Source organism: Salimicrobium halophilum, from assembly GCF_900100295.1.
Lineage (GTDB): Bacteria > Bacillota > Bacilli > Bacillales > Halobacillaceae > Salimicrobium > Salimicrobium halophilum.
This window is the reverse complement of record NZ_FNEV01000004.1, coordinates 173014-229971: the sequence shown is the minus strand read 5'-3', so window position 1 is coordinate 229971 and position 56958 is coordinate 173014. Positions and strand designations below refer to the sequence as shown.

General features: G+C 46.9%; 59 protein-coding genes and 1 riboswitch (2 of these 60 cut by a window edge). Of the genes, 41 read left to right on the top strand and 18 right to left on the bottom strand.

Going from position 1 to position 56958, the window contains the following annotated elements:
• Positions 1–151 carry the end of a ribokinase gene (rbsK, locus tag BLQ44_RS08315; RefSeq protein ID WP_093193429.1) on the top strand. It extends 719 nt beyond the left edge of the window, so 151 of the gene's 870 nt are visible here — the last part of the coding sequence; its start codon lies off the left edge, out of view; its stop codon occupies positions 149–151.
• A 37-nt stretch (positions 152–188) separates the two neighbouring features.
• On the opposite strand, the gene BLQ44_RS08310 is transcribed toward rbsK, so the two are convergent.
• The 3 genes from BLQ44_RS08310 to bioD form a co-directional block, all read right to left on the bottom strand.
• Positions 189–413, bottom strand: a complete 225-nt coding sequence (locus tag BLQ44_RS08310) for a hypothetical protein (RefSeq protein WP_093193428.1) — start codon at positions 411–413, stop codon at positions 189–191.
• 31 nt (positions 414–444) lie between these two features.
• Positions 445–1701, bottom strand: a complete 1257-nt coding sequence (pepT, locus tag BLQ44_RS08305; RefSeq protein ID WP_093193427.1) for a peptidase T — start codon at positions 1699–1701, stop codon at positions 445–447.
• Positions 1702–1933: 232 nt separating this feature from the next.
• A complete protein-coding gene (gene bioD, locus BLQ44_RS08300; protein ID WP_176757475.1) occupies positions 1934–2608 on the bottom strand; it encodes a dethiobiotin synthase in 675 nt (224 codons plus the stop codon).
• A 150-nt stretch (positions 2609–2758) separates the two neighbouring features.
• Here bioD and BLQ44_RS16545 point away from each other — a divergent pair, with 150 nt between their 5' ends.
• Positions 2759–2908, top strand: a complete 150-nt coding sequence (locus tag BLQ44_RS16545) for a hypothetical protein (RefSeq protein ID WP_176757474.1) — start codon at positions 2759–2761, stop codon at positions 2906–2908.
• Between the two features lie 45 nt (positions 2909–2953).
• Here the strand turns inward: BLQ44_RS16545 and BLQ44_RS08295 are convergent, their stop codons facing one another.
• Complete coding sequence (locus tag BLQ44_RS08295; RefSeq protein ID WP_093193425.1) at positions 2954–4054, bottom strand: oxidoreductase; 1101 nt, start codon at positions 4052–4054, stop codon at positions 2954–2956.
• 192 nt (positions 4055–4246) lie between these two features.
• Between BLQ44_RS08295 and BLQ44_RS08290 the strand changes: the two genes are divergently transcribed.
• The 7 genes from BLQ44_RS08290 (at position 4247) to BLQ44_RS08260 (ending at position 9136) form a co-directional block, all read left to right on the top strand.
• Positions 4247–5089, top strand: a complete 843-nt coding sequence (locus BLQ44_RS08290; RefSeq protein WP_093193424.1) for an ABC transporter permease subunit — start codon at positions 4247–4249, stop codon at positions 5087–5089.
• Entirely contained in the window at positions 5086–6075 is a 990-nt protein-coding gene (locus BLQ44_RS08285) for an ABC transporter permease subunit (RefSeq protein WP_093193423.1), read from the top strand. The genes BLQ44_RS08290 and BLQ44_RS08285 overlap by 4 nt, the downstream gene beginning before the upstream one ends.
• A gap of 13 nt (positions 6076–6088) precedes the next feature.
• Positions 6089–6457, top strand: a complete 369-nt coding sequence (locus BLQ44_RS08280) for a VOC family protein (protein WP_093193422.1) — start codon at positions 6089–6091, stop codon at positions 6455–6457.
• An 88-nt stretch (positions 6458–6545) separates the two neighbouring features.
• Positions 6546–6866, top strand: coding sequence for a YnfA family protein (locus BLQ44_RS08275; RefSeq protein ID WP_093193421.1), 321 nt, complete (start codon positions 6546–6548; stop codon positions 6864–6866).
• A 13-nt stretch (positions 6867–6879) separates the two neighbouring features.
• The gene (locus tag BLQ44_RS08270) at positions 6880–7602 is read left to right on the top strand and encodes a potassium channel family protein (protein ID WP_093193420.1); all 723 of its coding nucleotides are present in this window, start codon (positions 6880–6882) and stop codon (positions 7600–7602) included.
• A 19-nt stretch (positions 7603–7621) separates the two neighbouring features.
• Entirely contained in the window at positions 7622–8602 is a 981-nt protein-coding gene (locus BLQ44_RS08265) for an HNH endonuclease (protein ID WP_245688134.1), read from the top strand.
• A gap of 123 nt (positions 8603–8725) precedes the next feature.
• On the top strand, positions 8726–9136 hold the full coding sequence (locus BLQ44_RS08260) for a LysM peptidoglycan-binding domain-containing protein (RefSeq protein WP_093193419.1): 411 nt from the start codon (positions 8726–8728) through the stop codon (positions 9134–9136).
• Between the two features lie 42 nt (positions 9137–9178).
• On the opposite strand, the gene BLQ44_RS08255 is transcribed toward BLQ44_RS08260, so the two are convergent.
• A complete protein-coding gene (locus tag BLQ44_RS08255) occupies positions 9179–10735 on the bottom strand; it encodes a BCCT family transporter (RefSeq protein ID WP_407690370.1) in 1557 nt (518 codons plus the stop codon).
• 207 nt (positions 10736–10942) lie between these two features.
• On the opposite strand from BLQ44_RS08255, the gene BLQ44_RS08250 reads away from it, so the two are divergent.
• Together BLQ44_RS08250 and BLQ44_RS08245 are read left to right on the top strand one after the other, a co-directional pair.
• A complete protein-coding gene (locus tag BLQ44_RS08250; protein WP_093193417.1) occupies positions 10943–11575 on the top strand; it encodes an NAD(P)-dependent oxidoreductase in 633 nt (210 codons plus the stop codon).
• A gap of 13 nt (positions 11576–11588) precedes the next feature.
• A complete protein-coding gene (locus BLQ44_RS08245) occupies positions 11589–12236 on the top strand; it encodes an SDR family oxidoreductase (protein WP_093193416.1) in 648 nt (215 codons plus the stop codon).
• 49 nt (positions 12237–12285) lie between these two features.
• On the opposite strand, the gene BLQ44_RS16790 is transcribed toward BLQ44_RS08245, so the two are convergent.
• Positions 12286–13053, bottom strand: coding sequence for a general stress protein (locus tag BLQ44_RS16790; RefSeq protein ID WP_176757473.1), 768 nt, complete (start codon positions 13051–13053; stop codon positions 12286–12288).
• A 221-nt stretch (positions 13054–13274) separates the two neighbouring features.
• On the opposite strand from BLQ44_RS16790, the gene BLQ44_RS08235 reads away from it, so the two are divergent.
• From BLQ44_RS08235 to BLQ44_RS08185, 11 genes are all read left to right on the top strand, one after another.
• Positions 13275–14492 (top strand): ROK family protein, encoded by a 1218-nt coding sequence (locus BLQ44_RS08235; protein ID WP_093193415.1) that lies wholly within the window; start codon positions 13275–13277, stop codon positions 14490–14492.
• A 19-nt stretch (positions 14493–14511) separates the two neighbouring features.
• Entirely contained in the window at positions 14512–15381 is an 870-nt protein-coding gene (locus tag BLQ44_RS08230) for a carbohydrate ABC transporter permease (RefSeq protein ID WP_093193414.1), read from the top strand.
• A 14-nt stretch (positions 15382–15395) separates the two neighbouring features.
• On the top strand, positions 15396–16277 hold the full coding sequence (locus BLQ44_RS08225; RefSeq protein WP_093193522.1) for a carbohydrate ABC transporter permease: 882 nt from the start codon (positions 15396–15398) through the stop codon (positions 16275–16277).
• A gap of 31 nt (positions 16278–16308) precedes the next feature.
• Entirely contained in the window at positions 16309–17583 is a 1275-nt protein-coding gene (locus BLQ44_RS08220; RefSeq protein WP_093193413.1) for an ABC transporter substrate-binding protein, read from the top strand.
• Between the two features lie 70 nt (positions 17584–17653).
• Complete coding sequence (locus tag BLQ44_RS08215) at positions 17654–20989, top strand: glycoside hydrolase family 31 protein (RefSeq protein ID WP_093193521.1); 3336 nt, start codon at positions 17654–17656, stop codon at positions 20987–20989.
• A gap of 4 nt (positions 20990–20993) precedes the next feature.
• The gene (locus BLQ44_RS08210; protein ID WP_176757472.1) at positions 20994–23252 is read left to right on the top strand and encodes a glycoside hydrolase family 31 protein; all 2259 of its coding nucleotides are present in this window, start codon (positions 20994–20996) and stop codon (positions 23250–23252) included.
• A gap of 13 nt (positions 23253–23265) precedes the next feature.
• Positions 23266–24936, top strand: a complete 1671-nt coding sequence (locus BLQ44_RS08205) for a glycoside hydrolase family 13 protein (RefSeq protein WP_093193411.1) — start codon at positions 23266–23268, stop codon at positions 24934–24936.
• A gap of 65 nt (positions 24937–25001) precedes the next feature.
• Positions 25002–25103: riboswitch (TPP riboswitch) on the top strand.
• A gap of 85 nt (positions 25104–25188) precedes the next feature.
• Positions 25189–25785, top strand: a complete 597-nt coding sequence (locus BLQ44_RS08200; protein ID WP_093193410.1) for a YkoF family thiamine/hydroxymethylpyrimidine-binding protein — start codon at positions 25189–25191, stop codon at positions 25783–25785.
• Positions 25782–26360, top strand: coding sequence for an ECF transporter S component (locus BLQ44_RS08195; protein WP_093193409.1), 579 nt, complete (start codon positions 25782–25784; stop codon positions 26358–26360). Before BLQ44_RS08200 ends, BLQ44_RS08195 begins: the two co-directional genes overlap by 4 nt.
• On the top strand, positions 26357–27910 hold the full coding sequence (locus tag BLQ44_RS08190) for an ABC transporter ATP-binding protein (RefSeq protein WP_093193408.1): 1554 nt from the start codon (positions 26357–26359) through the stop codon (positions 27908–27910). Before BLQ44_RS08195 ends, BLQ44_RS08190 begins: the two co-directional genes overlap by 4 nt.
• Entirely contained in the window at positions 27897–28664 is a 768-nt protein-coding gene (locus BLQ44_RS08185; RefSeq protein WP_093193407.1) for an energy-coupling factor transporter transmembrane component T family protein, read from the top strand. The genes BLQ44_RS08190 and BLQ44_RS08185 overlap by 14 nt, the downstream gene beginning before the upstream one ends.
• 54 nt (positions 28665–28718) lie before the next feature.
• Here BLQ44_RS08185 and BLQ44_RS08180 read toward each other — a convergent pair whose 3' ends face one another.
• Positions 28719–29351, bottom strand: coding sequence for a LysE family translocator (locus BLQ44_RS08180; RefSeq protein WP_093193406.1), 633 nt, complete (start codon positions 29349–29351; stop codon positions 28719–28721).
• A gap of 115 nt (positions 29352–29466) precedes the next feature.
• Between BLQ44_RS08180 and BLQ44_RS08175 the strand changes: the two genes are divergently transcribed.
• The 5 genes from BLQ44_RS08175 to BLQ44_RS08155 are packed head-to-tail and all read left to right on the top strand — an operon-like array spanning position 29467 to position 31603.
• Positions 29467–29688 (top strand): hypothetical protein, encoded by a 222-nt coding sequence (locus tag BLQ44_RS08175; protein WP_093193405.1) that lies wholly within the window; start codon positions 29467–29469, stop codon positions 29686–29688.
• A gap of 13 nt (positions 29689–29701) precedes the next feature.
• A complete protein-coding gene (locus tag BLQ44_RS08170; protein ID WP_093193520.1) occupies positions 29702–30151 on the top strand; it encodes an ASCH domain-containing protein in 450 nt (149 codons plus the stop codon).
• Positions 30151–30663, top strand: coding sequence for a GNAT family N-acetyltransferase (locus BLQ44_RS08165; RefSeq protein WP_245688133.1), 513 nt, complete (start codon positions 30151–30153; stop codon positions 30661–30663). The genes BLQ44_RS08170 and BLQ44_RS08165 overlap by 1 nt, the downstream gene beginning before the upstream one ends.
• Positions 30656–31171: a dihydrofolate reductase family protein gene (locus BLQ44_RS08160; protein WP_093193404.1), complete on the top strand. Its 516-nt coding sequence runs from the start codon at positions 30656–30658 to the stop codon at positions 31169–31171. Before BLQ44_RS08165 ends, BLQ44_RS08160 begins: the two co-directional genes overlap by 8 nt.
• Before the next feature lie 15 nt (positions 31172–31186).
• On the top strand, positions 31187–31603 hold the full coding sequence (locus BLQ44_RS08155; RefSeq protein ID WP_093193403.1) for an RDD family protein: 417 nt from the start codon (positions 31187–31189) through the stop codon (positions 31601–31603).
• A 3-nt stretch (positions 31604–31606) separates the two neighbouring features.
• Here BLQ44_RS08155 and BLQ44_RS08150 read toward each other — a convergent pair whose 3' ends face one another.
• The 3 genes from BLQ44_RS08150 to BLQ44_RS08140 all read right to left on the bottom strand — a co-directional run bounded on the left by BLQ44_RS08150 (position 31607) and on the right by BLQ44_RS08140 (position 34097).
• Positions 31607–31924, bottom strand: a complete 318-nt coding sequence (locus BLQ44_RS08150; RefSeq protein ID WP_093193402.1) for a DMT family transporter — start codon at positions 31922–31924, stop codon at positions 31607–31609.
• Complete coding sequence (locus tag BLQ44_RS08145; protein WP_093193401.1) at positions 31924–32256, bottom strand: DMT family transporter; 333 nt, start codon at positions 32254–32256, stop codon at positions 31924–31926. The genes BLQ44_RS08150 and BLQ44_RS08145 overlap by 1 nt, the downstream gene beginning before the upstream one ends.
• A gap of 467 nt (positions 32257–32723) precedes the next feature.
• Positions 32724–34097 (bottom strand): FAD-binding oxidoreductase, encoded by a 1374-nt coding sequence (locus BLQ44_RS08140; protein WP_093193400.1) that lies wholly within the window; start codon positions 34095–34097, stop codon positions 32724–32726.
• A gap of 148 nt (positions 34098–34245) precedes the next feature.
• On the opposite strand from BLQ44_RS08140, the gene BLQ44_RS08135 reads away from it, so the two are divergent.
• From BLQ44_RS08135 to BLQ44_RS08110, 6 genes are all read left to right on the top strand, one after another.
• The gene (locus BLQ44_RS08135) at positions 34246–35184 is read left to right on the top strand and encodes an N-acetylglucosamine kinase (protein WP_093193399.1); all 939 of its coding nucleotides are present in this window, start codon (positions 34246–34248) and stop codon (positions 35182–35184) included.
• Positions 35184–36095 carry an N-acetylmuramic acid 6-phosphate etherase gene (murQ, locus tag BLQ44_RS08130; protein ID WP_093193398.1) on the top strand — a complete coding sequence of 304 codons (912 nt, stop codon included), beginning with the start codon at positions 35184–35186 and terminating at the stop codon, positions 36093–36095. The genes BLQ44_RS08135 and murQ overlap by 1 nt, the downstream gene beginning before the upstream one ends.
• 101 nt (positions 36096–36196) lie before the next feature.
• Positions 36197–37510 (top strand): extracellular solute-binding protein, encoded by a 1314-nt coding sequence (locus BLQ44_RS08125; RefSeq protein ID WP_093193518.1) that lies wholly within the window; start codon positions 36197–36199, stop codon positions 37508–37510.
• Positions 37511–37666: 156 nt separating this feature from the next.
• Positions 37667–38560, top strand: coding sequence for a carbohydrate ABC transporter permease (locus tag BLQ44_RS08120; protein WP_093193397.1), 894 nt, complete (start codon positions 37667–37669; stop codon positions 38558–38560).
• A gap of 16 nt (positions 38561–38576) precedes the next feature.
• Entirely contained in the window at positions 38577–39416 is an 840-nt protein-coding gene (locus BLQ44_RS08115) for a carbohydrate ABC transporter permease (RefSeq protein ID WP_093193396.1), read from the top strand.
• Positions 39417–39425: 9 nt separating this feature from the next.
• Positions 39426–40286, top strand: coding sequence for a MurR/RpiR family transcriptional regulator (locus tag BLQ44_RS08110; protein WP_093193395.1), 861 nt, complete (start codon positions 39426–39428; stop codon positions 40284–40286).
• Between the two features lie 57 nt (positions 40287–40343).
• On the opposite strand, the gene ald is transcribed toward BLQ44_RS08110, so the two are convergent.
• From ald to BLQ44_RS08095, 3 genes are all read right to left on the bottom strand, one after another.
• Positions 40344–41462, bottom strand: coding sequence for an alanine dehydrogenase (gene ald / locus BLQ44_RS08105; protein ID WP_093193394.1), 1119 nt, complete (start codon positions 41460–41462; stop codon positions 40344–40346).
• A 119-nt stretch (positions 41463–41581) separates the two neighbouring features.
• Positions 41582–42793, bottom strand: coding sequence for a PucR family transcriptional regulator (locus BLQ44_RS08100; RefSeq protein ID WP_093193393.1), 1212 nt, complete (start codon positions 42791–42793; stop codon positions 41582–41584).
• 70 nt (positions 42794–42863) lie between these two features.
• Positions 42864–43463 (bottom strand): class I SAM-dependent methyltransferase, encoded by a 600-nt coding sequence (locus BLQ44_RS08095; RefSeq protein ID WP_093193392.1) that lies wholly within the window; start codon positions 43461–43463, stop codon positions 42864–42866.
• A 98-nt stretch (positions 43464–43561) separates the two neighbouring features.
• Here BLQ44_RS08095 and serC point away from each other — a divergent pair, with 98 nt between their 5' ends.
• The 5 genes from serC (at position 43562) to BLQ44_RS08070 (ending at position 49051) form a co-directional block, all read left to right on the top strand.
• The gene (serC, locus tag BLQ44_RS08090; protein ID WP_093193391.1) at positions 43562–44644 is read left to right on the top strand and encodes a 3-phosphoserine/phosphohydroxythreonine transaminase; all 1083 of its coding nucleotides are present in this window, start codon (positions 43562–43564) and stop codon (positions 44642–44644) included.
• A gap of 233 nt (positions 44645–44877) precedes the next feature.
• Positions 44878–45333: a MarR family winged helix-turn-helix transcriptional regulator gene (locus BLQ44_RS08085; protein ID WP_093193390.1), complete on the top strand. Its 456-nt coding sequence runs from the start codon at positions 44878–44880 to the stop codon at positions 45331–45333.
• Positions 45330–46736 carry a YhgE/Pip domain-containing protein gene (locus BLQ44_RS08080; RefSeq protein ID WP_093193389.1) on the top strand — a complete coding sequence of 469 codons (1407 nt, stop codon included), beginning with the start codon at positions 45330–45332 and terminating at the stop codon, positions 46734–46736. The genes BLQ44_RS08085 and BLQ44_RS08080 overlap by 4 nt, the downstream gene beginning before the upstream one ends.
• A 62-nt stretch (positions 46737–46798) precedes the next feature.
• Positions 46799–47401 carry a class I SAM-dependent methyltransferase gene (locus BLQ44_RS08075; protein ID WP_093193388.1) on the top strand — a complete coding sequence of 201 codons (603 nt, stop codon included), beginning with the start codon at positions 46799–46801 and terminating at the stop codon, positions 47399–47401.
• Positions 47402–47503: 102 nt separating this feature from the next.
• On the top strand, positions 47504–49051 hold the full coding sequence (locus BLQ44_RS08070) for a methyl-accepting chemotaxis protein (protein WP_093193387.1): 1548 nt from the start codon (positions 47504–47506) through the stop codon (positions 49049–49051).
• Positions 49052–49078: 27 nt separating this feature from the next.
• On the opposite strand, the gene BLQ44_RS08065 is transcribed toward BLQ44_RS08070, so the two are convergent.
• Both BLQ44_RS08065 and BLQ44_RS16540 read right to left on the bottom strand, forming a co-directional pair.
• Positions 49079–50725, bottom strand: a complete 1647-nt coding sequence (locus tag BLQ44_RS08065; RefSeq protein WP_093193386.1) for a CoA-disulfide reductase — start codon at positions 50723–50725, stop codon at positions 49079–49081.
• 217 nt (positions 50726–50942) lie between these two features.
• On the bottom strand, positions 50943–51080 hold the full coding sequence (locus BLQ44_RS16540; protein ID WP_176757471.1) for a hypothetical protein: 138 nt from the start codon (positions 51078–51080) through the stop codon (positions 50943–50945).
• A gap of 171 nt (positions 51081–51251) precedes the next feature.
• Here BLQ44_RS16540 and BLQ44_RS08060 point away from each other — a divergent pair, with 171 nt between their 5' ends.
• The gene (locus BLQ44_RS08060) at positions 51252–52136 is read left to right on the top strand and encodes a helix-turn-helix domain-containing protein (RefSeq protein ID WP_093193385.1); all 885 of its coding nucleotides are present in this window, start codon (positions 51252–51254) and stop codon (positions 52134–52136) included.
• Positions 52137–52419: 283 nt separating this feature from the next.
• A complete protein-coding gene (locus BLQ44_RS08055; RefSeq protein WP_093193384.1) occupies positions 52420–52935 on the top strand; it encodes a YwhD family protein in 516 nt (171 codons plus the stop codon).
• Positions 52936–52982: 47 nt separating this feature from the next.
• Here BLQ44_RS08055 and BLQ44_RS08050 read toward each other — a convergent pair whose 3' ends face one another.
• Positions 52983–53219 carry an indolepyruvate ferredoxin oxidoreductase subunit alpha gene (locus tag BLQ44_RS08050; protein WP_093193383.1) on the bottom strand — a complete coding sequence of 79 codons (237 nt, stop codon included), beginning with the start codon at positions 53217–53219 and terminating at the stop codon, positions 52983–52985.
• 194 nt (positions 53220–53413) lie between these two features.
• Entirely contained in the window at positions 53414–54631 is a 1218-nt protein-coding gene (locus BLQ44_RS08045; protein WP_093193382.1) for a dicarboxylate/amino acid:cation symporter, read from the bottom strand.
• Positions 54632–54781: 150 nt separating this feature from the next.
• Here BLQ44_RS08045 and BLQ44_RS08040 point away from each other — a divergent pair, with 150 nt between their 5' ends.
• The gene (locus BLQ44_RS08040; RefSeq protein ID WP_093193381.1) at positions 54782–55963 is read left to right on the top strand and encodes a cation:proton antiporter; all 1182 of its coding nucleotides are present in this window, start codon (positions 54782–54784) and stop codon (positions 55961–55963) included.
• 66 nt (positions 55964–56029) lie between these two features.
• Here the strand turns inward: BLQ44_RS08040 and BLQ44_RS08035 are convergent, their stop codons facing one another.
• Positions 56030–56958, bottom strand: the 3' portion of a protein-coding gene (locus BLQ44_RS08035; protein WP_093193380.1) for an MDR family MFS transporter. Its footprint extends 496 nt past the window's final position; the window shows 929 of its 1425 coding nt (coding positions 497–1425); the start codon falls outside the window, past its right edge; its stop codon occupies positions 56030–56032.

Genomic DNA, 56958 nt, shown 5'->3' with positions numbered 1-56958 from the left:
TATCGCCGAAGGAGAAAAAGTGAAAGAGGCTATTGTAGTAGCGAATGCAGCTTCCGCTCTTTCAGTTACAATGAAAGGAGCGCAAAGCGGGATGCCATTCAGGGAAGAAGTCGAGGCATTTCTTGAAGATAATAAAGACCCGGGTTCCTGAGGAGGGACCCGGGTCTTAAGGTGAACGAAAAAGGAATTCAATCCTGTTTGTCGCGGTCTTTCCGATATTTCTTCTCGCTTTGGGATTCGTCCCGGAAGTGCTGCTTATCTTTATTGCTCTTCTCATCGATTTCAAGTTCTTCCATCGGAATGTCATCCGTCAGTTCTTCTTCTTTGAACTTCTCCGCAAGCTCCGTGCGTTCTTCCTCATTCACACGCTTCTCGTTATTATCTACGCTATGATCTTTGCCTTTATCGCTCATCGTTACATCGCCTCCTGTAAAAGTCTGTCTGTTACTTTTCCTTTTTTTGTGCGATGTTAAACGTGTCTTCGGTGGCGAAAAGGCGGGAGATTTCTACGATGGTTTCACTGGCTTTCTCCATGTTGTCGAGGGAAATGTATTCGTACTTTCCGTGATAGTTCTCCCCACCAGTGAAAATATTCGGTGTCGGAAGTCCCATATAGGAGAGCTGTGACCCGTCTGTACCTCCACGGATCGGGCGGATGAGCGGTTTTATACCTTTATTCTTCATCGCCTGCTCTGCTGCATCGACAATCTCCATTACAGGTTCGATTTTCTCTCCCATGTTGTAATACTGGTCTTCCATCTTCACCAGGATGGCGGACTCGCCGTAGGTAGCGCGAAACTCTTCTGCGATTTTGTTGATATATTCCTTACGTGCGGCGAATTTCTCTTTGTCATGGTCGCGGATGATATAGCCAAGTCTTGCTGTTTCCACGTCCCCCTCCATTTGAATCAGATGATAGAAGCCTTCTTTGTCTTCTGTGAATTCAGGTGCTTCGTAGGTCGGAAGGGAATCATGGAAAGCCATCGCCATTTTGGAAGCATGAACCATGCTGTTTTTGGCGGATCCGGGGTGTACGTTTCTTCCCTGGAACATAATCATCGCACCGGCAGCATTGAAGCTCTCATATTCCAGTTCTCCGAGCTCCCCGCCATCAATGGTATAGGCGAGATCGGCGCCGAATTTCTCCACGTCGAAGTGGTGCGGTCCTTTCCCGATTTCTTCGTCCGGCGTGAAAGCGACCCTGATGTCTCCGTGTGGAATGGACGGGTTCTGGATCAGGTGATGCATCGCTGTCATGATTTCAGCGATTCCAGCTTTGTTGTCGGCTCCGAGTAGTGTGGTTCCATCTGTCGTAACCAATGTATGCCCGGTGTATTTAAGAAGCGATGGGAAGTCGTTCGGGGACAGAGTCACAGCCTCATTAAGCTTAAGGTCTTTGCCATCATAATCCTCCCACACTTGCGGGTTGACTCCTGTGCCGGTGAAATCCGTGGCTGTATCGATATGAGCCAGGAAGCCGATCGTCGGAATTTCTTTGGCCGTGTTGGAAGGGAGTGTGGCCATGACGTAGGCGTTTTTGTCGACGGATACATCGTCCATGCCGATAGCTTCGAGTTCCTCTACGAGTTTATTCGCAAGATCCCACTGCTTTTCCGTGGAAGGGGTCGTTCCTGTATCTTCGCTTGATTGGGTATCGATTTTCACGTAGCTCGTGAAGCGTTCCAGTAGTTCCTGTTTCATAGATGTAGTCTCCTTTTTGTGTTAGGTTCAGGCATGGTCGGGTAGTTATCCGATAGATTTTCATTAGTCAGGGAAGGAAAGTGTCTCATATCATTTATTATCAGACGATTCCTGTGGACCGCTTTTGAAAAAATGAAGGAAACCACCAGTTATGCGACGCTTTTGCCTCCTGCTCGTCTGTTTTTTGTATCATAGTCATCTCAGGTCCGCTTCTCCAGCGAAAAACAGTGCTTCATTTCAACGTTTCAAGAAACTCCGAATAAACCGAGCGATAGAGCGAAAGATCCGGGTCTTCCGTCTCCGGAACCTTCCCGACAATCGGGAGTCCAGTCGTACGTTCGAGCATTTCCGGGTTGTGCCTCACTCCGACAGAAGGGAAGTCCGGGTAGCGGTTCAGAACGATGCCGCGCAGATCGACATTCTTCTGTTTCGCATAGGCAACGGTCATCGTCGTCTGGTTCAGCGTTCCTACACCGGCATCCGCGACGAGAAGTCCCGGCAAGCCGAGATCGTTCATCAGTTCAGGGATGCCGTAGTGTTCATCGATCAGAGGTACAGCAAGACCTCCGGAACCTTCAACGATGACGAGGTCATGCATCTTTTCAAGAAATTCATAATCACGCAGGATCCGCTCCGGCTCAATCAACCTGTCTTCCATGCTGGCGGCCAAGTGCGGAGATACCTTAGGTTTGAATAGATATGTACATAGCACATCGCCGAGCTCTGGATCATAAACTTCCCGGTAGCGATCGGCATCCGGAGAGGTCTCAGCCTCGGTCGCTCCGCACTGTACGGGTTTATAAGCGACGGCATCAATGCCTTTTTCCCGTAAAGCTTGGATCAGGGACGTGACGAAGGAGGTCTTTCCTACGTTCGAGTGGGTTCCTGTAACAAATATTCCTGGCATATATCTCTTCCTTTCTCCTTCTATCTTATCAGAAAAAGAGGGTGGGACGATAAGGTTTGTCTGACAGCCTTTAAAAGGCTTCATGGAATGGATAATTGTGGTAGTATAGAACTTAGGTATAGTCGATAGGACACAGGGAGGAGAGGTTACGTGGAGACGTTCGGACTCATGGGCTTCATTTTTGGAATGCTAGGATTCACTTTCGGTCTTTCAGCTTTTACGACGGCTATGGCAAGCAGCAAAAAAGTGAAGGAACTCGAAGGTAGAATCGCTGATTCAGAGAAAGATCATAAAGAATAAGAAAAGGGCTCAGAACATGCTTGTTCTGAGCCTTTTGCTGAACTACTAACCATTAAAAATCGTCTGATTCAATTCATGGTCTTTGACGTAAGCTTCAGGAAGCAGGATTTTCTCGAAGTCGAATTCCCGTAAATCTTCCCCTTTATCGACGAGATTCGGCAAGTCCGGGTTGGCGAGTGCGCCGGTGCCGATGGCCACTAGATCTGTCTGACCTTCCTTGATCAGCTGTGCCGCTTTCACCGGGTCCTGCAACTTACCGTTGGCGATAACCGGAAGCTGGCTGAAGAGTTTCGCAGCTTCAGCGAGCGTTTTCGTATCCTCTCCGAAAGACGAAGCGGCTGCATCGGCATCCGTCGTATGAACGTAGTCGAGTGGGGCGTTTCCGAGCGCTTCGAAAATGGTCCGTGCTTCTTCTTCCCCGCCGGCCCACTTATGCTCACCGTCAGAAACTTTCGCCTGGGAAATGCGGATTCCTACCGGGTATTCTTCTCCGACAGCCGCGCGTACTTCTTCAATCACCTCAAGGACGAACTTCAGACGATTCTCTGGAGACCCACCATACTCGTCCTCGCGCTGATTGAAGTAGTCCGTCAGAAACTGATCGAGCAGATACCCGTTCGCTCCATGAAGTTCGATTCCATCGAACCCTGCGTCTTTAGCGCGCAGAGCACTGCGGACGAATCCTTCTTTCACTTCCACGAAGTCATGATCATCCATCGCCCGTGGTACAGGGAAAGGTCCGGAACCTCCGTAAAAGCCGAGCTGTTCCCCTTTCGGCTGTATGGCTGAAGGGGCGATCGTTTCGTCTGTATACGCGTTACCCTGGCTTTGAGCTCCGGCGTGCATGAGCTGAGCAATGATGGCAGAGCCTTCTTCATGGACAGCTTCTACGACCGGCTTCCAGGAGTCCGCCTGTACGTCACTCGCGAGCCCCGGCTGGTTATTGTAACCCTGACTGTAGCTTTGGTCAGGATAGATTCCTTCTGTAATGATGGTACCGAATCCGCCTTTGGCGAAGCGGCGATAGTATTCTTTCATCGTATCATTCGCCCGTCCATCCTGTTCCGCACTGATCCGTGTCATCGGCGAAACGACGAAGCGGTTATTTACTGTTTGATTTAAAAAGTCGTACTCTCTGAATAACATGAAAGTCACTCCCTGGTGTGTATTATCTCACCTTTAGTTCATAACCTTTTCTCTTGATTTCAAAACATAACAAAGAAAGTCGTGCTTGTCTGGTCCTTGAGTTTTGTGATGGTTCTTGCGATAATGAACCAAGAATTTCCTTTGTTTTGAATACAAGGAGGGGGTACTATCGGAGGGAAAGTTTTTCAGGAAATGATGAAACCGCTTTTTTTGATTTTTGGCATATTTTTTATAAGCATTTCTTCCTTATTCGTTGCGCCGCAGGGATTCTTGTGGCCGGGAATCGCGGCGATCATAGAAGTAGGAAAACGAACGGTCAACCCGGAAGAGCTGATCTACATAAACCCGACCTCCGGGGTCGAGCGGGACCTGTTCCCCATTATCTTCGAAGCCTTTGCCAATACGATGGGTGTCCTTACGCTTGCTTTGGCTGTTTCTGTGGCCATAGCCAGTGCAGGGACGTTTCTATTGTGGCTTGCTCCGGAAAAATGGACGACCGGCGTGCGTTCTGTGACGTCGCTACTTTCCACGATTCCGGATGTCATGTACGTATTGAGTGCGCAGCTTGTGATGGTGTGGATCTATACGACATTCGATTGGCGGGCTATTGAATTCACCGGTGCCGGCACAGAAGATGCGATTCTATTGCCGGCTTTGGTGCTGGCGATTCTTCCTACCATCTATTTTCTCCATTCGATGCTCGATTTCGTCTATGAAGAAAAGGGGCAAGACTATCATGAACTTGCTGTGAGCAAGGGTATGCCGAAAGCACACATCCTGATTCTTCATATAAGCAGGAATGTACTGGTGAAGTTCGTCTATCAGGGGAAATTCATCATCGGTCTGACGGTCAGCAATCTATTCATCGTAGAATATTTGTTCAATAACTTCGGAATGACGGCTTTTCTTGTCGAATATGCACAGCCTCCGGTCTTCTTCGTGACGGCGATGCTGTTCTTTATTCCTATTTATCTGACGTTAAAACTGTTGGAAGTCTTCGTATTCATCACAACGAAGCAGGAGGTGGATCTATGAACAAAAAGTTCTGGCTTCAGCCACGCTTTCTCATCAGCTCCTTATTTCTTGTCGTCATGGTGACCGCCAGCTTCATCCACGCCTGGTTTTTTGATAGTCACATTCCGCAGACTCCATTTATAAATCTGGGAGAGAATGTCGTAGGGCCTCCGTTCCCACCTTTCGAGTATTCGATTCTTGGGACGGATTCAAACGGCGTTCATCTGTTTTATCAGATTCTTCAAGGTGCCAAATATACGATTCTGGGGGCTCTTGCGATTGCAGGAATCAGTTTCAGCCTAGCTCTTCTCATAGGTATACCGCTCGGGTTCAATAGAAGAGGGACATCGAAGTGGGTGGAGCACACGATTTCCGTGCTTTACTTCGTCCCTGCATCGATCATCGCCTATCAGCTTCTGAATCCTCTGATGAGAGAGCAGCTATCAGGATTTGCGACGAGCCTGACTTATCGTCTGGTGGCAGAAGTTCTCGTCATCGCGATCCTTTTGACCCCGCCGGCGACGGTGCTGATTGCTAACCTGACCGGGGAGTTTCTGAAGAAGGATTACGTCATTTCCAGTCGCCTGATCGGATCAGGAGCGTGGCGGATCACCCGTCAGCAGCTGTTCCCTTACCTGAAAAATCATATCCTCGATTTATTTAGCAGACAGACGATCCAGGCCGTGCTTGTCATGACTCATTTGGCTGTCTTCGTCGTTTATTTCGGAGGCACAGGGATTGGGTTCGGGATGGGTGGAGGTCCTCCATTTCCGGTGACGAATGAATGGGCATCTCTCATCGGTATGAAGTATTACACAATCCAGACATCTGCCCCGTGGCTCGTTCTCGTACCTCTTATCTTTCTGCTTCTGTTCCTGCTGTCTGTCATGGGGATTACCGGAAGTATAAAGAGGCATGGAAACGTGGATTCATCTGTGAAAGAGGAAGAACAGGAACCTCCGCAAGAGCTTGATCGTCCATTCGAACGGGTCAGCGGAGACCAATGAAGGAGAGATTACTATGTTTAAAATGAAACGGATCGATCATATTCAACTCGCCGCACCGGCTGGTGGGGAAGAACAGGCGAAAAAATTCTTCGAAGGGATTCTCGGCATGGAAGAAATCGAGAAGCCGGAGACGTTGAAGAAAAATGGAGGTGTCTGGTTCCGCTTCGGAGACCAGCAGGTCCATGTCGGGATTGAGGACCCTTTTTCCCCGGCGAAAAAAGCTCATCCCGCCTTCGAAGTGGAAGGGCTAACAGATATGATGGATCATTTGGAAAGCAAAGGGGTGGAAGTGAAGCGGGATGATAAGCTGCCGGGAGCGGACCGTTGCTACATCTGGGACCCGTTCGGCAATCGTATCGAACTGCTCGAGTGGAACGCGTAAGCTCAGGATGGCTATTCCCACCGGAGAGCATCTGCTATAGTGAATACAAGAATATTTTTAATCTCCGGAAAGGGAGCGCGTGTCCATCATGGCATTTCTATTATTCATCATCGCAGGACTTGCAGAAATTGGAGGAGGCTACCTGATATGGCTCTGGTTGAGGGAAGGGAAGCCGGGTTATTTCGGTCTGCTCGGGGGAATTTCTCTTGCAACGTACGGCGTAATTGCCACGTTTCAATCTTTCCCGTCGTTCGGAAGAGTATATGCAGCGTATGGCGGCATCTTCATCATACTTTCTGTGCTGTGGGGATGGGGAATCGATCGCAAAACGCCTGATTTATATGATTGGGTCGGCGCCGGCATCTGTCTCATCGGAGTGAGCGTTATGCTTTTTGCTCCAAGAAATTAGAGGTGAATCCAACATGAATGAAAAAACAAAGCAGAAGTGGGCACTCGCTTACGAGATTACGTTAGTGTCCCTGGCTTTTATATCTGTTCTGTTCATCTGGACGGATAACGTTGTACTGATGGTAATCGATCGGTTCATATGGCTCGCCTTTTTCATCGATGTTCTCATCCGTTTCACCCGAGCCCGGAAGAAGATGGAGTATGTGAAGAGAAACCCATTCGATATCATTGCAGCCATTCCCCTTGATGCCATTTTCCAGACGGCCAGAATCGTCCGCCTGTTCCGGGTGCTCCGTTTCTTTGCGATTACAAGAAAATATCTGGGTACGGTCCGTTCCATTATCAAGACGAATGGACTGGATCTGGTGTTGACTGCCACGTTCGTCCTCATTTTCGGAGCGGCTATCATCGTGAAAGAAGTAGAACCGAACATGACTACGTATTTGGACGGCGTGTGGTGGGCCCTGGTCACGACGACTACGGTAGGCTATGGAGACATTTCACCGGAAACAGGCACGGGTCGGATTGTAGCGGTTATACTGATGTTTGTGGGAATAGGGTTGATCGGGATGATTACAAGTTCGATTACAACGTTTTTCCTGAAAGGCAAAGAGGAGAAAGACGAGACGGTCGTATTCATCCAGAAGCAGCTGGACCGGTTTGAAGAGTTGAGTGATAAAGAAGTGAATCGGTTGATCGTTTTGTTGGAAGAGATGAAGAAAGAGAAAGAATTATAGGAGCAGGGGGAGGTAGACGTTGAGCTGGGAAATCAGTCATGGGAATATGAGTGACCGTTCGTTAAGAGAAGAGGAGATCTGGTATCAGTTTACGTGGTTCTTTTATAAAAGTAAGAAGACCCAAACATATAAGTTCGGTTTGATAAAGGCCCTGATAGAGAATTTATACAACACTGATCAAAACCTTCAACTTACGTATGATCAGATTTCTTATGCTTTCACAAAAGTATATTGGAACCTGGTGATTCGACATGGACTCAAGCAGGGAAAACAGAACTCCAGTGTTGCAGGAGCTATTATCGAAGCACAGGTGACAAGGAATCTTCCGGTTAATTTGAGCTTTGATCAACTGAAACCACAGGATCAGTTAAGTATTATGGAGAAGACTTCCCCTGCAATGAAACGCTATGTGTTCGGGGCCCTTTATAGCGATTTCTCAGGTATACTTTATGGTTTCGATCGTCGTTCACGTATGGAATACTTTGAGTTTCATCCGGATGCTCATGTGTTTTTGTTGAAGTACCAACGATTGATCACGGATCTCGTAAATTATCACCTTGCTAAAATGATTGAACAATATAATCCGGTTACAAAAGATTTTCTTCTCGAAAAAGTGGAAAGTGTGGCTCAACGGGAGTCCCTCCAACCATATCGCGATATATTGATTTCCCGCTTTGAGAATAACTGTTTCTATTGCAGCAAGTCCCTTGGTCGACTGGGAAGACAAGTGCATGTGGATCACTTTATTCCCTGGTCCCTCGTACAGTCAGATAACATTTGGAATCTCGTGCTCTCTTGCAGGGAGTGTAACTTAAATAAAAAGGATAAAGTACCTGATGATTCTTATCTCACTCGAATTCTTGAAAGAAACGAATCTTTGAAATCAGAAAAAATACTTATACAGGAAGATCAAAGTCTTTACAATTACAGACCAGAAAAGTTGGAACTGTTGTACAAGTATTCAGATCAGAACGGCTTTGAAGAGAGATGGGCTCCTTGAGATCAAAGGGAAAAGGGGTCTAAGTTTATGGAGTATGTACTGCTTTATCAAAAAACGTAAAACGTTTAAAGAAGAGGGTCACCGGAAAAAAGTTTTATAGAACATATTCTAAGGAGGCTAACTGTGAAAAAACATGTCATCTCACTGGCGGTTGCAGGTCTGGCTCTTGGAATTGGTGGCGGAAGTGTTGCTGCGGATGATTACAAAGATGGAGGAGAAGAAACCTTCCATACTGTCTCTCCGGGAACGACCCTGTATAGTATGGCGAATCTTCATGCCGGGGTAACGCTCGAGGACATCTATGAATGGAACCCGGGGATTGAACCGAGGAATCTCCAGATCGGGCAGGAAGTAAGAGTTGCTCCTGCGGAAGGTGAATGGTCTGAGAAGTATCATACCGTTCAGCCAGGAGAAAGCTTTTTCAGCATTGCTAATCTGCATAAGGACACAACTCTAGGAGATATTTACCGTTTGAATCCTGATGTAGATCCTCTTAACCTTCAAGTTGGACAAAAAATCAGGGTTTATCAATAATATAGAAGAAAGCTGCCGAAACCATTCGGCAGCTTTTTCTTATCAGTAAGTTCCGTTTTCTTCATCTTCGATATGTTCCGCAATTCTTTTGTGTTTCTCGATGTCTTTACGTTGGCGCGTGTCCCTGTAGTCTCTGCGTATTGTCATGAGTAGTGAGACTGCGACGACAAAGAGTACTATCGAGAACGGTAAAGCTCCGATCAGTGAGGCGGTCTGCAGCCCGTTCAGTCCGGCACTGATGATCAGTACGATGGCAAGAGCCGCAATCAGTGTACCCCAGATCCCTTTGATGACGACGGATGGGTTTCTATCCCCTTGCGTGGTCATCATGCCCAGTACGAATGTTGCCGAGTCGGCAGAGGTGACAAGGAACGTGAACAACAGACAGATGGACAGGAAGGATAGGATGGTTCCCATCGGCAACTGCTCAAATAGGGCGAACAAGGCGGTGGCTTCGTTCTCAGCCACTCTCGCTGCAATATCTGTTCCGTTGAAGAGATCCGAATGAATAGCGGTACCTCCGAAAATACCGATCCAGATGATTCCGAGGAATGGTGGTGTAACCATAACCCCGAGTACGAATTCACGTACCGTACGTCCGCGGGAAATACGCGCTACGAACATCCCGACGAATGGAGCCCAGGCAATCGTCCATGCCCAGTAATAGACCGGCCAATCCTGTACCCAGGTACTTTCACTGTAATGACCAAGGCGCAGGCTCGCCTGGAAGAAGTTCTGCAGGTAGTCGCCGATACCGGTCGTGATCGTTTTGAAAATGAAGCCGGTCGGACCGATGAACAGAACGACGATCATCAATAACAAGGCAAGGGCCAGGTTGACGTTACTTAAGTATTTGATCCCCCGGTCCAGTCCGGAGAACGTAGATACCATGAAAAAGACGAACATGGCGAGCACAATCAGAATTTGGGTCGTCTGCCCTGAAGGAATCCCGAATGTCGCATCAAGTCCACTATTGATTTGAAGAACACTAAGTCCTAGTGTAGTCGCAACCCCCATGACAGTCGCGATGACAGCAATACTGTCTATGGAACGGCGTAACGGTTTTTTACCGGTATCTCCTATCACCGGATTCAATGTGTCACTCATCAGACTGCGTTCTTCCTGACGATAAATGAAGTAGGAAATAGCAAGACCGACGAATGTGAAGGAGGCCCACTGGTGGATCCCGTTGTTGAAGAAAGCATTCCACATGGCCGTGCGGGCAGCTTCAGCCGTGCCCGCCTCCACTCCTGGATCGAAGGGGGGAGGAGTACCGAAGTGCGTCATCGGTTCAGCGACACCCCAGAATACGATACTTACACCGAAACCGGCACTGAAAAGCATGGCAACCCAGGTGAAAAACGGGTATTTGGGTCTGGCATCATCTCCTCCGAGACGTATGACTCCATATTTACTGAATGCTAAGTAGAAGTTGAAAATGACAAGACAGAATACGAAAATAAGATAAAACCATCCGAATGTGTTCGCGATGAATCCGTAGATGGCATCAGCCTGGGAAGCTAGGGCTTCAGGCGCCAGTCCTCCCCATAAAGCGAAGGCTAAAATGATGATGAAAGATGACCAGAATGTCGTGTTCATGAACTTGAATTTCTTCTGTTTCTTGTCCACGGTGCTGCCTCCTTGTAGGTATGTATAATGATGCGATGAATAAATGTTCACCACATGGTACTAGGCACATACCCGAATTGTAAAGGAGGTATGCCAGTAATTGGTTAATTTGTTTCAGAAATGGAGATACGGGAAATTAGTAGGGTGGAGTATGTATGAAGAAAGGAGTGTTTTTCGTTGAAATTCGTAGTTTTTGGAGGTACAGGATCTACCGGGCTCCGTCTCGTGGATGAATTACTGGAGAGAGGTCATGAAGTGTATGCTTATGCGAGAAGTCCGGAAAAACTGTATCCGATGGAACACGAACGTCTTGCCATCATTGAGGGTAGCCTTGATGAGAGGGAGAAAATAAAAGAAACCGTTCGCGATGTAGACGCAGTGATCAGTCTGCTCGGACCTAATGGACGTGCGAAGAAACAGACCCTCAGTGAAGGCGTGATCAATATCGTCGAAACGATGGGAGAGGTTGGAACGAAGCGTTTTGTCGGTCTTGCCACAAGCAGCGTGAAAGACCCGAATGACGAGAAAGATTTCCGCCGGAATGCTATTGCTTCTGCTCTTCAACTCGGATTTGCAAACAATCAGCGGGAAGTACAACGCCTCGCTGCAGCTGTCCGAAGCACGGACCTCGACTGGACGCTGGTACGTGTCGGTTATTTGACAGACAGAGGAAAGAAGCCGGTCAAAGTCGGGTACTATGGCAAGGATGAAGTCGGTATGAGAGTATCACGAGCCAGTGTTGCCAAGTTTATGGCCGATCTTGCCGAGTCGAATGATCATATCAAAGAGTCACCGGTCATCAGTAACTGAAAGGAATGATTCGATGAAAAAAGTATTAGTCGTAGGTGCAAACGGTCAAATCGGGAAGCATGTCGTGCGTCTGCTTCAGGAAAGTGAGCACTTTGAAGCGAAGGCGATGATCAGAGACAAGACTCAAGCCTCTTATTTTGAAGAAATGGGGGCTGGTACCGCCGTCGTCGATCTCGAGGACGAAATCGATGTTATTGCCGGAGTCATGGACGATGTGGATGCGGTCGTATTCACTGCAGGTTCCGGACCGAATACAGGCAAAGACAAAACGATCATGATCGACTTGGATGGAGCGGTGAAGACGATGGAAGCAGCCAAACAGAAAGGTGTGAGCCGCTTCGCCCTCATCAGCTCTTTCGATACAAGGAGAGGGCATTGGGGAAGTGAAGCTTTCCGCCCTTACGCAGCATGTAAGTTTTATGCGGACGAGTGGTTACGGAGTTCTGGGCTTGAATATACCATCATCCACCCGGGTCGTCTCACGAACGAAGATGGTACCGGAAAAGTGAACGCCGCAGCCGAAGTTGAGAGGGATGAGATTCCTCGCGAAGATGTGGCGAAAGTGATTGTAGAGACGCTTAATAACGACAGCCTGATCAATAAAGAATTTCAGGTGACGAAAGGTGACACCTCTGTGGTAGATGCATTGAAATCGATATGATAGACGAAACCCTGGACGATGAGAATCGTCCAGGGTTTTTTCGTTCGTATTATTTTTTGTGACGATCCGAGCGTGTTTCATCCGTATTGTGACTGTGTTCCGTCTGATTGTCATGTATTTCAGGGTTGAAAGGTTCTTCGAATTGGTGATCATGATGACTCCCGTGGTGTTCATGATCTTCATGATGGCGGTCATGATTATGATCATTGTGGTGTTCGTGGTCCTCATGATGACCGTTGTGACTATGATGGTTGTGATGGTCATGTTCATTGCGTACGTGTTCCGGATACATGGAACTGTTTTCGGTACGGTTGGACATGAAGGTGCGATACACTTTCTCCGCATGATTTTCTGCAGCTTCCACTAGTACGATGATTTTCCCATCTTTCAAATGACCTTCATACTGCTTGGCCTGTTCTTTTGGCATGCCCATGCCTACAAGAGCTCCGACGATTCCGCCACCGCCGGCTCCGACGCCAGCTCCTGTGAGAGCGGATGCGAGAGGACCTGCGGCAGCGATTTGGCCGACCCCCGGTATGGCAAGAAGTCCAAGGCCGACAACGAGACCGCTTAGTCCTCCGAGCACTCCTCCTGAAGCAGCACCGATGCCGGCACCTTTTCCGGCATTTTCCCCGCGCCCGCCTTTGTTGGAGGTGACGCTTGTTTTCGTTTCATCTTCGAGTACATTCACTTTGTGTTTGTCCTGGGCAAAAACGGAAATGTCATTTGCTTTATACCCGTGGTTCGTCAATCCTTGAATTGCTCTTTCAGCATCTCCGACGTGAGAGAACACGCCGCCGATCAAGTGGCTTGTCATACTAAATCCTCCTTGGAATTCAACTTGGTGAACGATACCCGCGAAAAAGTGGAATATGCGAAATATCATTAAAATAAGAAAAATGACCCATATATTTACATGCTCTAAATTTTCAGAAAAATGAAAAAGGTGTTGATTTAATACATGGGGTCGTGTATATTATAGTTAAACTTAATTCATTCAATGAAAGAAGTAAGTTGTTTCTTTAATGAGGTGAATATATGAAGGCTTTAAGAACTGGCAGCAAAGAACTTATCAAAGAGATCAATCGATTCAAAGTATTGAATATTATCCGTCATCAGCAACCAATCAGTAGGGCTGAAATCTCTAGGCAATGCGAACTTGGAGTCTCTACACTTTCTTATATCATGGATGAGTTAAAAGCTCAGAATCTTATATATGAAGTGGGGGAAGCTTCTTCTACTGGTGGAAGGAAAGCGAAGCTTCTGAAGTTTAATGAAAACCATGGATATGTTGTCAGTATCAAAATTGAAGAAGAACAAATTTTGACAGCGCTTACAGACATGGAGGGTGGGATCCTTCTCAAAACATATGTTGCATTTGAAAAGAAGGAATCCGCCGAAAGAATTGTGTCGTTGATAGAGAAAGAAGTGAAAATGATTTTCTCTGAGCAGGACAAAGACATATCTCACCTTTTAGGCATCGGTGTTTTATCTTCTGGTCTTGTAAATCGTCACGAAGGTGAAATTATTCGATCTTCAATGTTGGAGTGGGAAAACGTTCCTGTTACCTCGATGATTAAAGAGAAATTTCCAAGAGTTCCGGTATTCGTTGATAACAATATCAATGGATATACACTGGCTGAGCTTGAAAAAGGAGAAGGTCAGAAAGATAATAATTTTTTGGTCGTATCAATCGGAGCTGGTTTAGGTTTGTCTGTTGTTATTGATAGAAAAATTTATTACGGAGCTGTAGGGGGAGCTGGAGAATTCGGACATACGAATCTTGTGATGGGTGGTTATCCTTGTCACTGTGGTCAGGAAGGTTGCCTTGAGATGTATGCTTCTGAGTTTTACTTCGAGAACAAAATCAAAGAAAGATTGAAGGAAGATCCGACTTATGAAGGAGAGGACCATCATTTCTCGGCTGTAGCAAAAGCAGCCGAGGCAGACGATATGTTCGCCCAGTCTCTCATGAAAGAGATGGGCACACACCTCGGGTATGGATTAAGAAACCTGATCAATACATTGAATCCGGAAAAAATTATTATTGTAGGGGAGGGTGTGAAATATAAACACCTTTTCGAAAGAGAAGTTCTTGCTATTGCTAACGATAATTTCTTTGAAAAAGTAAGCATTGATACCGATATTGTTTTTTCCCATTTGAAGGACGATTCCTGGTTCACTGGAGGAGCTCTATTAGCAATAAGTCAACTCTTTCAAGAGCCGATTTATGAACAAATGAAACAAAGTATTTAAGCGAAGGAGGTAGGGATACATGGTAGGAATGACAAGGAAAAAAACATTCTTTTGGCTTTGTATCTTTCTTCTCCCCAATCTGCTTGGTTTTCTAACATTTATAGGAGCTCCGATTGTTTCTTCGTTGATTATCAGTTTCACAGATTGGGATCTACTTGGAGAGATGCAGTTCACGGGTTTTGAAAACTACATACGTTTAGCACAGGACCCTGATTTTTGGGTTTCCTTTCGAAATACTATCTTCTTTATTCTTGGTTATATCCCACTGGTTCTGATTTTTGGTTTAGCTTGTGCGTTGTTATTAAATAAGCAAATGAAATTCCGGGCATTTTTCAGAGCCACGTTTTTCTTACCAGTCATTACAAGTTGGGTAGCGGTTTCCCTTGTATGGAAATGGTTATACAACCCGGAGTATGGACTTATAAATTATGCTTTATCAATTATAGGTATTGATGGTCCGCAGTGGTTAAGTGATCCTAACACAGCAATGATAGGTATCATCCTGGCAAGTGCCTGGAAAGACATAGGATTTGTCATGGTTCTTTTCTTGGGAGGTCTACAGAATATATCTCCTTCTTTCTATGAAGCTGCTTCAATTGATGGTGCAGGAAAAGCGAGAAAGCTGTGGAACATCACCATTCCATTGCTGGCACCTACGACGTTCTTCGTGACAATCATTTCTCTGATTAACTCTTTTCAGGTGTTTGATCAGGTCATGATTATGACAGGGGGAGGACCCGGAGGATCAACGGAAGTAATGGTGCAGAATATTTACAACCATGCTTTCCGTTACTTTGAAATGGGCTATGCTTCCGCTATGAGTTGGGTGTTGTTTCTAGTCATTTTCCTCTTCACATGGATTCAGATGAAAGTTCAAGACAGGAGGTAAATTGATATATGGCTATGGAGAATTCGAGTAAAGCGTTGGTTTATCAGAACACGAAGTCAAAGAGATCTAAGAAACGGCGTCCAATCATAAACAAAATTCTTTTTTATTTATTATTAATTGGAGGCGCTTCCATCATGTTGATTCCTTTTCTTTGGATGGTTTCTACTTCTTTGAAGCCGGACGGAGCCACGATGGTTCTACCTCCAGAATTTGTACCGAACGAGCCTACTTCTCAAAATTACGAAAAGGTCACGCAACAATTTCCTATGATGCGTTTTCTATGGAATTCTATCGTTGTTGCGGTGCTGACGACCATTGGACAAATGATTTTCAGTTCCATGGCGGCTTATGCTTTTGCACGCATGCAGTTCCGTGGTAGAGATAAATTATTTCTTTTATACCTGGCAACAATGATGGTGCCGACGCAGGTCACAATGATTCCCCAGTTCATTTTGATTAAACAGTTTGGCTGGCTGGATTCGTATCCTGGATTGATCATTCCTACCATGTTCGCGGTGTTTGGAACTTTCCTTATGAGGCAGGCGATGCTGGGAATACCGAGAGAATTGGAAGAGGCAGCATTCATGGATGGCGCTAATCACTTCCAAGTCTTCTATCGAGTGTGCCTGCCATTGATCAAACCGATGTTGGCCGCTCTCGGAATTTTCACCTTCATGCAATCCTGGAACAACTTCCTGTGGCCTTTGATCGTCATCAGTAACCAGGAGTTAGCGACTCTGCCACTGGGTCTGTCCCTGCTTCAGGGGCGTTGGGCTACAGACTGGGGATTAATGATGGCTGGTGTCGTAATTAGTGTACTACCGATTTTAATTGTCTATCTTTTCGCTCAGAAATATTTCATCCAAGGCATGACCATGAGCGGAATGAAAGAATAAATTCAATTTTATTAAAAGGGGAGAGAATGACATGAAAAAATTGTGGCTTTTATCTTTGTTTTTCCTGATTGCTGTTATTAGTTTGGTTGGTTGTTCCTCAGAGGGAGAAAGTGAAGGAAGTGGAGAAGAAGGTGGGGACGGCACTACGGAAATAACATACTATAGCTTTTCCGCTGCTCCTAACTATGAAGACGTACTAGCCGATATTGTAACGGCCTTTGAGGAAGAGAACCCGAATATCAAAGTGAATACAGAACTGGCTGCTTATGATGATTACTTTACGAAGTTGCAAACTCGATTGGCTGGCGGGAACGCTCCGGACGTATTTGAGTTGAACTATGAAAACTTCGTTCAATATGCTTCCAAAGGTACCTTAGCTGACCTTTCCGGATTCATTGAAGAAGACGATAATTTCGACCCTTCTCAATTGAATCAGGAAGCATTCAAAGCTTACCAGTATGATGGGAAACAATATGGAATGGTAGAGAGCTTTTCAAACGTTTTGACGTTCTATAACAAAGACTTGTTTGATGAAGCAGGTGTTGATTATCCTACTGCTGACTGGACGTGGGAAGACGAGTTGGCTGCAGCTGAGAAAATCACAAACGAAGAGAATAATGTATGGGGTACGTACGCTCCAGCAACAATGAATGAATACTTTAAGATTGCGGCACAAAACGGTGGTCAACTATTCGATGAAAATGGAGAGCCTACGGTAGATACAGAAGAAAACCTGGAAGCTATGAATTACATGGTGGAGAAAGTTACGGAGTCAGGCGTTACTCCTTCTCCGGCAGAAATGTCCGGTCAGGCTCCAGCTGATCTATTCATGAACGGACAGCTTGGTATTGTTCACACAGGTATCTGGATGTTTGACGCATTCAAAGACGCATCTTTCGAATGGGATGTAGCTTTGGAAGCAGGTAACACGCAGAAAGCCCACCACTTCTTTGCGAATGGTCTGGCTGTTTCCGCCGATACTGATAAGAAAGAAGCTGCCTATAAATTTGCTCGATTCATGAGTGCCAGTGATCAGGTAGCTGAACTGCGTGTAGAAAATTCCTGGGAATTGCCGGCTGTAAACAACGATGAAGTACTTCAGCCTTACCTTGAGCAGACTCCTCCGGAAAATCGCGAGGCTGTATTCAACGCACTGGACACGTTGGTACTTCCTCCAGTAGTGGAGAATTGGAGTCAGATCAATGATGTAACGAACCAGGAATTCGAAAAAGCCTTGAACGGAAGCAAATCAACGGAAGATGTCATTAAGACACTGCAATCCGAATACGAAAATATTTTGAACTAATTGTATGAAAGGAGAGGGATATATGTGGAGCACGTTCACATATATCCTTTTTCATGAAGGGGTGACAATCATGGATAAGACTTATATACAGTTATTTCGCGCTCATGTTGACCAATTGCGGGGAGAGCATGCGAAGGTTGAAGAAACAATCAAAGACTACCAGCCAGACGTGGAAAAGGATCCTTTGTATACCATAGCGACATGGGTGTGGCTTCTGCAGAAACAGGTCCACCTGGAACCGAATAACAAAGAAATCACAGGTATCGACTATAAACCTCATATTGCCTATTTGGCTGAGGAGTGGAAGAAGCCGAACGCGGATCTATGGGGGAACGAAAAAGATATTTATCTTTCCAACGTTTCTATGGTGTACGCAGCATTGACCGAAACGAAGAATAACCGAGAGGCGATATTCCTGCAGAAAGTGATGACAGAGATTCGAGATTTTGTATTCAATGAATTACTTTCCGGAGGAACGGCTTTAAATGGAAAAGAAACAAGAGGAATCTCTGTCGATCAGACGCTTGCCGTAATGCCTTATGGATTATTCTCTCCGGAAGATTTGATTATCGTAGAAGCTACCAACAAAATGGTGCTGCATCTGGAGGAAGAGGGTGGCATGCTTCCTTATCGGGGTGCTGACCATACGTCAAAATCTGCAACAGCTTTGATGGCTCTCTATTTTCTTGAAAAATCCGATAAAGAAAATGCGTTTCATTACTCTCATTTAGCACGAGCTCATTCGGAGGAAGACGAGCTGTGGGACGTTGTTCTTTCTCTGTTTGACCATTATGCTTCTCAGTTTGGCGAAGGAGAAAAAATCATTCACCACCCTTTGGGAAATGAGAATGTGTACCTGCCGCAACTTACCGAGAGATCCCCTCACTACCCTACGCCTGAAGATTATGTTCACATAGCTTGTCAGGTAGTCAGCGAGAAGGAAATCCGGAATGTAGAAGTCCTTATACAAAACCAAAATGGGGACTGGGAAAGTTCTCTCGAGCTCCAACCGAAAATGAAGGAAGAAACACTGATTTACCAGGGGAAGATTTCCTCATTACCGCAGCATGGAGAATACTCCTACAGTTTTCATGTGACATTTAAAGAAGGTGGAAATCTTAGTTCTGATACGTATACCCTTTATACAAGACAAAAGAAGTATGCGAACTCTTTTAAAGTGACGAATAGAACAGAAGACACCCTGGAACTTCATTTCGGCGAAGGGCACAACCTTACTTTTACTATGAATGAACAGGGTATGGATATGAGGATTCGTCAGTATGGCAATAAAATGGATACTTCTATAGGTGAAGAAGCTTCTATTTTTCGAGGGGATTATCAGCTTAGAGTTCATGCTGAAAGTGCCGAAATCATACTGACCTACAAGGAACAAGAGCTTCTCCGTACTCATTCACTATTGCCCACATTTGAATGGAAAGAGGACATAGATGGAGTGGTCCGCGAATTTCAAATCCACTGGTATACGCCAGAAAATGAGAAATTTTATGGCTTCGGCGAAAGGTATAATGCGATAGAGCAACGCGGGGAAGTCATCGATTGTTATGTATATAACCAATACAGAGACCAGGGGACAAGGACATATATCCCTATCCCGTTCTATATGACCAACAAAGGGTATGGATGTTATGTAGATACTTCGATGTACACAATGTTTGACTTGGCATCATCTTTGAAAGATAAAACGACATGGACATTCGAACAAAATAAAAACGTACAGGAAACTACTGTTCATTTTTATTTTGGTGATTATAAACAGCAATTGCAGCAATATACGAGAAAGACTGGTAAGTCTGCAATGGTTCCCGCATGGGCGCTCGGTCCCTGGATGTCGAGCAACAACTGGGATCGTCAATCCATTGTAGAGAATGAAATCGAAGCGACGAATAATCATGATATCCCTGCTACAGTTATCGTATTGGAACAATGGAGTGATGAAGCGACGTATTATATGTTCAATGACGCTACCTATGAATTGAATGAACCCGGCTATGTTCACAGTTATGAAGAAATGGAGTTCCCTTCCTGGGGACGATGGCCGGATCCAAAAGGGATGGTCGAGCGTATACACGATGAAAATCTGAAACTTATCTTATGGCAGATTCCGATTCAAAAATACTTAAATAAACAAACACATCCACTGAAAGATCAGGATGAAGCATACATGATCGAAAAGGGGTATGTGGTCAAGAACCAGGATGGCACTCCGTACAGGATTCCTGAAAACTGGTTTACCAATAGTCTCATTATGGATTTCAGTCATGACGAAGGCCGGGAGTGGTGGTTTCAGAAACGCCAGTACCTTTTGGATATAGGCGTCGATGGGTTTAAGACAGATGGAGGAGAATTCGTTTTCGGTAAGAATCTGCAGTTTGCGAATGGTCAGACGGGAAGTGAAATGCGAAATCAGTATCCTAACGATTACATTCAGGCATATTACAACTTTGCTCAGCAAAACAATGGTATCACCTTCAGCCGTGCAGGTTATACGGGGGCACAAAATTTCCCTGCACACTGGGCTGGGGATGAACGATCTACATTCGATGCGTTCAAGAGGTCGCTTGTAGCCGGGTTGAATGCTGGTTTGGCAGGTATTGTGTTCTGGGGATGGGACCTGGCCGGATTTAACGGAGACATTCCTACCGCAGAGTTATTTATGCGTTCCTCATCGATGGCAGCCTTTTGCCCGATTATGCAATATCACGCGGAGAGTAAGGCAGAGTTCAGCCAGGACCGTACGCCGTGGAACATCGCTTCCCGCACAGGGGACGACCGGGTTATTGATGTATACCGATTTTTTGCTAATGTGCGAATGAACCTCATGCCTTATATTTATCAGGAATCGGAGAAAGCCAGCAACACAGGAGAGCCATTAATGAGAGCACTGATGCTTGATTTCCCTGAAGATCAACGGGTGGCAGGTATGTATGATGAGTACTTATTCGGTGAATCGATGCTTGTGGCTCCTATCATCGAGGAAGATCATGTTGAGCGGCAGGTCTATCTTCCGGAAGGGAAATGGGTGAACCTATGGACAGAAGAGATTCATGAAGGGCCTGCTTATATCACTTGTAAAGCGGAAGTAGATGATATTCCAGTATTTATCCGTATGAACAGAGCACTACTTTTGAACGTTGTTCCTTCTGAAGGCCTTGGAAGTGCCGTGGGTAATGACTTATCTTCATATAAACAACCACTGTGTCGCGTGTATTGTGATGCACCCTTTCATCAAACGCTGACGGATCATCTTGGTCATACGATAAAGCTTCAAGTAGATGTTTCTGAAGAAGAAGTGACAGTAAAGGCGGATACGGATATAGAGGACCTGGATATTGAAGTGATCGGCAATGACAAAGAAGTACTTGTCATCACCACAGGGGAGGTGTGAATCTTTGCTTGAACATACGAGCTATGCCATATTGCCTTCAGACGCAGGAGAAACGGAGGAACAGGTACATGAGGTTGGTTCTGTGGAATCGGTGAAATGGGATGGGGAAGTAGTGGAAGGAACGTTAACCGAAGGGGCGTTCTTCCTTTATCTTCTTAATGACCAATCACTCCGATTCAGCGTTCACCCTTTTGATAAAGTTTCCAGAGACAGCACGCTGGCAGTATTAGAGGATGAACCTGTCAAAGATGCAGAGTTCTCAGAATCTGATGCTGAAATTTTCTTAAGCTACAAGGATCTGCAAGTGACTGTCGAAAAGAGTCATTTATCTATTACAGCTCAAAGAAATGGGAAGACAGTGTTTCAGCTATCCAATGTATCTTTCAATAAACATAAGAAGGTGTTTGGTACATTCGAAAAGGATTTCAAAACTCCTGTATACGGGTTAGGAGAGAAGAGTGGGTTCCTTAATAAAAACGGAGAGAAAATCACGAACTGGAATACGGATGTATTTGCCCCTCACAACAAGGACACAGTCGAATTGTATCAATCCATTCCGTTTGCTGTTATTCACGAGCCTGGGGAGGCGACCACCGGTGTATTTCTGGACAATTCTCACCGAACAGAATTCGATATGCAAACATTCAAAGATAGAGTGAGGATTTCTGCAGAGGGAGGTCCATTAAATACTTACATCATTCTTGGGGAGGATATCAAAGATACATTACGTGGATATACAACAATAACAGGCACGACACCACTGCCCCCTCAATGGTCCTTGGGTTACCATCAGTCCCGTTACAGCTATCGTTCCGAAGAGGAAGTGCGAGAGGTAGCTGCAGCTTTTGAGAAATACGAGATCCCTCTCGATTGTATTTTTTTAGATATTCACTACATGAATGATTATAGAGTGTTCACTTTCGACAAAGACCGCTTTCCTAATGCAGGCAACCTTATCAAAGAACTGGATGCACGCGGTATTGATGTCGTTCCTATCGTCGATCCCGGAGTCAAGAAAGATGTGGAATACCCTGTATATCGTGAAGGTGTTAGTGAAAATTTCTTCAGTACGTATATAGACGGAAGTATCTATTATGGGGAGGTATGGCCAGGTGTCAGCGCTTTTCCCGACTTTTTTCAATCGAGAGTGCAAAAATGGTGGGGACACCTTCATGGGTTCTATACAGAAAAAGGTATACGTGGCATTTGGAATGATATGAATGAACCCTCTGTATTTAATGAGACCAAAACGATGGACCTGGACGTCATGCATAACCAGGACGGGAAACTTATCAGTCATAAAGAAGGGCATAATCTCTACGGATTATACATGAGCAAAGCTACATTTGAAGGATTAAAAGAACTGATACCCAATACGCGACCTTTCTCTCTGACGCGCGCCGGCTATGCAGGTGTGCAGCGATATTCGGCTGTTTGGACGGGAGATAACCGCAGTCATTGGGAGCATTTAGAAATGTCCCTTCCGATGATTATGAATCTCGGAATGTCCGGGGTGGCATTCAGTGGTGCTGACGTCGGAGGGTTTGCATCCGACTGCACTCCTGAGCTGCTGATTCGTTGGACACAAGTGGGTGCCTTTCTTCCCTATTTTAGAAATCATAGTGTTCAGGATTCTATTTATCAGGAACCGTGGGCGTTCAATGAAGAAACGATGACGATCGTCAAAAAGTTCATCCAGTTAAGGTATGAGTTTATGCCTTATCTTTATACGCTCTTTCATGAAGCAGAGAAAAGTGGAGTGCCAGTAGTCAGGCCGTTAATAATGGAGTACCCAGACGATAAAGAGGCAACTGACATAAGCGATCAGTTTCTCTTAGGAAGAGATGTGATGGTGGCACCAATGCTTCGCCCGGGCCAGACGCATCGCTCCGTTTACTTCCCGAATGGAACATGGTTCGACTGGTGGAGCGGAGAAGAAATCGAAGGTGGTAAATTTCACCTTGTGTATGCAGATATAGACACCATTCCCGTCTTTGTTAAGGCAGGGACGGTTCTTCCCCTTGGGAATGAGGTGAAAAACACGAAAGAACGACAGCGTGTCAGACTGATCGCTTTCTCTGATGGGGATAGAGACATGAAAGGTCAAATATATGAAGACGATCATATTTCTTATAAATATCTAGAAGGTAAATATGTTTTAACAGATATTACTCTATCATCAGAAGGGGTAGTAAAGACTTACAAACAAGGTGATTTTGAATCGAATTTAGTAGTATCAGATATAAAAATAATCGGAAAATAAAAGGATGGTTGGTATGACGACGGCATGGTGGAAGAAAAGGACGGTATATCAGATTTACCCGAAAAGTTTCAATGACACGACAGGTAATGGAGTGGGGGATATCCCAGGCATCATCGAAAAACTCGATTATTTAAAGAAGCTTGGAATCGATGTGATCTGGCTGTCGCCGGTGTATGATTCTCCTCAGGAGGACAACGGGTACGACATACGTAACTATAGAATGATTGATGATCTGTTCGGCTCCATGGAAGACATGGACAGGTTGCTGGAAGAGGCACATAGTCGTGATTTGAAGATCGTCATGGATCTTGTCGTGAACCATACCTCTGATGAACACCCATGGTTCGTAGAGTCTAAGAGTAGCAAGGACAATCAGTATCGTGACTATTACATTTGGAAAGATGGAAAAGCGGACGGAGGGCCTCCGACGAACTGGGGATCGATTTTCAGCGGCTCCGCGTGGAAATATGATGAACAAACGGGTCAATATTACCTTCATTTGTTCGCAGAAAAACAGCCTGACCTTAACTGGGAAAATCCAACAATGAGAAAAGATGTCTATGACATGATGAACTTCTGGTTGGACAAAGGGATAGACGGGTTTCGTATGGATGTCATCAATTTCATATCGAAAGACCAGGCTTATCCGGACGGGGAAGTGAAGAGCGGAGAGAAATATGGAGATCCGGGTCCTTATTTCGTTAATGGTCCTCGTATCCATGAATTTTTACAGGAGATGCACGGAGAAGTCCTTGCGGGACGTGACGTCATGACAGTAGGAGAAATGCCAGGGGCTGAACCGGAAGATGGGAAAGTTTATACAGATCCGGATAATCAGGAGCTGGATATGATTTTCACGTTCGAACATATGTCGCTTGATGAAGAAGGGGGAGATAAGTGGAACATAAAACCTCTGGATCTGAGAGATCTGAAGGAGAACTTTGAAAAATGGCAGACCTCCCTTCATGGCACCGGTTGGAATAGTTTGTATTGGAATAATCACGACCAGCCCCGTATCGTCTCCCGCTTTGGTGATGATGGAGAATACAGAGAGAAGTCTGCGAAAATGCTTGCGACTTGTCTGCATATGATGCAGGGAACGCCTTACATTTATCAAGGGGAAGAAATCGGGATGACAAATGTGCACTTTGACGATTTGAACGATTATCAGGATATTGAAACGTTGAATATGTACAAGGAAAAGTCCGAGCTTGGTTGGTCTCATGAAAGGATCATGGAAGCGATATACACGAAGGGGCGAGACAATGCGAGAACGCCGATGCAGTGGGACTCTTCGAGGAACGCGGGATTCACGGAAGGAACGCCGTGGCTTCCCGTAAACCATAATTATAAGTCTATTAATGCTGAATCGGCACTTCATAGTCAGAACTCTATTTTTTATCATTACCAGGACTTGATTCGTCTCAGGAAAAAAATGAACATTATTACCCAAGGTCGGTTTCAATTGCTTTTGCGAGAGGACCCGCAAATTTTCGCCTACGAACGGCAGGGAGAGATCGATTCGCTGTACGTGATTTGTAATTTTTCTTCAGAAAATATAGAAATAACCGGGGAATTGAACGAAGAATTGAAAGGAGCAGAAGTGATCATTTCCAATGAGAAGTATCCAGAACCGTCAAATCTACAGCCATGGGAAGGGACGGTTTACTGGTTGAAGAAGTAGAAGGTTTACAAAAAATTCAGACTGATATATGATAACAGACAAAGAAACAAAAAACTGCATACCGATTGATGCACTAGGGGAGCCATAGATGGCTGAGAAGAACACAGTTCTGACCCTTTGAACCCGATCTGGATAATACCAGCGTGGGGAAGTGCGGTCTGAGAGAAAACACAAACTCTTTTTGATAGACAGACTGCATCCCACGGCCGGGTGCAGTCTTTTTGTTTTTTCAATCAAAAGGAGGAATCATAGATGAGTAACCAATGTGGAAATTCAAGAATTGCAGGGTGTTCCTTTTCGGTCCATCCGATGAGTGATGAATTCATCGAGCATATCAAAGGAAGCCTGAAGGAAACGGATACGTCGAATGTGTGGATGGATACAGACGAGGTGACCACAACGGTACGCGGGGAAATTGAACATGTTTTCGACGTGACGAGAGCAGTGTTTCTGAGAATTGCACAAACAGGCGTACACACGGCTTTCAATGCGACGTATTCGATCGGGTGCCCGGGTGATTCCGCAGGAGACCAGTACACTGGAGATATCGGTGATCCTGCTAACGGTCTTCGTGAAGTGCAGCAGCACACTAGTGCGAAATTTTCCCTTTATCCGATGGGTGGGGGAGATTACATGGATGTTATTTCCCGGGAAATTAATCGAATGCAGGAAAAAGGTGTCGATGTTTCAGCGGCTCACTACGCTACGAAATTATCAGGGGACGTCAACAATATGTTCGATGGTCTCGAAGAAGTGTTCCGGGAAACGGAGAATAGTGGATCGTCTCATACGGTTATGACAGTGACGATGTCGGCGAACAGTCCATCCCAGAAAGGGAAGAAGTCATGAAGAACTGGAAGCTGAAAGAGATTGTCGTCATGTCCGTGCTTTCAGTAGTTTTCGCTGTTGTGTATCTGGCTTTTCTCCCCGTCGGAAAAGTCTTGGTCGGGTTCTTCGGGCCGATCGGTTATGATTTCATTTTCGGCATCTGGTTCATCGTTTCGATCATCGCTGCCTATATCATACGGAAACCGGGAGCCGCTTTTCTTTCGGAGACGATAGCCGCGACGGTGGAAGTGCTGCTCGGGAATGCCGTAGGACCGATGTTGATCATCAGCGGTATGATCCAGGGCCTCGGAGCGGAAGCCGGGTTCGCTTTGACCCGATATCGCCGCTATGACTTATGGACGCTGATGTTCGCCGGGATGATGGCTGGTGTGTTCAGCTTCGCCTGGGGATACTTCCAATCCGGGTTCGCTGCCCTTGCCGGAGGGTATGTCCTTCTCATGTTCATCAGCCGTGTCCTTAGTGGAGCTCTGATTGCAGGGGTAGGCGGAAAAGCACTCAGTGACGCTCTGGCGAAAACAGGGGTGCTGTCGAGCTTTGCTTTAGGAAAAGAAAAACGGAAGAAGCATGCGGCATGATGAATGTCAGCAATCTTACTTTGAACTATGAAGATAGAGAAGAGCCGGTGCTCCGCGATATATCGTTTTCCGTTAATGAAAAGGAAACGGTCCTCCTGCTCGGGGCCAGTGGTTCCGGTAAGAGTACGCTCACTCATTGTCTTACTGGGCTTTACCCGAGAGAGTTGGAAGGATCGATGGAAGGAAGAGTCATCTTCCATGATAAACCGGTGGCCGATGCGTTGCCCGGTGCTGTAAGCCGCAGTATAGGCATCGTATTTCAGGACCCGGAAACGCAATTCTGTATGCTGACGGTCGAGGATGAAGTGGCGTTCGGCCTCGAAAATCTTCAGGTAGACCCTGAGGTGATGGAGGAAAGCATCGATGCGGTGCTTAGAGACGTCGGGTTACAGGAGAAAAAGAAAGCGAAGATTACCTACCTTTCCGGTGGAGAAAAGCAGAAACTGGCGCTTGCCTGCATTCTTGTGATGAACCCGACGATGATCATTCTTGATGAACCGACAGCCAATCTCGACCCGGTAGCTACAGAGGCATTCGTTTCTTTATTGGAGAAACTCAAAAGAACGACGGAAGTATCGTTTTTCGTTATTGAACACGATTTGGACCCCTGGGTATCCATGACGGACCGGGTGCTGATGCTGGGAAGGGACGGTCGAATTTTTTACGATGGTCCCCTTCGAGGAGGCCTGCAACAATACGCAGGAGACCTGAAATCTGAAGGGATTTCTATGCCAAGGGTCTCTGAGTTGGCACTTCAAGCTGGCGTCGTCGGTTCTTCGATCCCCTTGACGATGGAGGAGTTGAAAGGTCGATTTCCTATTATTTCAGGGGATAGACATAAGGGAGAAGGCAAGGAGTCATTACTTGGTGCCGAGCATGTAAGTTGGAAATCCGTCCTGCGAGATGTGGATGTGTCCGTGGAGAAAGGGTCTTTCACAGCAGTGGTCGGGCCGAATGGAAGCGGAAAAACGACGCTATGTCGCTTGCTTGCGGGGATTACTGCTCCATCTTCCGGTGAAATCTGGCATCCCTTCGGAAAAAAAGAGCGGTTCTCTCATGTCGGTTATGTCTTTCAGAATCCTGAGCATCAGTTTCTGACTGACAGCGTATGGGAGGAGGTCGCTTATAGTAGTGCTGACCATGCACAGGTGAAGCGTATGCTTGAGTGGTGCGGCCTCACGAACCATGCGGATCTTCATCCGTTTCGTCTCAGCCAGGGTCAGAAGCGGAGACTCAGTGTAGCGACGATGCTCGTAAATGATCAGGACGTTCTGTTTCTCGATGAACCTACATTTGGTCAGGATGCTGCATCTACGGAGCATTTGATGAAGTTGTTAGAGGACAAGCATCGCTCGGGAACAACGATTGTCATGATTACGCATGATATGGAACTTGTCGATGTCTATGCGACGCGGGTAATTGCAATGAAAGAGGGGCAGATCGCTTATAGCGGTGATCCGGAAGAATTGTGGGAAGAAGACGTGGAGGCCCTCCATTTGAAACGGCCATTACGGGTGCAGTTGGAGAGTGAAGCTTATGTACCTCAATGAGATGAATCCGAGTGTGAAAGCATTGACGATTCTTGGACTCGTGCTCGTACTGGCATTGCTCTTCGACCCCATAACTCCGCTGCTTTTCACGGTTTCCGTTATAATTATCACTTTCCTGTTCGGAACGTTCCGGAAAAAGCATTACTTGCTGTACCTGCTCCCCTTCACAATTTTCGCTTTCGGCATGCTCTGGACGACGATCGCTTTTGCGGATGTGCCGAAGAACCCTGGCGATACAGTGAATCTTATAGGTTGGGAAGTACCCAGAGAGGACTTACTCGTTGCTCTGTCGTTATCTTTCAGAGTTCTGGCATTCGCAACGCTGTCCCTGCTGTTTATGTTCACGACGAACATGGTGGAATTTCTATTAAGCCTGATGCAGCAGTTGAGACTTCCACCGAAGTTAGCGTACGGGATCTTGGCAGGTTATCGATTCTTACCCATGTTGAAAACCGAGTTCGGACAGATCCAGGCAGCTCATCGGGTGCGGGGGCTTGGTCAAGAGAGCAGATGGAAGAGGTATCGCCGTTTTGCTGTGCCGCTTTTGGCCGGAGCCATCCGGAAAGCGGAGCGGACGGCGGTTGCGATGGAGTCGAAAGGGTTCACCGGAAGCAGGGAGCGAACCTTTTACCGGAATCTTTCCATCCGTAAAAAAGATTGGCTGTTTCCGGCAGGGATGAGCCTGCTCTTAGGTGTGATACTATTCCTCAGTATTCATTTCGGTTACTTTTCCTGGTATCAGGGGCAATTATGATTTTAAAACGCTCAGATTCTTGAAGAAGAATCACTGAGCGTTTTTTTACTTGCTTCAACTTTTCGCATAGAGAAGTTGGATTCCCATCGCGATGAAAATGAAGCCTGTCGCTTTGTTCAATAGCTGACTGCTCCTGGAAGCACCGCGCAGCTTCGTCGTCGTGGCGGAAGCAAGAAGTGCCGTGATGAAGAACCAGATTGTTCCGGTCGTCGTAAAAATCAAGCCGAGCGTCAGAAAGGAGAGAGAGGCGGTTACACCGGTATCCGCCTGGACAAACTGAGGCAGAAAGGCAAGGAAGAAGATAGCGACTTTCGGGTTGGTCACGTTTGTGATCATTCCCTGAAGGAAAATCTTGCGGTTCGATTGTTTCGGGACCGCCACTTGTTCCTCCGTAGCTTTCTGTTTGGTCAGGATCATCTGCAGGCCGAGATATCCCAGGTAAAGAGCCCCGATGATTTTGACGATGGTAAACAGGAGGGCGGACTGCATAAGTATTACGGAAAGGCCCAGTGCCGCAAGCAGCGTATGTACAATGATTCCTGCAGAGATACCGAGCGCAGAATAAGCGCCTGCGCCGAGTCCCTGGGAGGCACTTCGTGATACAATGTACATAGTATCGGTTCCGGGAGTGAGATTTAAGAGAATAGCAGCAAGAACGAATGCTTCAATATTTATGATATCGATCATGGACATCTCCCCTTTTTTCTGTTAATTATAAGCAAAATCCCTCGAAGATGAAACATTATCTCTTTTTTTTCGTAACTAAGAAAAGGGTTTCACTTTTAAGAAGGAGGAAATACTCATGTCTACGATACTTGGTGTACTGATGATTGTTGCTATTTTATCCATCCCATTTTTCCTGGCGAGACTGATGGACCGCCTTACCGGGAAGCATAGGCGGATGCACCGGAATAAAGAGATTACGAACAGTCGCCGCGGTTCAGGAGCGGCACAGGAAGCAAGAAACGATGCTCACCGCAAAACCCAGGGTGATTTGCATAGTCCAGGTGGCCCCGGTGATTGAAGGAGAATTAGTGATGAATGAACAGGCAAAACAATATTGGAAAAACTATTGGAACGGGAGTCCTGCGCCCGAGAACGTATCGGCGTGGGCTTTCGGTGTGGATGAAGATGAGCTTGCGGATCTCGTCATCAAAGGCATCAAAACGGCAACGTGCTCCGCTTATGATGAATATGTCGCCGGAAATGAAGCGCTGCCTGAAGAAGGGGAATACAGCATCATCCTCGATTCAAAAGAAGAACCGGTAGCCATTATCCGTACGTTCAAGGTGACGGTCATGCCGATGAATGAAGTACCTGAATCTTTTGCGTGGAAAGAAGGGGAAGGGGATCGTTCTTATAAATACTGGTGGGAGGCACACGAGCGTTTTTTTCGCTTAGCGATGAAGGAGATTGGAAAAGGCTTCACGGAAGACATGCCCGTCGTCTGTGAAGAATTCGAACTTTTAGATGTGAGGGATTATTAATGGAAATACGACTGTTGAAGCCGGACGATGCAAATATGTACTGGGACCTGAGACTGGAGGCGCTCAGCAATAACCCGGAAGCATTTGCGACGAGCTATGAAGAAGCGATGTCTAAAGAGGACCCCGTACGCGAAGTATCGAAACGCCTAGCGGACCCGGATAGTTTTACGTTCGGCGCGATTTGGGATGACGAGATTGTGGGGATGATGACACTCGTTCTGCAGGATACGAGCAAACTGAAACACGTCGCTCATCTGATCGGGGTTTATGTGTCACCGGTTGTCCGCAACAAGGGCGTAGGTGGTCAGCTTCTTAAGAAAACGATAGAGAAAGCGAAAGAGGAGGGGTACATAGAGAAAATCAACCTTTCCGTCGTCACGAACAATGAGTCGGCCATCCGTTTGTATGAAAAAGAAGGATTTTATACGTGGGGCACAGAAAAGAAAGCTCTCAAGATGAACGGGGCCTATTATGATGAATCCCACATGTCCCTGGAGCTTTCCGATGAGTAGACGGGTGAGTTTGTTCATCGCCATGAGTCTTGACGGATATATAGCGGCAGAAGGCGAGTCCCTCGACTGGCTTGAGGAGGTCGAAGGGGAAGGCGATAATGGCTTCTCTGAATTTTACGGAACGGTGGATACGATTGTGATGGGACGCAGAACGTATAACTGGGTGATGCGGCAGGACTTGGAAGAGTGGCCGTATCCGGGTAAGCAAACGTACGTCATCACAAATGGAGATTATGAAAACACCCCTCATGTGACGTTTGCCCGTCCTGAAGTACTCCGGGATCTGAAGCAGCAGAGTGGAAATACGATCTGGATCGTCGGAGGCGGCGATCTTTTGCGTACGTATTTGAATCGAGGCGATATAACCGATATCATTGTAACCGTTGCGCCGATTTTGCTTGGCGGGGGCATTCCTCTGTTTGACGAGGTTCCGCAGACGAAGCTTGTAAAAAGACGAGTCCGGGAATTTGGTCAGTTCACGGAGATGCAATTTGAAGTAAAAGGATAAGGAAGAAGGGATAGTATTCAAAACGAACTTAATCATGCCGGGGTCGGGAAGCGGCTCATTGCTTATCTCCTCGACGGAGTAATTATAGCCATAATTTCTACATTGGTGGTCTATCCATTTTTTGAAGGTCCGACCAGGGATTTCATAGATAGCAATTGGTTTACGCTGATCAATGGCATATACCTGATGGTTGTACCGGCTGTGTGGAGTGGTTACACTTTAGCAAAGCGAATGGTAAAGATACGGGTGAGGAAACTCGATGGATCGGATGTATCGCTATTCGATATGTTCATCCGTGACTTCATCGGAAAAGTACTGCTCGGTGCTCTCACGTTTGGAATCACAACGTTTATAAGCCTTATCATGGTGTCTATGAAACAGCGCCGTGCCATCCATGACTACATGGCCGGCACGTACGTCTATTCAGATTAAGGATTACGGAGATACGAGTTTCAACCCGACGACGGCAGCGATGATCAGAGAAAGAAAGAAAATCCGCTTGCCGTCTCGCGGTTCTCCGTATAAAAGCATCCCGAATAATGCTCCGCCAGATGCTCCTATTCCCGTCCACACGGCATAAGTAAGCCCCATCGGCAGTGTCTCCATCGCAAGGGCGAGAAATACGAAACTCGACGTAAACCCGGCAGCCAAAAGCAATAGCGACAGGAATGACCGTTCTGAATGAAATTTATTGATCATAAGTACTCCGAACATTTCTCCGAGTCCGGCAACTATCAAATACGTCCACGCCATCAGGTCGCCTCCTCTTCATCCGGTGTCACCATTTTGAGACCGATAACTCCGATCAGCAAGGCACCGATCAACAGCAACTTGGCTGTCCCCGCTGATTCCCCGAAGAATAACATGCCGGCAAGCACCGTTCCTGCTGAACCGATACCTACAAACACCGCATATACCGTCCCTGCCGGAAGTTTCCGCCCTGCCATGATCATATAGTAGAAACTTATAATGATAGCAATCACGGTCCCTGTCCATTCTATGAAACTATCGGCATGTTTCAGGCCGATCACCCATCCTATTTCAAAGAAAGCGGCGATGACCACTTTCAGCCATTGAATATTCATCGTTCATTCCTCCTGATTTCCATCGTAGCACAAGATTTGTCATCTCGTCCGCTCGGGCGATTGGAGCGGATGACTGTTATGCGACACTTTTCCCGTATTCGCCGGTGAAAGTGTCGCTTTTGTTTTGTATTGAGCCGTTCGTGAGCTGCGCCAGGATTATGAGCGGTTCATTCCGGGATTTGCGGTACACTCAGGCAGGCGCATGCCCTTGTGAACGGCGCATAAATCATTAAAAGGGAATTTTGTTACGGGGGTCGGGGAATTTGCTGGACACTCAGGGTGGGCGTTTCTATCTCGAGTGTCGTGCTACTAATATACCGCGCCGTTCAAACGAATAAGAGTAAAGTGAGTGGGTGGCAACAATATTTGCGGGACACTCACAAAGGAAGCACACTGGTGAACGGCTCGATAACCGTATCCGATCACTTTCCAATGAAAAAGACCTGCCGACTGGGCAGGCCTCACATTCAATCGATATCGATGAACTTTCCTGGATTCATGATGTTGTTCGGATCGAGCGCTCTTTTGATCGTTTTCATAATACCAAGCGCAGCTCCATGTTCCGCTTCGAGGTATTTCTTCTTCCCGAGTCCGACGCCATGTTCCCCTGTGCAGGTACCTCCACGTTCAAGCGCATGCTCGACGATCGCTTTATTGAAATTCTCCGCTTTCCGGATGTCTTCTTCGTTCGATTTGTCGATCATCATCAGCGCGTGGTAGTTCCCATCGCCCACGTGACCGACGATGCCTCCCGGAAGACCCTGCTTCTCGAGCTGTTCTCTTCCGAAAATGATCGCTTCTGCGAGCGAAGAGATAGGGACACAGACATCGGTCACCATCATCGATCGGCCAGGGTAGTCGTGGGAGTAGGTGTAAGCGAGATTGTGCCGCCCCTCCCACAGTTTCATCCGGGTCTGGTTATCTTTTTCGAATATCACATCCGTACAGCCGTGATCGTTGAGAATCTCTTCCGTGAAAGCTACATCCTGGTTCAGCCCGGCTTCATTTCCATGAAACTCCAAAAATAGCGTCGGATTCACCTCATAGTCCGTGTCCATCAACTTGTTGACCTGCTGAATCGACGTTTCATCCACGAGTTCGACCCTGGCGACGGGAACGCCCGTCTGGACAATGGTCGTAACGGCATCCACCGCCTCGGTGATTCCTGGAAAAGTGGCGCGTGCCGCCGTAACGTGTTCAGGGATCCCGTAAACTTTCAGGGTGATTTCCGTAATACAGCCGAGCGTTCCTTCTGATCCGGTATAGAGGTCATTCAGGTTGTAGCCGGAAGATGATTTTTGAGCGAGGTTGCCAGTGTGAATGATTTGGCCATCCGGGGTGACGACTTCGAGGTCACGGATCTGGTCTTTCATCACGCCGTATTTGACGGAAGTGGTACCGCTGGCGTTCGTCGCCGTCATGCCACCGATTGTCGCATCTGCGCCCGGGTCTACCGGAAAGAAGAGACCGTGTTTTTTTAAGGCTTTATCCAGCATCGAACGCGTTACCCCGGGTTGCACGCGGACGAGAAGGTCTTGTTCACGGATTTCCACGATATCTTTCATTTCGGAAAAGTCGAGAGAGATTCCTCCAGAAGCAGGAACGACGTGTCCTTCAAGCCCTGAACCGAGACCGAACGGGGTCACGGGAGTTTTCGTTTCATTCGCGTAGCTCAGGACTTTGCTGACCTCTTCAGATGATTCAGGGAAAAGGACAGCCTCCGGAAGATGAGCCGTGTGGTGCGATTCGTCTTTGCTGTGGTGTTCGAGAATCGTTTCATTGGTCGTCATCCGGTTTTCGGATATGAGTTGTTTGAAGCGTTCAAGGGTTTCTGCATTCATATGTAACCGCCTCCTTCCCCTGATTATACATAACTTTCTGATATTTTCACACAAGGTTTTTGAAATTATATATCGGAATATTTTGAAATAATTTGACATAATAGTTCAGAGACTATATACTTTAAGCAACAACAAAGGTGGGGGTTGGATGGAGTATATCATTGGAATCGATGGAGGAGGATCCGAGACGGAGGTGGCTTTCTTTCCCGAAGAAGATCTTCATAATCCGGTGCAGGTGAATTATGGATCTGGTTCGAATCCGCGATCTGTTGGTTATGATCAAAGTGCATCGGTAATTGCTTCTATTGTGGAGAAGGGGATGAAACAACAACGCATAGCCCCTGAGTCCATTGTCGGTGTCGGAGCGGGTATCGCTGGAGCTGGGAGAGCGCAGGAGCAGGAGGAATTGATGGGACGATTGAAGTCTCTTTTTTTAGACCTTAATATATCTGAAAATTCTAACATTAAAGTCTCTTCTGATAGTGAAGTCGCTCTTCTTGGAGCATTGCCTCCAGGTACGCGGTCCGGGATGCTGATCATTTCCGGTACCGGATCCAACGCTGTCGGTATAGATGAAGAAATCTTTTGCAAAAGTGGAGGGTGGGGGCATCTTTTCGGAGACGAAGGAAGTGGTTATGACATCGGTGAGAAAGTGTTGAGGCGCGTGGCGAAGGAGAAGGATGGACGTAGCCCTTCCAGTGAGCTTACGGAAATCGTACTCAAAGAAGTGGGTTTGGAACATGCCGAGGACTTGATCGATCATTACTACCGGGCGGAAGATCAGAAACGCGAGATTGCTGCTTTGGCAAAGCCGGTGCTGGAGCATGAGAATCTTTCGGTAGTACAGGGTATTCTTGAAGACATCGTAACGGAATTAGTCCTTCATATCCGCAGTCTACATAACAAAATGACAACCAGGGGAAGGGACGTTCCTATTTTCACGGCAGGTGCAATCTTCGAACATTCTGCGTTCGTCAAAGAAATTTTCAGAAAGCGAGTGGAATCCGAGAATCTTGGGTGGCTGATGCAAGCGTACTCGTCCCCTGCTTCCGGGGCGGCAAAACTCGTAGAAAGGAGAGGGGTCTGATGGAAGAGGATAAACTCAAGACACTAGTGACAGAAAGCCGGAACCCGAGAAGCGCTGCCCTCGATACGGAGTCCACGATGGGCATGCTCAGAATAATGAATAAGGAAGACAGGATGGTCGCTGAAGCTGTCGAAAAGGTGTTGCCTCAAGTGGCGGAGACGGTCGATGAAATCGTGAAGCGGATGAAGAAAGGGGGACGCCTCTTTTATATCGGAGCGGGGACGAGTGGCCGCATCGGCTATGTTGACGCCTCTGAATGTCCGCCTACGTTCATGACTTCCCCTTCACAGGTCCAGGCGATCATGGCAGGAGGCGAAGAAGCTTTTCATCAGGCGAAGGAAAATGCGGAAGACAGCGAGGAAGAAGGAATGAGGGATATAGAAGAGGCGACTCCTGATGAGAAGGATGTCGTCATAGGAATCACTGCGAGCGGGCGGACTCCGTATCCGATCGGAGCATTGAAAAAGGCGTCCGAGAAAGGCGCCTACACAGTAGCTCTTGCATGCAACCCCGACTCGGAGATCAGTACTTATGCGGACTGTAGCATAGAAGTGGTCGTAGGTCCTGAGGTTCTTACAGGATCGACCAGGTTAAAAGCTGCCACGTCTCATAAAATGATACTGAATATGATTTCCACGTCTGTCATGGTTCAACTTGGAAAAGTCTACGAGAATCTGATGGTGGACGTTCATGCCAGTAATTATAAACTGCGTAGAAGAGCGGAAAGTATTTTGAAAGCGATTACAGATATTAGCGAAGAAGAGGCTGCCAGTCTGATGGCAAACGCCAATTATGAGGTGAAAACTGCCATCATGATGAAGAAGGCGGACCTTTCCTATAAAGAAGCCAAAGAAGTGCTTAAGACGTATGAAGGTGATCTGCGAAAGGCCGAAGATTCTATGCTTCATTGATTTGAGAGCCGATAGTGGCTTCAAATAAAAATTTTCAAGGGGGATTTGTGGTGAAAAATTGGTGGAAGTACACATTCGCTACTTTGCTGCTGCTCGTTTTTATGGTTGTGGCCGGTTGTACGCCAGGCGCGGGAGGAGACGATAGTGACTCTGAGGATGATTCGGATAGCGGAGAAGGGATGGAAGAAAGCGCAGACGGAGAAATTTCGGGAGAACTGGAAATCCAATACTTTGTAGGAGGTTACGGAGATTCCTGGTGGAAAGAAGTAATCGCCGATTTCCAGGAAGAGTATCCGGACGTCACGATAACTGAACATGCAGGACCTAATATCAACGAAGAAATGAGATCGCGCTGGGTGTCGGAAGATCCGCCTGATGTTGTGTATATCGATGGTGCTGGATCCAGTGAAACACAGATGGTCGAGGATGGTCAGCTGATGAATATGACAAGTTTCCTTGATGAAATCGAACTGGAAGACGGGAGCTCTCTGAAAGACAGCTTCATTGTTGACCCTGCCACCTATGACGGCGAAATCTATAGTCTACCGCTCGTCTTCGATACATGGGGTACGTGGTATGACAGTGCCTGGTTCGAAGAGAAAGGATGGGAAGCGCCTGAAAACTTCCAGGACTTCATGGATACTATGGGAACGATTCAGGACGAAGAAGGTATTGCTCCATTCGTTACCACAGGCCAGTATCCTTACTATTTTCTGAGAGGGATGATGTATCCTGCTTTCGGAGCCAAAGGTGGCGATGAATTGCTGACGCAGACAATCCAGGGACAGGAAGGGGCCTGGAGCAGTGACGAGGTTATGGAAGTGATCCAGAACATCGAGTCTATGCAGGAAGAAGGGTATATCGATTCCGACTTCGGCGCCCTGAACCATACCCAGTCCCAAATGAACTTCCTGAATCATGACAATGCATTTATCCCTGTAGGATTCTGGTTGCCGAATGAAATGTCCGAAGACACACCGGAAGGATTCGAGTATGGATTCATACCTTCTCCGATGCAGGAAGAAGGAGAGCCTTACGCCATCGTTCCTGACCTGCGTCCGCTTGCGATCGCCGAACAGGCAGATAACCCGGAAGCAGCGAAAGCATTCGTCGAATTCGTTTTCACCAAAGAATACGCCAAGTCTTTCTCTGAGCACACCGGAGCCCTTATGAACCTTCAAGGGGTGGATCTGACGGGATCCGAAGAGGTGCCTTCGTTCCTGATCGAAGCGAATGAGATGATCAACAATCCTGGTAAAGTACAAATCTATCAGAAGCCTCATCCGATGAGCGCGGATCTTGAGACGCCGATCAGTAATTCCCTTGTCTCTCTCATGCTCGGAAATATTACGGCGGAGGAATTTGTGGAAGAAGCGGAAGCCGCTGCAGAGGAGTATAGAAATTCTCTGGAATAACGCTCATGTCATACGGAGGTGTTTAACACACCTCTGTATTTCATTTCCGGATATGCACGATGGTCGGGTATGGAGGGCACAGGTGATAAGTTGGAGATGTTCCTGTTTCCTCTCTATCCGAAAATTATGAACAGCTTATGAAAAGAGGGGGAGAGTATGGTCCAATCCAAAAAACAGAGGTACCTTTTCTTGGCCTTTTGCCTGGTACCTACGTTCCTGATGTTTTCAGTATTCACCTTGTATCCTCTGTTCAACGGCCTCTATTATTCTTTCTTTCAATGGTCGGGAGCTTCTTCCGCCGCAGAATTCATAGGGCTTGATAATTACAGAAAATTGTTCAGCGATGAAATCATACCTGCTACGATCTGGCACGATTACTTTCTCGTCATCACAAAAATCATCGGCATCATGATCCTTTCCACTTTTTTTGCCGTGGCTTTGACGCAGATGAAGATCAAAGAAGCACCCTTTTACCGTATCGTGTTCTTCTTCCCTAATATCATGTCGGTCGTCGTCATCGGTATCCTGTGGATGTTCATTTACAACCCCAGTCTCGGTCTGGTGAACTCAGGTCTTGAATTCCTGGGGCTGGAAGGATGGACGAAAGCGTGGCTCGGGAATGAGAACTGGGCTTTGCCGAGTCTTGTTCTTCCGTCTGTATGGGCGGGAATCGGACTGTTCATGCTGATGCTTATGGGAGGGATATCCAATATATCGAAAAGTTATTACGAGGCTGCTGAGATAGATGGAGCTACAGGATGGCAGCAATTCTGGAAGATCACTCTACCGCTTGTGTGGCCACAGATTAAAATTTCTATCCTTTATATCATCATTACGACGCTGAACGGCTCTTTTATCATCGTACAGGTCATGACCAAGGGTGGACCGAACAATGCTACCCATGTCATGGGTTCTTATCTTTATGAAGAAGCGTTTGTGAAATACAACTTCGGATATGGTGCAACCATCGGAGTGATGATTTTGGTTCTGTCTCTGATTACCGTGTTGATCATGCAATACTTCATGAGAAGGGAAAAAGTGGAATACTAAGAGGAGGGATGACGATATGAAACGGGAACAAGGACTTTGGACGAAGATTGGCGTCAGAATTCCTCTGGTCTTATGGTCTCTGGCTGTACTGTACCCGATTTTCTGGATGATTCTCGGGGCTTTCAAATCGAATGCAGAGATCTATTCCAATCCCTGGGGGTTGCCTGAATCATTCAGTTTCGCCAACTTTTTCGATGCATGGTCCAACTACAATATTGATATAAGTGTGTTCAATAGCCTTATCGTCACCGGGCTTGGGGCTTTGTTAACCCTGGTGATGGCGATTCCGACCGCTTATGCGTTGGAACGACTCAGATTCAGGGGCAACCGCTTGCTGTTCACTTTATATATATCCGCAATGATGATTCCAATGGTACTGGGGTGGATTCCGTTGTTTTTCCTTTTGATGCAACTGAATCTGCTTGATAATATCTTCGGTCTGGCCATCGTCTATGCCGTGAGTCAGCTGCCGTTCAGCATTTTCGTATTGACCAGTTTCATGGCGACGATACCGAAATCACTCGAAGAAGCGGCTGCCATCGATGGAATGAGCCCGTACATGATTTTGTGGAAAGTGGTTACTCCTCTCTCCATGACGGGAATCATTACAGTTACTATCATGAATATGATACAGTTTTGGAATGAGTATTTTATGGCCCTGATCTTCCTTCAATCAGAGGAGAACTATACATTAGCGCTTGCCATCGATTACATCAGCAATGAAACCCAGTACACAAATTCCTGGGGTACATTGTTTGCGAGCCTTGTCATAGCGATTGTACCTGTGATCATTCTATACGCTATATTCCAGCGCAGGATTGTGAAGGGTATGACAGAAGGGGCAATCAAAGGATAGGTGACGAATATGAGACAATCCCTGACAGGCGGGATGGTGATGCTTTCCGAGATGAAAGAAAGCCTTCCCCCTTCCGAGAAAAAGATAGCGATATTTATTCTCGAACATCCTCACGAAGCGATACACTGCACGGCAGCTCAGCTCGGGGAATTGAGCCATACGAGTAGTGCTGCAGTGATGCGTTTATGCAAATCTCTCGGCCTTAAGGGTCTTCAGGAACTGAAGCTTCGGATTTCAGGAGACCTTCAGAAAGAGGCCACTTCCGCTTACAGGGATATTCAGCCCGGGGAAGAGACGGATGCAATCGTGGATAAAGTGACGAACAATAACATACAGGCGATCCGTGAAACGACGGAGCTCGTCGATTATGAAGGTCTTCAGAAAGCGGCGACAGCTTTGGCTGGAGCTGATCGTCTTCACTTTTTCGGAGTCGGTGCTTCCGGAATCATCGCTCAGGACGCGCAGCAGAAGTTTCTGCGCATGAATATTGCCACGTCTGCCTTTACGGATGTCCACAATGCCGTGATGAATATTGCTAATATCGATGAAAAGGACGTATTGATCGGTATCTCTTTTTCCGGAGAGACAAAAGAGACCTCTTTGGTCATGGAGGAAGCGAAAAAAAGAGGGGCAACGACCATAAGTATAACGCGTTATGGTCAAAATACGGTGGCTTCTTTTGCGGATATCCCGTTATATATTTCCGCTTCCCGTGAAATTCCCGCTCCGTTCCGAAGCGGTGCCACATCGTCCCGGATGGCTCAGTTACATATGATCGATCTTCTCTTTGTGAAAGTCGTTACTGCCCACTTTGATGAAGCATCCGGGTATTTCGAGCAGATCCAGGATATAATGAAACGACTGAAGTGATAGAGATACGAAAAGCACCTGACCTTCCGTTAAGAAGGTCAGGTGCTTTCTGTAGTTTCAGGATAGAAGAGCCTGAGGAACAGGCATATACTCATAGCCGAGATCACGAGCGACTGCTTCGTAAGTAAGGTGACCGTTTGCGGTATTCACACCTTCTTCGATGGCATGATTCCCTTTCACTGCCTGGTCGACGCCTTTATTGGCGATTTCTACAGCGTAAGGAATCGTTACGTTCGTGAGTCCGACCGTGGCTGTACGTGGGACGGCTCCCGGGATGTTCGCAACGGCATAATGAAGGACACCGTGTTTTTCGTAGATAGGGTCGTCGTGTGTCGTGACGTGGTCCACCGTTTCGAAGTTACCCCCCTGGTCGATCGCTACATCTACGATGACGGAACCTTCTTTCATCGCTTTCACCATATCTTCGGTAACGAGCTTCGGAGCCTTCGCCCCTGGGATGAGAACAGCTCCGACAACGAGATCGGCTTTCGCAACGGCGTTTGCGATATTCATCGGGTTCGACATGAGCGTCTGGATGTCTCCGCCGAACTGATCATCGAGCTCCCGCAGGCGATCCGGATTCAAATCAATGATCGTCACGTTAGCTCCGAGGCCGATAGCGATTTTGGCGGCATTCGTACCGACGACTCCGCCACCGATTACAACGACGTTGCCGCGCTCGACGCCCGGGATGCCTCCAAGCAATACCCCTTTGCCGCCATAGGCTTTTTCAAGATATTGAGCACCGATCTGTGTAGCCATGCGTCCGGCTACTTCACTCATTGGTGTAAGAAGAGGTAGCTTTCCGCGGGAAGTTACCGTCTCATAAGCGATGGCGGTAACTTTATTGTCGATGAGTGCCTGAGTCAGTTCCGGTTCTGCAGCCAGGTGAAGGTAAGTGAAGAGGACCAGCCCTTCTCTGAAGTACTCATACTCTGATTCAAGGGGCTCTTTCACCTTCATCACCATTTCGGATTTTCCCCATACTTCCGGAGCGTTTCCGATGATATCGGCTCCTGCCTCCGTATATTCTTCGTCGGTAAAACTCGAGCCGAGCCCTGCTCCTGTTTCTACAAGAACCGTGTGTCCGGAGTTCCGCAGGTGAACGACTCCTGACGGAGTAATGGCCACGCGGTTTTCATTGTTCTTGATCTCTTTAGGTATTCCGATGATCATAGAGGGTAACCACCTTTCTTCCATTTCGTATACCTTCAGTATACCCTGTGAAAACGCATAATCATTTAGGAATTGGATAAAAAATGAACTTGTCTATTTGTGTAATTACACAAATGGTTTCAGGTGTCGATCAGCAGGTCGATGAACAACTTCGTTTTCTCGTTCGCATCATTCAAGTCAGCCCCTGTGATGTCGCGGATTCTTTTCAGTCGGTACAGAAGCGTATTTGTGTGAATGTGCAAACTCTTGGCAGCCTGGTGAGAGTTGCTGTTGTGACTAAGAAAAGCGCGCAGGGTCTCAAGCATATGGCCATTATTTTTATGGTCATAAGTACGTATAGCCTGGATGGTTTCGTTTTGAAAGCCTTCCTTTTCATAGAGGCGGGCGATTTCATCCAGGAATTGATACACCCCAAGGTCCTGGAAATTATCTGTGTGCTTTAAAGGCTCCGGGTGCTGTGCTTTCATTTCCAATACTTTCAGCGCCTGCTGATAGCTAATATCGAGCTCCTTCGGCGTAGAGCATATTTTCCCGTAAACACCACGGACCTCTTCGAACCCGATCCGTTCTTTCAACTTCTTTGTGAAGTCCTCGATAAGTGTCTGAGTGAGAGTGGCGGTATCCGTTTCTTCCTTCGTTCTCGTAAGAAGGTATAAGTGGTTGTCATCAAACATCCTTCCGGCGATATTCGTCTGGTGGAGCGTTTCGGTCAAATAAGAGGCGTGACGCTTCACGGTTGGGGTGATAGCTTCTGTGAACTCGAAGATGACGACACACAGGTGCCCTTTCAAAGATAAATCGACCTGTCTTGCGCGTTTATCGATTTCCGTCTGGCTCGCGATGGCTCCATTGAAGAGCTGCCAGATGAATTCCTGGACGTTCTCTTCGTTTTTCCGCTTCCGGTCGCGCTGTTTGATCAGGTGTCTGGCTGCGATGCGGGATGCTTCCCTCAATTTCTCCAGCTGTTCTGTACTCACTTTCACTTCTTCCGTCTGAGCCCAGATGAACCCGAGCACTTCTTTGTTTTTCCATACGGAGATGGCGATCCGATTGCCGAGACCGATGGAGGGAATAGGGGAGACGAATACAGGTGAAGTGCTTTCGAAAAGTTCTCCCATGACTCCTTCTTTCCACAGTCCGTTTACGACGCGTTCCGGTACTTTCCGGCGCATAATCGTGGCTGTTCTGGCGTCATCCACGTTCGTTTCGTGTTTGCTGTAGGAAAGAATGCGATGATTGGCATCTTCAATGGTGACCGGACAGCCGAGCTCGTCCGCGATATAGTCGGCAAGTCCTTCCGGCGAGTCCGGTATTTCCTTTGTATGGTTCATAACATTACTCCTTACCGATATTCCGGGATTTCTTCTGGTCTCATTTTATCATGAGAAAGCGGGTAATGCTCTACTTTGTGAGGACAAGTTTTCTCATGGTGGAAGAGAAAAGGAACTGCTGATCGACCAGCCTTAGTCCGGCTTTTTGTATGTTCGTCATCGTTCTGCGATTGATGTTGGCTCCTACAATATGAAGGCCGACCGGATTCATGATATCCATCGCTTTTCCGATGAATCTGTTGTCACTTCGCATGTGTTCAAGCATCAGCACTTTTCCTTCCGGCTTCAAGACGCGCCTTATTTCTTTCAGTCCCTGGACAGGGTCCGGGACAGAACAGAATACACAGGTCGAGATGACGTAATCGAAGGTATCATCGGGGAAATCGAGATTCTCTGCGTTCATTTCTTCAAGGGTAATGGAAGTGTCTAAGGTCGCTGCTTTCTTTCTGGCTTTGTCGAGCATCTTTCCACTGAAGTCAATGCCGGTCACCTCTGCTTCAGAAGGATAGTAGGGGAGGTTCGCTCCTGTTCCGACTCCCACTTCGAGAACGGTCCCTTCCACGTTTTTGACGAGTTCCTCGCGCCATTTGTCTTTGATCATATGATCCATCATGTCGAAGACGCCGGAAATCCGGTCATACCGCTGCTTGATTTTGTCAGTCGTATTCATGACGATCCCCTTTCTGAAGGTTGCTATGACTAATTGTATCCCGTATAATTCATTGATATCAAATGAGTGTCAGATTATTTAGAAAGAAGGTAGAGATGATGGAGAGAATTTATAATTTTTCAGCGGGACCTTCCATGCTTCCCTTGCCTGTACTCGAACAGGCACAGAAAGAAATGACGAACTATAAGGGCTCGGGAATGTCCGTGATGGAGTTGAGTCACCGGTCTGGGTGGTTCAAGGAAATCATCGAAGGAGCAGAACAAGGACTTCGTGACCTGATGCAGATCCCGGATAACTATAAAGTTCTTTTCCTCCAGGGAGGAGCGAGTCAGCAATTCGCGATGGTGCCGATGAACCTTCTCGGGAGTAAGAAAAAGGTGGATTACGTAAACACCGGATCCTGGTCGAAGAAGGCGATGAAGGAAGCGGAACGGTTCGCGGACGTGAATGTCATTGCATCTTCAGAGGAGGAGAATTTTACATACATCCCTGAAGTGACGAAGGATATGATCGATCCGGAAGCGGCTTACGTCCACATTACGACGAACAATACGATTGAAGGGACGGCTTTCGGGACCATTCCGGATACTGGAGATGTACCGCTCGTCGCAGATATGTCCTCGAACATCCTGTCTGAGGAAATCGACGTATCGAAATTCGGTATCATCTATGCAGGAGCTCAGAAGAACATCGGACCAGCCGGGCTCACGGTCGTCATCATCCGTGAAGACCTGATCGGGCATGCAGGCGAAGATGTTCCTGCTATGCTTAATTACAAGACGCACAGTGATGCAGGATCCCTTTACAACACCCCGCCAAGTTTCGCGATTTACATGGCGAAGCTAGTGTTCGAATACATCCAGGGGCTTGGCGGACTGAAAGAGATGGAAAAACAGAACCGTGAGAAGGCTGCGTTGCTTTATGAAACGGTTGAAGCATCCGACTTGTTCACGTCCCCGGTTCGCGAGGATAGCCGCTCGATCATGAATGTTCCGTTTGTCAGTCCTTCAGCGGAAACGGATGCTGCGTTTCTCGAAGAAGCGAAGAAAAAGGGACTCGAGACGTTGAAGGGGCACCGTTCTGTCGGTGGCATGCGTGCGAGTATCTATAATGCGATGCCACGAGAGGGCGTCGAAGCCCTCGTCTCCTTTATGAAGGAGTTCGAACAAGAGCATAAATGATATTTTTCTGGAAAGAACCACGGACGCCGTGGTTCTTTTTTTACGTTTGCGGACTTGTCTGGGATTTTTGCGGACCTGCCCCGGGTTTGGCCAGCTATTTACGGACCTTCTCGCCGTTTCTGAGGACTTAGCAACCGTTTTTACGGACCCCACCCCTCATTTTTTAGTTGACGAAAAATAGTATAAGGTATAAACTATGTTTTGTTTACCCCATATACTAAAGAGGTGGAAATATGAACGAACGCACGGTGAAGCAAGTTTATGAATCTATTTACGATATTTATCTGCATGGATCGGAGCACGTCGCCCGGTCATTGAAAGAGGATAAGGAACTGCAATATTTTTCGAGGGAACAGACGCAGTTGATCAAGGTGATCGATACCTACCCGCGAACGACATTGAAAGAAATCGCCGAAATTCTCGGTGTTCATAAAACCGGTATTTCCAATAAGGTGAAGAAGTTGGTCGAAGGCGGATATCTCGAGTATCGTCAGGGTCCGGATCAGAAGAGTAAGTATGTCGAAGTGACGGAGAAAGGGCATGAAGTCGTTACGAAAATAGAAAGAATCAACGTGACGCGCTGGCGTGAATTGTTTGACGATCTATTTACGAATGAAGAAATGAAGGAATTGGACGAAAAGCTTCAACGTATACGAACACGATTCGAGGAAGAAGAGGATATCAAATGAAACAAGAGTGGAAAAAATTGATCAAAAACCCGAAAATACTGGTGATTCTATTCATCATCCAGTGTATTCCGATTATATACACCTCCGTATTCGTCGGTTCGATGTGGGACCCTTATGGCAATACGGAGGAACTGCCGGTCGCTGTCGTCAATAACGATGAAGCGGCGACATTCGGAGAGGAGACGGTTCAGGTAGGACAGGATACGGTGGACGAACTGAAGGAAAATGATAAATTCGACTGGCATTTCGTTTCTGAAAAGGAAGCGGAAGAAGGGCTTGAGAATGGGGATTATTTTCTCACGGTGACGATTCCGAAAACATTCTCAAGTCATGCCGTCACGGTTTTCGATGAGACTCCGGAAGAACCGCAGCTCACCTATAATACGAATCCCGGCTACAGTATGACCGGAGAGATCATTGCCGGACGTGGAAGTCGTCAGGTGACGGATGAAGTTTCACAAGAACTGCAGAGTGCCTATACGGATGTATGGTCGACCGCCATCACTGATATGCGCGACGGTTTGACCCGGAACGAAGAGAAACTTGCTACGATGGAAGACCGTCTGAAGGATCTCCAGGCAGCGAGTGAGGAATTGACTTCCGGTTTGCAGGCAGCGGCGCCTTCCGTTGCTTCAAAAGCGGGACAACTCAGCACTTCGATTTCCGAATTGAAAGAAGGGATACGCCAGTTGAAAGAAGCACAGGGAGACGCGCTTCAGGAAACCAGTGACTTGAACCTGGCGGAAGCGAATACGTCGACCTTCCTTGAACCGATTCAGATCAATGAAGAGTCGATGACGGAAGTGGAGAACTACGGATCAGGGTTCACGCCTTATATTTTAAGTATCAGTCTATTCATAGGAGCCATAGCTTTCCACGTTTTCTACAAGACGAATGACATGCTCGAAGCAGGTATGAAAGGCTGGACCGGTAAATTCAGTGTCGTTCTGTTCCAGGGAGTCATGCAGGCACTGATCGCCGCTTTCGTACTCGACTTCCTGATGCATGTGGAAGTAGGGAATACATGGATGTTCTATGGCATGACGGTAGCTACATCTCTGACGTTCATGATGGCTGTAACGCTATTCGTTTCAGCTTTTGGGAACATTGGAAGATTCCTGGCCGTCCTTTTGCTTGTACTGCAGATCGGTACGAGTGCAGGTACCTTCCCGATTGAGCTATCGGGTACGTTATTCCAGAAATTACATGAGTTCTCGCCGATGACTTACAGCATCAAAGGGTTAAGAGAAGCGATGTTCGACTTTACCGGAAGTGTGGCTCCGAGTGAGATCTTCCTTATTCTCGGAGGACTATCCGTTCTGCTTACGTTCCTGTGGTTCCTTGTCTTCCGACTGTTCCAGAAACGACCGGCTCTTTACGAAAAAATACAAAATGCAGCCTGACGTATAAAATTCTCGTCATTTTCCCTTTATGCGTGGTACGGTATGACAGGGAGGGATAGACAATGACAGAATGGGATCAAAGATTCAACGAAAATGAGTATATTTATGGAAAAGACGTGAATGAATTCATCAAAAATAATTATGACTATATCAAAGAAGGTGGTCATATTGCATGCTTCGCGGAAGGAGAAGGACGTAATGCCGTTTTCCTCGCGAAAGAAGGGCATCCGATCACCGCGTATGATCAGTCACAGGTAGGCATCGATAAAATGCAGCGTCTCGCTGAAGAGAACGGAGTGTTTGTAGAAGGACACTGTGTAGACTTGACGAAAGAACCTGTGCAGACTGAGACATTTGACGGCGCTGTGATGGTGTTCGGTCATGTTAATAAAGAAGACCAGCAGTTTCTGATGGAGAATATCCGTGATTCAGTGAAACCCGGGGGAACGATTTTGATCGAAGTGTACTCTGAAGATCAGATCGCCTATAAAACAGGGGGACCTCCTGTAACCGATGCAATGTATCGCCCGCAGGACATTCTCCACTGGTTCGACAACGATAAAATCCTCCATTTCTATTACGGAGAAGCCGATAGAGTGGAAGGCACGCGCCATACGGGTCTTGGTCACGTCATTCAAATCATAGCTGTGAAAGAGTCCGCCTGAGGAGGCAGGCTCTTTTTTTTGAAAAAAGAAATCTCGGTTTCGAGTTTTCGATTTAGGATAGGGGGTATGTATAGAGAAGAATAACTATTTCGGGAGGCATCTATGATTCAGTCAAAAAACAGAACGATGATCATGTTTTCGGCGGCAGGCATTCTTTTGACATTGCTTATTCATTATATTCACCGGGTAAGTCCGATGAATTGGGGACAGGAACTTCACGGAACGTATCAGCCTTACTTGTACATATCCATGATGATTCCTCTGTTTCTGTTGACTGTTTCTATATGGTTTTATAAACGGGATAAGGAGCATAAAGCACTGCCATGGCTGATGAGTATTCTTTTTACCAGCATCAGTCTGGGCATGATCGTGAACGGGGAAGGGATGGTCGTCTACCATTTCTCCATTTTTCTCGTCGTGGCTCTGCTCGCTTTCTATGACAGAGTGGAGATCATCAGTCTGATGACGGGGGTTTTTGCAGTTTTTCATATCGGAGCGATGTTCGTAGGTACGGAGTTTCTGTATGGAAGTAATTCGTATACATGGTTCATGTTCGGCCTGCATGCCGGTTACCTGGTCCTTACGAGCGCAGGAACGTCTTACCAAATTCATTTGAGAAATCGGCATGTAAAGGATCTGGAAAAAGAAAACCGGCAGAAAGAAAAAGAAATTGAAGCGATGTTCAGCCAGATGAGAACGGTGACAGAAGCGATAACCACGACCGCTACGAGTCTTAATCGAACCTCTCAGTCCAGCGAAAAGGCGCACAGCAACATCGGCCGTCTCCTGGAAGAGAGAAATGCAGGAGCGGCAGAGCAGGAGAAAAAAGCTGAAGAGAATGCGGGGAATCTTGCAGAAATCAAATCAGCTATCGAAGAGATCAATACAAGTATTGAAGCTATGGCAGAATCGACGGAAGATATGAATCAAACGGCATACTCTGCCAAAGACTCCCTCTCAGAGGTAAGCGAAGCTGTCGGGCAGACGAATGACAGTGTAAACGATATGCGTGAAGTAGTGGAGCAGTTGAATGGGCAATCGAAAGAAATCGGAATGATCGCCGAAGAGATTGCCTCCATCAGTGAAAGTACCAACCTGCTGGCATTGAACGCTTCTATCGAGGCTGCTCGTGCCGGGGAACACGGGAAAGGATTCAGTGTAGTCGCTCAGGAAGTAAGGAAACTATCCGATCAGTCCGAGACGGCGACGAAGAAAATCCTTTCGATTGTCAGAGAGATCGAAAGAAATATTTCTCATACGGATCAAAGTTCTGCAACGACGCTTCAATATATGACAGAAAGTCGGCACAAGCTCGAGCAGGCGGAAGCCTCTTTCGAAAATCTTTCAGCAAAATCTATGTATATAAAAGACAGGACGAATGACATCAGTGCCTCAAGCCAACAGCTGTTATCGAGTACCTTCATGCTCAGCGATGCGTTCGATGAACTTTTACATTTTGCCAAAGACGCAAAACATCAGAATGGAAAAGTGATGACAGCCTCGGATGAACAGTATACGATGGTGACCGACATGCGAGACCGGATGAGTTCGTTAACGGAACTCGTGGAAGAACTTCAAGTGGCCATGGGAGAAAAAGAAGATTCCGGTCGTCCGAAATTGAAAGCGATAAAAGACCACCAGGTTGCGTAACACGCAGTCTGATGGTCTTTTTGCTTTTTATTTCGTGGCAGTGGAGTACGTTTTATAGCCGCCGCTTAAGTTGATGGCACGGAATCCGTTGTTCTTCAGAATTCTTGTCGCCAGGTACCCTCTCAATCCGACCTGGCAATGCACGTGGATCGGTTTGTTCTTCGGGAGGTCCTCCAGACGGTTTCTCAGTGCTCCAAGAGGAATGTTTATGGCACCAACGATATTCCCGGATTCGAACTCTTCAGGCTCCCGGACATCGATCAGGGTGCCACCTTCACGTACGATGTCATCAATTTCATGATGATGGACGATTTCCGCTTCTCCTTCTATGATATTCAGAGCAGCATAACCAGCGACATTGACCGGGTCTTTGGCTGAAGAATAAGGAGGGGCGTAGGACAGTTCAAGATCTGGGAGATCTTCTACGGTCAATTTTCCTTTGATTGCCGTAGCGATGACATCAATCCGTTTCTCGACTCCTTTTCGCCCGACAGCCTGAGCTCCGAAAATTTGTCCGGTTTCCGGATCGAACAATAATTTCAGTGCAATAGCCGCACCACCCGGGTAGTAAGTCGCGTTTGATGCCGGGTGAACATGAACGGCTTCATAATTCACACCGAGGCGACGAAGGGTCTTCTCATTATTGCCTGTAGAGGCGACGGTAAGATCGAATATTTTCGCTACTGCCGTTCCGAGAGTACCGTTATAAGAGACATTCTTGCCATGGATATGATCAGCAACGAGGCGTCCCTGTCGATTGGCCGGCCATGCCAGTGGAACCATGGTCGGAGTGTTCTGGATATAATCTTTCACTTCTACCGCATCTCCAAGAGCATAAATGGACGCGTCACTCGTCTTCAAATGTTCATCAACGACGATGCCTCCCCGTTCTCCAAGGGTCAATCCTGCATCTTTCGCGAGTTCACTTTCCGGACGAACGCCGATGGACATGATCGTCATATCACTGACAAGTTCTTTTCCGCTGTTCAGTTTCACTTTTTTGCCGCGATCCAGGAACGCATCCACCCCGTCCTGCAAGATCAGTTCTACGCCATTATTCTGAAGCTCTTCATGAAGGTAACCGGCCATTTCCCGGTCTACAGGGGCCATGACCTGATCGGAAAGCTCGACCAGCTGGACATGGATCCCACGCTCCGCAAGGTTCTCCGCCATCTCAAGACCGATGAAGCCTCCTCCGATGACGACGGCATGATGTGGTTTTCTCTCATCCACCCATGCTTTGATCTGATCCGTATCCGGAATGTTCCTTAACGTAAATACATTTTCCGCTTCCTCCAGACCTTCAAATGGAGGAACTATCGGCCGTGCTCCCGGAGAAAGGATAGCGTAGTCATAGCTTTCTTCATACGTTTCTCCGGTCTCGACTTTCGTCACAGTGATCGTTTTCTTCTCCCGATCAATGGAAGTGGCTTCGCTCAAATTGCGGATATCGAGGTTGAATTTTTTGCTCATGCCTTCTACGGTCTGTACGAGCAGGGCGTCCCGGTTCGTGATGACGCCACCGATGTAGTAAGGAAGTCCACAGTTGGCAAAAGAAATATATTCCCCTTTCTCAAGTACGACGATTTCATCTTCTTCATTCATACGACGCAGACGGGCAGCAGCCGTAGCTCCTCCGGCAACGCCGCCGACGATTACGATTTTTTTACTCATTGGGTCCACTCCTTTGGTATCGATCAATAATTTGTTATTGTGAATTTTTTCACAATTAACTTATGTCTCTAGTATATAAGGAGAGGAAGAAGAAATCAATATACCTACAGGGGTATATTGTGACGATAATGTGTCCTACTTCAGGAGCCTTGTGCTAAAAAAATAACCATTATCCTCCGGGGAGAGGGTAATGGTTAAAATCTACTGGTTTGTCCTGTCAATGCTGATCGGGGAAATCAGCCTGAATGACAGGCTTGTCTGAAATGTCATACGTGGTTTCTTTCGCACTTACCATACTTGCTGAACCGAATACTAGCAGCGTGGACACAACAAGAGCAATGAGCTTTTTGGACACGTATGGTATCACCTCTTTTACAAGTGATTATAGTACGGTATAGTGAATATAGGAAATCACATAGAAGGAAGTGAGAGGGCTTCCGTTTCTTTCAGAGAGAATTTTTCAACCGATTCTTTATTATTTTATTAAAAATATGCATTTTTGCATAAATGAAAGGGAGGGTTCGTCATGTATGAACATACCGGAGAAAAAATACGACAGTTGCGGAAGAAAGTCGGGATGTCTCAGGCATTTCTTGCGAAAGATGTATGTTCACAGTCGGAAATCAGTCGTATCGAGCGGGGATTGAACGAACCCTCCTACCAGATGCTGTGGTCCATTTCCAAGAAGTTCGGTATAGATATCAATTATTTTCTTGATGAACAGTCTCTGGATCGAGAGGATTATTTCAGAGAAGTCCAGGAGCTACTGGAGAATGCGCGTCGCGATCGGAATTATGAACTCATCGAGGAAATCGTGGATCAGGAATCGAAGAATCCTATTCTCCAGAAGGGCAACAGGAAAAGATATCTGAAATGGCACAAAGGAATGGCCGTCTATCATTTGCATAAAGATGCTGAAGGGGCAGTGGATCTTTTTCTTGAATGCCTGTCGAATATCGATTTGGACCTGTTGATTACGGAACTTGATATGAACGTTCTCAACAGTATCGGCATCGTCAAAAGAAATGAAGGAGAACAGAAAGAGGCCGTCTATTACTTCGAGAAAGCGTTGAAGATCCTTGATCGGATGTCTTCTCTCCGCAAGGAACGTATAGTAAGGAAAGTCTATTATAACATCTCCAAAGTGCATACGGATTTAAAAGAATACGAACAGTCCAACCGTTACTGTGAAAAAGGCCTTGCTTTATGTATACGCGAGGAGGACATGTTCTTATTCGCTGAATTCCATTATCAGCTCGGAAGAAACCACCTGCTGCTAGAGAATGAAGAAGAGGGGCTGAAGTACTGGGAGAAAGCGAGAAGCGTCATTGAATTACAGCAGAAGACGAATCTTTTGAAATTTATAGAAAAAGAGATCGAAACGTATCGCTCCAAAGGAATCATTGAATAATATGCATATGTTCATATTTTCAAGGGGATTGGGGTGAATGGATAAGGGAGAACCGTACGTTCGTTCATAATGGTGAACAATGCCCCTTCACACCCTTTTGCAAATAAGAGAAGAAGAGGTATACTTAAAAAAAGAAAAGAGGTCTTTCTCTTATTACCCAACTCTCCCTTACTATAAGAGAAAGCGGGCCGTATCTCTCTTTAGAGAGGACGGCCTGTTTGTTTTGATAAGGTCCTGTGCGATATAATGGGAACAAAGAAGTGAGATCAGGGAGGTAGAAAGCATGGCTGAAGACAAGAATAATGGATTCAATATATTGAGTGGAGATTCTACCGGTGGAGACGGCAGTTACGGCGTCGGGATGATCAACCTGGACAACATTTCCCCCGTTATCGTCGATCCCCAGGAAGAGAGAGCTTATATCGACATGGAAGCGTTGCACGCACGCAGCAAAATAGAGAAGAAAGTGCGCTTCAAGCCGGATAAAGAACCGCTTGTCGAACCGAACCTGTACTGGATCGTCTGGGTCGCTACACAGGTAGGCAACGAAGGTCCCTATATCTATGGCCTGGGTGCCTGTGAATTGCAGGTATCTACCGAAGAAGGTCGCAGGATCAAACCAGGCTACAAATCGATGCCGGAGCATGTGAACAACATGGATAAGTCGCTGAAAGGGAAAGTCATCGCCGAGCATATGGATGAGAAATCGAAAGGGATTCTTGTGAAGTTTCTTGAGGAAGAACATAAGGAGCTTTGGGAGAATTCGAGAGATGAAGTGAAGGATGCATTGACGAAATAATAGTACTACGTAAAGAAGGTGTTCCCGGCTGCCGGGAACACCTTTTTTTATTGGCCAAAAAATTCTTTTGCTTTTTGTAGATAAGGCTCGTCTTCTTCGATCAGGTCTTCTTCGTAATAGATCGCCTCGACCGGGCAGACCGCTTCGCATGCGCCGCAGTCGATGCAGATGGCAGGATCGATGTAGAACATGTCTTTGCCTTCTTCGATGCAATCGACCGGACATACGTCCACGCATTCTCCGGATTTTTCTTCTTTGCATGGGGCTGTAATGACGAAAGCCACGGGGATCCCTCCTTTTATGAAAGCTCCAAAGTCCGTTTGCGGACATGAAGAGCGATTTTGCGGACCTTAAGCTGTATTTTGCGGACGTTCGACAATATTTCGCAGTCATCTGCGGACCCTGGCCCGGTTTTTGCGGACCTGGCCGTAATTTCTAAGCGGGATGACTCCGCTTTCCTCACATTTTAACACAGATTTTACGAGGAGCGTTTCTCCGTTTTGCTGATGACATTGGTACCGACGAGGTCTCCGGTTACGTTCAGAGCGGTCGCTCCCATGCCGACGAATACATCAACGGCTGTCAGCAATGCGACAGCTTCCATCGGCAGCCCCACCTGACTGAAGACAGTCGCAATCATGATGATCCCGGCGCCTGGAACACCTGCTGTTCCGACAGAAGCCAGTGTGCCGACAATGACGACTTGGAGAACACCGGCGAAGCTCAGCGGGTCACCGATGACATTGGCTGCGAATACGGCGGATACGGCGATCCGGATTGCGGCCCCATCCATATTGATGGTTGCCCCGAGGGGAAGGCTGAAGCCGTACAGACTTTTATTCAAGTTCAGCTGATTCGCTGCGTTCAGCGTAACAGGCAGCGTACCGGAGGAACTTTGCGTGACAAAAGCAGTCAGCATCGGTGTGCGTGCTTCTTTGAAAAAGCCGCCGAGCTTCGTCTTTGTAAGCAGAAGGATGCCGACATAGATGACGAGCTGCACAAGAAGGGCGACATATAGCACGCCGATGAATCCTCCGAGTTCCTGAAGCGTGTTCACGCCTTCCTGTCCGACAATACCTGCGATGATAGCAGCGATACCGATCGGAACGTACTGCAGAATTCCTTTCATGACTGTCAGTGTCAGTTCGTTCATCGTATCGATAATGTCATAAAGTGCTTTCGCTTTTGCTGCGAATTGGTCGGTACTCCTCAGGTAAGCGATGCCGATTCCGAAGACGAGAGCGGTGAAAATGATTCCGAGAAGGTTCATTTCAGAGAAAGCCATGACGATGTTATTCGGAACGATATTCAAAAGAACCTGAGTGACGCCAGGGTTTTCAGGTACTTCGAACGTTTCATCTCCACTCAACGAGAGTCCTGTACCAGGGTTGAATAGACTGGCGACGGATGTACCTACGATGATAGCGAGTGCGGAAGTGGCCAGGTAATAGATGAAGACCTTTCCTCCCATACGCCCCAAGTTCCCGATCGTCGTCTGGTTCACCCCTACGATAAGCGTGAATAGAATGAGCGGAACAATGATGAATTGAAGCAGACGTAGCAATAGATCCCCGAACGGAGCAAGAACACTCGCCTGCTCACCGAGAAGAAGTCCAAGAATGATACCTATGACGAGTGCCACAGTAATTTTCTTGATGAGAGATGTATGAATATATGAATGCCAAAGTTTTTTCATTAGTATCCTCCTAATCCTTATTAGTTTAGTATGCATTAAACTACAATAGCCGAAAACTCTTCCTCTGTCAAAACAATGAGCTTACGTTTGTGAGCCTAGGAATGGTGGTATTTTCTTACTATGAAAGTGTTTCAAGATAGGAGAGGTTCTATGAGCGTCACACAAGGGGTGCTGTTATTACTTATCGGCTATATTGTGTTCACCATCGATAAGAAAAAGAAGAATGTTCCGGTTCCCGTTCTATTACTCATTATCGGAATCGGATTGTCTTTTATACCATACTTTTCTTCCATCGAAGTGACGGAGCGTATGATTTACGATCTGTTTCTTCCCGGGATTCTGTTCGTCTCCGCCTATAAGTATTCGACGAAAGCGATCCAGAGACACGCTCCGGTGCTCGGAACCCTGAGTACGGTCGGTCTTGTGGCGATGGCGCTGCTATTAGGATTGTTCATTTATGGAATAGCCGGCTGGTTTGAGAGTATCACGCTGCTAGGTGCGATGCTGATCGCATCTATTCTTACACCTACGGATCCGGTATCAGCGGTGTCCGTGCTTGAGGAAGCGGCAGACGAACAGATCGCCGAGGTCGTCGACGGGGAATCGATGATCAATGATGGGACGAGTATCGTGTTGTTCACCGTGCTCGCAGGCATTTATACCGGAGAACGTTCCTTTGATCTCTTCAGCTTCCTCGGAGAGTTTTTATATGTTTCCATAGGAGGCGTAGTGGTCGGTGTCCTGTTCGGATGGGTCTGTTCCAAAGCGGTACATATCACCCATCATCGCGATTACCAGGTCATGTTGAGCATCATTATCGCCTATGGATCCTTCCATGCAGCTGAACATATCGGAGTATCCGGAGTGTTGGGGACGGTTGCCGCTGGTATCATGCTCAGTTATGAATTCGATCATACGAACAAAGAGGATCATTTCCGGGAAGCGTTGTCCGGCTTTTGGAACGTTGTGGAGCCTTCCCTGCTTGCGCTCATCTTTCTTCTTATCGGCATAGCGATTACTCCTTATCTTGCTTCCGCATACTGGGGACTTGCTATTCTTATACTGATTGCATCCATCGCCATACGATTTCTGATCGTTTCTCTCGTTCTTAAAGTCTTTCGAAGGTGGAGGAGATTGGAGACGACGAAGCAGGCGTTTCTCGTTTCGTGGGCAGGAATACGTGGAACGATGTCCGTATTTCTTATCTTGAGCCTTCATGCAAGAAGTCCGGAAGAAGCGGGAGCGCTGTTGTCCATCAGTTTTTCTGTCGTTTTCCTTTCCCTCGTCATTCAAAGTGTCGGCGTGTATCCGTTGTCGAAATGGTTGGAGTGATTCTATATGAAAAGAAGCAGGCACTGCCGATATGGCAGGTGCCTGCTTCTTTAGTTTGTACGATATTCAAGCTTTCGCTTCTGCCGTCGTCTGTACACTCTTCCTTTTCTTCGATCCTTTGATGAAGAACGCGAGAATGAATCCGACAAGAGATATGATCGCTGCAACGATGAAGGAAGCATTCACCCCTTCGACCATACCAGATGCTCCCTCACCGGGAAGTGCTGCGCTGGACATGACGGATACGAGGAGTCCGGTACCTACGGCTCCTGAAATCTGTCGCATCGTATTGTTCATAGCTGTTCCGTGTGGCATCAGTTTATCCGGTAGCTGGTTGAGACCTGCCGTAGTCACCGGCATCATGACCATCGCGATTCCGAACATCCGGGCAGCATTGACGATCGCAAGGTAGGCGAACGTCGTTTCCACGGTCAGAGACGTGAACAGGAAGTTCGTAATGGTGAGAAGGCCGAGCCCAGGGATAGCCAGCCATCTGGCACCGAATTTGTCGAAAAGCTTTCCGGTGATCGGGTTCATCATTCCCATCAGGGCCGCTCCTGGAAGTAGCATGAGGCCCGATTCGAGTGCAGTGAATCCGAGCATGTTCTGCATCAATATCGGCAGGATGACGGCTCCTCCAATCATGGACATGAATACGACCATACCGAGTGCTGTCGTAAGCGTGAATACGCCGTATTTGAAAATGCGGAACTCCAGGATCGGCTGCTCGAGCTTCATCTGTCTATTGATGAACATCGTAAGCGTGATGGCTCCGACGATGATCGGTAAGTATACCTGTGGTACGAGCCACCCTCCGACATTTCCGGCAGTACTGAAACCATAAAGAAGTCCGCCGAACCCGAGTGTCGACAAGGCGATGGATAGTGCATCGATTTTCGGGAAGGTCTGTTTGGTTACGTTTTTCAATATGAAATAAGCAACGATGATATCGATAATAGCAATCGGCAGAACCACATAGAAGACACTTCTCCATG

Excerpts from the sequence above, each read along its gene's own strand:
- BLQ44_RS08310 (WP_093193428.1), bottom strand. The coding sequence starts at position 413 with ATGAGCGATAAAGGCAAAGATCATAGCGTAGATAATAACGAGAAGCGT.
- pepT (WP_093193427.1), bottom strand. The coding sequence starts at position 1,701 with ATGAAACAGGAACTACTGGAACGCTTCACGAGCTACGTGAAAATCGAT.
- bioD (WP_176757475.1), bottom strand. The coding sequence starts at position 2,608 with ATGCCAGGAATATTTGTTACAGGAACCCACTCGAACGTAGGAAAGACC.
- BLQ44_RS08295 (WP_093193425.1), bottom strand. The coding sequence starts at position 4,054 with ATGTTATTCAGAGAGTACGACTTTTTAAATCAAACAGTAAATAACCGC.
- BLQ44_RS08290 (WP_093193424.1), top strand. The coding sequence starts at position 4,247 with ATGATGAAACCGCTTTTTTTGATTTTTGGCATATTTTTTATAAGCATT.
- BLQ44_RS08285 (WP_093193423.1), top strand. The coding sequence starts at position 5,086 with ATGAACAAAAAGTTCTGGCTTCAGCCACGCTTTCTCATCAGCTCCTTA.
- BLQ44_RS08280 (WP_093193422.1), top strand. The coding sequence starts at position 6,089 with ATGTTTAAAATGAAACGGATCGATCATATTCAACTCGCCGCACCGGCT.
- BLQ44_RS08275 (WP_093193421.1), top strand. The coding sequence starts at position 6,546 with ATGGCATTTCTATTATTCATCATCGCAGGACTTGCAGAAATTGGAGGA.
- BLQ44_RS08270 (WP_093193420.1), top strand. The coding sequence starts at position 6,880 with ATGAATGAAAAAACAAAGCAGAAGTGGGCACTCGCTTACGAGATTACG.
- BLQ44_RS08255 (WP_407690370.1), bottom strand. The coding sequence starts at position 10,735 with ATGAACACGACATTCTGGTCATCTTTCATCATCATTTTAGCCTTCGCT.
- BLQ44_RS08245 (WP_093193416.1), top strand. The coding sequence starts at position 11,589 with ATGAAAAAAGTATTAGTCGTAGGTGCAAACGGTCAAATCGGGAAGCAT.
- BLQ44_RS16790 (WP_176757473.1), bottom strand. The coding sequence starts at position 13,053 with ATGACAAGCCACTTGATCGGCGGCGTGTTCTCTCACGTCGGAGATGCT.
- BLQ44_RS08235 (WP_093193415.1), top strand. The coding sequence starts at position 13,275 with ATGAAGGCTTTAAGAACTGGCAGCAAAGAACTTATCAAAGAGATCAAT.
- BLQ44_RS08230 (WP_093193414.1), top strand. The coding sequence starts at position 14,512 with ATGGTAGGAATGACAAGGAAAAAAACATTCTTTTGGCTTTGTATCTTT.
- BLQ44_RS08225 (WP_093193522.1), top strand. The coding sequence starts at position 15,396 with ATGGAGAATTCGAGTAAAGCGTTGGTTTATCAGAACACGAAGTCAAAG.
- BLQ44_RS08220 (WP_093193413.1), top strand. The coding sequence starts at position 16,309 with ATGAAAAAATTGTGGCTTTTATCTTTGTTTTTCCTGATTGCTGTTATT.
- BLQ44_RS08215 (WP_093193521.1), top strand. The coding sequence starts at position 17,654 with ATGGATAAGACTTATATACAGTTATTTCGCGCTCATGTTGACCAATTG.
- BLQ44_RS08205 (WP_093193411.1), top strand. The coding sequence starts at position 23,266 with ATGACGACGGCATGGTGGAAGAAAAGGACGGTATATCAGATTTACCCG.
- BLQ44_RS08200 (WP_093193410.1), top strand. The coding sequence starts at position 25,189 with ATGAGTAACCAATGTGGAAATTCAAGAATTGCAGGGTGTTCCTTTTCG.
- BLQ44_RS08195 (WP_093193409.1), top strand. The coding sequence starts at position 25,782 with ATGAAGAACTGGAAGCTGAAAGAGATTGTCGTCATGTCCGTGCTTTCA.
- BLQ44_RS08190 (WP_093193408.1), top strand. The coding sequence starts at position 26,357 with ATGATGAATGTCAGCAATCTTACTTTGAACTATGAAGATAGAGAAGAG.
- BLQ44_RS08185 (WP_093193407.1), top strand. The coding sequence starts at position 27,897 with ATGTACCTCAATGAGATGAATCCGAGTGTGAAAGCATTGACGATTCTT.
- BLQ44_RS08180 (WP_093193406.1), bottom strand. The coding sequence starts at position 29,351 with ATGATCGATATCATAAATATTGAAGCATTCGTTCTTGCTGCTATTCTC.
- BLQ44_RS08175 (WP_093193405.1), top strand. The coding sequence starts at position 29,467 with ATGTCTACGATACTTGGTGTACTGATGATTGTTGCTATTTTATCCATC.
- BLQ44_RS08170 (WP_093193520.1), top strand. The coding sequence starts at position 29,702 with ATGAATGAACAGGCAAAACAATATTGGAAAAACTATTGGAACGGGAGT.
- BLQ44_RS08165 (WP_245688133.1), top strand. The coding sequence starts at position 30,151 with ATGGAAATACGACTGTTGAAGCCGGACGATGCAAATATGTACTGGGAC.
- BLQ44_RS08160 (WP_093193404.1), top strand. The coding sequence starts at position 30,656 with ATGAGTAGACGGGTGAGTTTGTTCATCGCCATGAGTCTTGACGGATAT.
- BLQ44_RS08150 (WP_093193402.1), bottom strand. The coding sequence starts at position 31,924 with ATGGCGTGGACGTATTTGATAGTTGCCGGACTCGGAGAAATGTTCGGA.
- BLQ44_RS08145 (WP_093193401.1), bottom strand. The coding sequence starts at position 32,256 with ATGAATATTCAATGGCTGAAAGTGGTCATCGCCGCTTTCTTTGAAATA.
- BLQ44_RS08140 (WP_093193400.1), bottom strand. The coding sequence starts at position 34,097 with ATGAATGCAGAAACCCTTGAACGCTTCAAACAACTCATATCCGAAAAC.
- BLQ44_RS08135 (WP_093193399.1), top strand. The coding sequence starts at position 34,246 with ATGGAGTATATCATTGGAATCGATGGAGGAGGATCCGAGACGGAGGTG.
- murQ (WP_093193398.1), top strand. The coding sequence starts at position 35,184 with ATGGAAGAGGATAAACTCAAGACACTAGTGACAGAAAGCCGGAACCCG.
- BLQ44_RS08125 (WP_093193518.1), top strand. The coding sequence starts at position 36,197 with ATGGTTGTGGCCGGTTGTACGCCAGGCGCGGGAGGAGACGATAGTGAC.
- BLQ44_RS08120 (WP_093193397.1), top strand. The coding sequence starts at position 37,667 with ATGGTCCAATCCAAAAAACAGAGGTACCTTTTCTTGGCCTTTTGCCTG.
- BLQ44_RS08115 (WP_093193396.1), top strand. The coding sequence starts at position 38,577 with ATGAAACGGGAACAAGGACTTTGGACGAAGATTGGCGTCAGAATTCCT.
- BLQ44_RS08110 (WP_093193395.1), top strand. The coding sequence starts at position 39,426 with ATGAGACAATCCCTGACAGGCGGGATGGTGATGCTTTCCGAGATGAAA.
- ald (WP_093193394.1), bottom strand. The coding sequence starts at position 41,462 with ATGATCATCGGAATACCTAAAGAGATCAAGAACAATGAAAACCGCGTG.
- BLQ44_RS08100 (WP_093193393.1), bottom strand. The coding sequence starts at position 42,793 with ATGAACCATACAAAGGAAATACCGGACTCGCCGGAAGGACTTGCCGAC.
- BLQ44_RS08095 (WP_093193392.1), bottom strand. The coding sequence starts at position 43,463 with ATGAATACGACTGACAAAATCAAGCAGCGGTATGACCGGATTTCCGGC.
- serC (WP_093193391.1), top strand. The coding sequence starts at position 43,562 with ATGGAGAGAATTTATAATTTTTCAGCGGGACCTTCCATGCTTCCCTTG.
- BLQ44_RS08085 (WP_093193390.1), top strand. The coding sequence starts at position 44,878 with ATGAACGAACGCACGGTGAAGCAAGTTTATGAATCTATTTACGATATT.
- BLQ44_RS08080 (WP_093193389.1), top strand. The coding sequence starts at position 45,330 with ATGAAACAAGAGTGGAAAAAATTGATCAAAAACCCGAAAATACTGGTG.
- BLQ44_RS08075 (WP_093193388.1), top strand. The coding sequence starts at position 46,799 with ATGACAGAATGGGATCAAAGATTCAACGAAAATGAGTATATTTATGGA.
- BLQ44_RS08070 (WP_093193387.1), top strand. The coding sequence starts at position 47,504 with ATGATTCAGTCAAAAAACAGAACGATGATCATGTTTTCGGCGGCAGGC.
- BLQ44_RS08065 (WP_093193386.1), bottom strand. The coding sequence starts at position 50,725 with ATGAGTAAAAAAATCGTAATCGTCGGCGGCGTTGCCGGAGGAGCTACG.
- BLQ44_RS08060 (WP_093193385.1), top strand. The coding sequence starts at position 51,252 with ATGTATGAACATACCGGAGAAAAAATACGACAGTTGCGGAAGAAAGTC.
- BLQ44_RS08055 (WP_093193384.1), top strand. The coding sequence starts at position 52,420 with ATGGCTGAAGACAAGAATAATGGATTCAATATATTGAGTGGAGATTCT.
- BLQ44_RS08045 (WP_093193382.1), bottom strand. The coding sequence starts at position 54,631 with ATGAAAAAACTTTGGCATTCATATATTCATACATCTCTCATCAAGAAA.
- BLQ44_RS08040 (WP_093193381.1), top strand. The coding sequence starts at position 54,782 with ATGAGCGTCACACAAGGGGTGCTGTTATTACTTATCGGCTATATTGTG.